Here is a 46,268-nt window from a genome sequence, read left to right as displayed (position 1 = left end):
GTAATGGGAGGTTGCAGAGCAAAGGCCCAGGCGACTGTTTACCAAAAACACAGGACTCTGCCAAATCGAAAGATGACGCATAGGGTCTGACACCTGCCCGGTGCTGGAAGGTTAAGAGGGGGAGTTAGTCGCAAGGCGAAGCTCTGAATTGAAGCCCCAGTAAACGGCGGCCGTAACTATAACGGTCCTAAGGTAGCGAAATTCCTTGTCGGGTAAGTTCCGACCTGCACGAATGGTGTAACGATCTGGGCACTGTCTCAACCATGAGCTCGGTGAAATTGTAGTAGCGGTGAAGATGCCGCTTACCCGCCACGGGACGGAAAGACCCCGTGCACCTTTACTACAGCTTAGTATGGATTGCCGGTCAGGCATGTGTAGGATAGGCGGGAGGAATTGAAGGGGTGTCGCCAGGCATCCTGGATCCAACCTTGAAATACCGCCCTTGGCTGACTGGTGATCTAACCTCATGAGAGGGACAGTACTTGGTGGGTAGTTTGACTGGGGTGGTCGCCTCCGAAAGGGTAACGGAGGCTTCCCAAGGTTCGCTCAGGGTGGTTGGTAACCACTTGTGGAGTGCAATAGCAAAAGCGAGCTTGACAGTGAGGCTCACAAGCCGATCTGGTGCGAAAGCAGGGTATAGTGATCCGGTGGTACTGCATGGGTGGGCCATCGCTCAAAGGATAAAAGGTACGCCGGGGATAACAGGCTGATCTCCCCCAAGAGCTCACATCGACGGGGAGGTTTGGCACCTCGATGTCGGCTCGTCACATCCTGGGGCTGGAGAAGGTTCCAAGGGTTCGGCTGTTCGCCGATTAAAGTGGCACGCGAGCTGGGTTCAGAACGTCGTGAGACAGTTCGGTCCCTATCTGTGGTGGGCGCAGGAATTCTGACGGGGGCTGTCCTTAGTACGAGAGGACCGGGATGGACTCACCGCTGGTGGATCAGTTGTTTGGCCGCAGGCACGGCTGAGTAGCTACGTGGGGTTAAGATAAGCGCTGAAAGCATCTAAGTGCGAAACTGGCCCGAAGATGAGAGTTCCAAAAGAAGGCTGTTCGAGACGAGAACGTTGATAGGCGGCAGGTGGCAGCGGTGAGAGCCGTGGAGCTGAGCCGTACTAATGAGCCTGATGTGTGTTGATGTGTGCAGATTGGTTAGTTGGTTGGTTGTAGGGTTAGGATATTGTACTTGTTTTCTCTGTGGGTGTGAAGACTCTGTGAAGTTACTAGGAGGTTGGTGGTGTTATGGCGGGTGAACACCTTTTCCCATGTCGAACAGAGCCGTTAAGCCCCGTGCTGCCGATGGTACTGGAGTCAAATCCGGGAGAGTAGGAAGCTGCCACCTCTAGTTATTGAAGCGAAGGGGGTGTTATCTCGGAAGAGGTGATACCCCCTTTCCGCGTTTACGGTAGCGGGGATAGGCACAAGCCTCAGTGATGGTTGATGCTGCTTACAGGTCTATCAGTTAGACTATTTTTCTACTATTCCGCCTTTTAATGGTTCCAGCGCAACCCCGTGATCTGAAATTTGACCTCACGTGGTTTTTGGCCGGCGAATGAGAGACTGACCAGCATATTTTTAGCCCTCTTCATCTGCTCAATCAGCCTATCTTCTTTCTCAAAGAATACGATGTTTGCACGACCGTTGGCCGCTGCCGATAAGTTATAGGTTATGGGCTTTCGCCCATCAAACTGAACCTGGGCGCTACCATTTTGAAAGCTCCGTGTAAATAGGCCTTTCTCGACCTCTAAATAGACATACTCATTCTCTTTGGTTTTACGTATTGTCAGCGATACGTTGGTCCCGCCCGTATACGGGTAGGAAAACTCGATCGTATTAGTTGAGCTCAAAACCGCTCGGTAGGTAATGTCTCCGGTTGTGCTCTGCGATTGACTGTATTTCCACCCTTCGGCTGATGTGCGAGTCTGCGACATAATAGAGGTCTCAATTAGTCGGGTATCTGCAAGAGAGGCAGGCGGATTGAAAGGGCTCAACGCCAGGAGAGGGATTAGGAAAATACGCATAGAGAATTAAAACCCTGGGATAAGAAAAGATACAGTTTGCTTTCTGGAGGCCTTACAATAGCCTTATCAACAATGTACATAGATTCTGGTTAATCGGATAGTGCATACACAAAAGATTATCTATGGCAGTTATTGGCGAGTTGGTTCGGAAAGCAATTGATGTATATGGTTTTATCACATCTGATCCTGAGCCAGCAAAGGCTCAACGGACTGTATTGCAATCTCTCCTGGAAAAAGCGCGTTTGACTGCTTTTGGGAAAAAATACAGCTTCAGCGCTATACTGAATAGTACTGACGTCGTGCGTGCGTTTCAAGAAAATGTACCTGTACACGATTACGATAAGATGTACGATGAATGGTGGCACTATCTGCAGGAAGGTCATCAGAATATAACGTGGCCAGGTGGACAGCGTTATTTTGCGCTAAGTAGCGGTACAACCAGCACAAGCAAGTCGATTCCGGTAACAGATGACATGCTCGACTCGATTCGGCGGTCGGGATTGCAGCAGGTGGCGAGTCTAAAGAATTTCCAGTTGCCTGCTGATTTCTTCGAGAAGCAGATAATGATGCTGGGTAGTAGTGTAAGCCTGATTCAGAAAGATGACCATGAGGAGGGAGAAATCAGTGGGATTAGCGCGGCTAACATACCGGGCTGGTTTCGGGGTTACTACAAGCCGGGTGTAGAAATTGCGTCGATTACAGATTGGGATGAGCGTGTTCACCGAATTGCTCAGGAGGCACCCATGTGGGATATTGGTAGCTTGAGCGGTATTCCATCCTGGATAGAGATGATGTTGAAAGAGGTAATCTTGCATAACCGTGTAAGCACTATTCACGATATATGGCCTAATTTGCAGGTGTACACTTCGGGTGGTGTTGCCTTTGAACCCTACCGAAAGAGCTTCGAGTCGTTGTTGGCTCGCCCACTAACGTATATCGATACCTATCTAACTTCAGAAGGGTATTTGGCTACGCAAAAGCGCCCTGATACAACTTCAATGGCTTTGATTCTGGACAATGGGATCTTTTTTGAGTTTGTCCCCTTCACCGATGCTAACATGGATGAAGATGGCCGGGTGAAGCAGGATGCCGAAATTCTGAGTCTGGAGCAAGCGGAAGAGAACGTCGATTATGTCTTGCTGATCTCAACCGTTTCGGGGGCGTGGCGGTACATGATTGGTGATACAGTCATGATTACCGATAAAGCCCGTTCGGAAATCCGAATCACGGGACGAACAAAGCATTTCCTGAATGTGGTTGGCGAGCAATTATCCGTTTTTCAAATGAATCAGGCTATGCAAAAGATGCAGCGGCAGTTCGACATGGAAATCAAGGAGTTTGTAGTTGCGGCAGTCCGGAAAGAGGATAAATACATCAATAAATGGATGGTTGGTTCAAATCGTGATGTCGACAATGTGCAGTTTGCCACTTCGCTCGACAATGAGCTCTGCGAAACGAATAAAAACTATAAAGTAGCGCGTAGTAAGTCGCTGCATGGAGTAGAAGCCGAGGTGGTGCCGGTTGAGTACTTCTACCGCTGGAGTGAAGACTACAAGAAGTTGGGTGGGCAAACCAAAATTCCGCGGGTAATGAAAGAAGACGATTTTCGGGATTTTGAGCAATATATTCGGGAGTTGCGGTAACTAATTCGTTAAGGCTCGGCTTGCTCCAGTTTTCTGACCTGCTCGACAATCTCCTCGGGCGAAACATACAGCCGGGCGATCTTATCTTTGTACGCCTGTGGTAACTCGGCGTGGTTCAGGATAAACCGCTTTGTAGCTACCAGATACGGCCCTAAGCCGCGTTCAACGGCAAAGGTGTCGGCAATGCGCTCTACCTTGCGCACGTACTCCGTCGAGAAAACGTACGAAACGCCAAAGCGGACCAAATTCCAGTTGCTACGGCGTTCGTAATCCATGATATGTCCCAGTTCGTGACCAATCCAGCCAATCATGATTTCGCTGGGAAGCTGATGGATGGGTATGGCTGTGTGGGTGAGGGTAAACAGCGAACTGATATTGATTTGATAGGCTCGGCGTTGGCGGTTGCCCAGTAGCGACTCGAAAACGGGTTGCGCCTGCATGACCGACGATCGTATTCTGGGCTTGAATACGAATCGGATAGGGGTTTGGTTTAGCTCAGGGTAAAATGAAAGGGCCGTGAGAACGTCCTGCTCAATAACCGAAGGAATAATTTTGTTGTTGGCCCAATTCATAAGTTTAACGGCGTGTGATCGGCTCACGGGCGGATTCGTGCGCGTATAGTGTTAACGGTTGGGGCGCTGATTGGTTTTGTCGGAATGGTGTGCGGTTTATGAGTGCCAAACAGGCGCAAGGAAAGAACGCATGCGCAAGAATCGGGTACGAAAAACGGTATGGTAACAATAGATACGTTTCGGCAGATGGCGCTGGCATTGCCTGAGGTGACAGAACATCCGCACGCGGGCAACCGGGCTTTCAAGGTTGGGAGCAAAATTGTGGTGACGCTCAATAGCGCCGAAAACAGAGTTTGCCTGAAACTCTCGGAACTGGATCAGGACTTGTTCTCGGCTTTCGACCGAACGGTGGTCTATCCGGTACCCAATAAGTGGGGGAAGCACGGCTGGACACTGGTGAGTCTTCAGAAAGTGGAGGCAGAAACGCTGCACGATGCCTTGATTGCAGCGTATTGCCATGTAGCGCCTAAGCGGCTCTCGGCCCTGGTTCAGCCACATACGGATGCCGAATAAGACTTGGCCAACAAAAAAGCCGCTTCGGGTGAAGCGGCTTCTGTGAGCTTGAGCCTTACAGCCAAACTACTTATTTCTTAGCAATCCGGTAGAGCCGTCCCTGATCGGTCACGGTGTAGAGTGCTCCGTCTTTGCCCTGTGTGATATCGCGGAAACGCTGGTAATCTTCGGTGAGCAGACGCTCTTCGGCCACTACCCGGTTGTTTTCGATAATCAGACGGGCAATGTGCATACCGCTAAGCGTACCGATAAACAGGTTATTTTTCCATTCGGGCATTTGGTCGCCGGTATAAAAGGTCATACCGCTGGGCGACACCGAGGGGTCCCAATAATACACCGGCTGTTCGAGGCCGGCCTGCTGCTGAATGGCTTCGCCTACTTTCTGGCCGCTGTACTCAATTCCGTATGTAATGGTTGGCCATCCGTAATTTTTGCCAGGCTCAACGCGGTTAAGCTCATCACCCCCGCGCGGACCAAATTCGTTCTCCCACAAATCGCCCGTAACCGGGTGCAGGGCGAGCCCCTGTACGTTGCGGTGACCGTATGAGTACAGTTCGGGGCGGGCACCGTCTTTGCCGATGAACGGATTCCCTGAAACAGGCTTACCATCGGTGGTGATTCGGATGACTTTACCCAGGCCAGAGTTAAGCGATTGCGCCTGTGGCCGGGTCACTTTGTCGGAGCGTTCGCCGGTGCTGATAATCAGGTTGCCCTGTTTGTCGAACAAAATACGGCCCCCGTAGTGTAGTGTGCCTTTGTACGCAGGAGTAGCGCGGTAAATAACCGTTGGGTTTTCGATTTTCTTTTCATCGGCCGACAGCTTGCCTTTAGCCACAGCCGTCAGGTTACCATTGTCTGATGGTTCGGCAAAGACCCAGTACACCATCCGGGTTTTTTCGAAGGCCGGATCGACCCGCACACCAAGCAGACCACCCTGCCCAGCTGAATTAACAGCTGGCAAACCAGTAATAGCCTCGCTCAATTTGCCTTCTGGCGTGGCGATGCGCATGGTCCCTGCTTTCTCGGTAATGAGCAGACGCCCGTCGGGCAGGCTTGTAATGCCCCAAGGCGATTTGAGGGCTTCGGTCAACACTTTACCTTCGTAGGCTGCTTTTGTTTTGATGCTACCCACGCGCGTTTGTCCCGCAAACGCTGATTTGTAGTTTGAATTAGGCTCTTTGGTCTCGACAGGAGCGCCCAAGCCTGCCTGTTGGGCAAACAGGGAGTGTGAGGCCAGTACGAGCGTAGCGGCTGCTGTAAGGCCTATGATTCGGTTTATCATTGTTGACATGGTTTCGGGTAACAGAACGCAAGAGTGGCCCGATTGGTTTAATCCAATGGATTGTCGCGCCCGATTGCGTACGTGTTTATACAGGAGTAAGCCAAATAAGGGACAATCCTAACCGAAACGGGAAATAGCCCAAACAAAAAAGCCGCTTCGATTGAAGCGGCTTTCGTGCACTCGTAGGGATTCGAAGGCGATTGCGCCCCCAGCCTAAACCTGCTGATCCGTACCGCGGTCGCGCCCGACTCAGGGGCTTTATCCAATGGAGCTACGAAACAGCCCAAACAAAAAAGCCGCTTCGATTGAAGCGGCTTTCGTGCACTCGTAGGGATTCGAACCCCAAACCTCCTGATCCGTAGTCAGGTGCTCTATCCAATTGAGCTACGAATGCATTGCCCCGTGTTGGGACTGCAAAAGTAGAAAGAAGTTTTAAAAATCCCAATCAGCAACCTTAAAAAAAATCTTACTTCCCCTTAAAATTTGGCTTCCGTTTCATTAGAAAAGAACCAATACCCTCCATAGCATCGGCGGAGTGGCCCAGTATTTCCTGATTGTCAGCCTCTTGTTCGAGCATGGCTTCCAGGGTGCTGTAGAGCGATTGGTTGAGGACTTTTTTCATCAATCCAATGGCTTTGGTGGGGGCGGAGGCATATGCACCCGCCAGTTCGGCTACAGCGGCATCTAACTGCTCGGCCGGAACCGATTGACTAACCAAACCCAGCGACAGGGCTTCGGGGCCATACACGCGTCGGCCTGTGCTGCAAAGCTCAAATGCCTTGAGCGAGCCAACCAGACGGGGCAGGAAAAAGGTAGCGCCCGCATCGGGCATGAGGCCGATGTTGATAAAAATCTGGCTGAAATACGCTTCGTTGGCGGTGACAATGGCGTCGCAGGCCAGCGCCAGCGAGCAACCTGCCCCAGCCGCTACGCCGTTGACGCGGGCAATTACAGGTTTTGGGAGATTCCGAATGGCCAAAATCATGGGATTGTACCCTTCCCGTAGCGATTTGCCCAGCGAAAGCCCGCCCTCTGATGCCCCAGCCATGCCATCTTTCAGGTCGGCACCGGAACAGAACGCTTTGTCGCCCGCGCCGGTCAGCACCACAACGCGAATAGCGGGGTCGGCGGCTACCTGCCCAATGGCTTCGGTTATTTCCCGGATAAGGCCGCTGCTGAGGGCGTTATAAACCTGAGGCCGGTTGAGCGTAATGCGGCAGATTCCGTCGGAGACTTCGTATAGAATGGATTCGTACATGGCTGTAAGGCTGAAAGAATAGTATGCAAGCATACGATTTTTGGCGCAATAAAAAAAGCGAGCCAAAGCCCGCTTGTTTTCGGAGAGGGTACCTCAGAAAAGGAACAGGACCGTCAGGGCGCTAACCAAAAGGCCCAACATAAAGCCCGCACCGACCTGGGCAGGTGTGTGGGCATTGAGGTGGAGCCGGGCACTCAAAATCAACCCGGCGAGGCCTGTAAGCAGGGCCAGAAATAGAATGAGGTCGGTTTCGCCGAATTTGACTGTTACGGCCATGAGCGTACCCAGTACCCCACCAATACCAACCCCGTGGGCGCTGATTTTCCAGTATAGCGAAATGATGCCAACCAGCAACATAGACAGCGTAATGCTACTCAGAATGACGGCAATTTCCGGCGCGGTATCGGAGATGAGCTGCATCTGAAACGCAAACATAAACGTGACCCCCGCGTACACCAGGGCGGTGAGCAGGTAGGGGAGCCGCCGGTCGAGCCGGTTGTCGAGGTGCAGACTGGGGATATACCCACCCCGGAGCAAAAACAGGATCACGATGGTCGGGACGCCAAACGTACCCACCGCAATGAGCATGAGCAGGCTCCCGCGCAGGGTCGTCGAAAAGGAGTCGAGACCCAGCACACCGGGTGTCTGAAAAAAGAGAATGCCGAACAGGATTGTCGGCATTAGCAATGGGTGAAACAATGCCGAAAGCGTTCGGGCCAGTTTGTCGTTCACAGAGATAAAGTGACCACGTTGGCGGTCAGGTTGTATTTCAGGGGCAAAGTTACGTCCGAAAGGGGTTTGTTGCACCCCTTCGTTATAATTGCTTGCGTAAACGGGCTACCGGGATATTCAGTTGCTCGCGGTATTTGGCTACTGTTCGGCGGGCAATGTTGTAGCCCCTGTCGTTGAGCATCTTTTCGAGTTTATCGTCGGAGAGTGGGTTCAGCTTCGGCTCGTTGTCGATCAGCTCTTTCAGAATGTTTTTCACTTCACGGCTGCTGACATCCTCGCCCGAATCAGTCGAGATACCTTCAGAGAAGAAGTATTTGAGCGGATAGATCCCAAACTCGGTTTGCACCGACTTACTATTGGCCACCCGCGATACCGTCGACACATCCATGTCGATCATCGTGGCAATGTCTTTCAGGATCATGGGCCGGAGCTTCGACTCGTCGCCGGTCAGGAAAAAATCGTACTGAAACTTCACGATGGCGTTCATGGTCTTTAGCAGGGTTTGCTGCCGCTGCTTGATGGCGTCGATAAACCATTTGGCGGCATCGAGCCGTTGTTTCACAAACGTAACCGTTTCTTTCAGGGCCTTATTGGTTTTGGTGCTCTTATCGTAGGTGTCGAGCATCTCGGCAAAAGACCGGCTTATTCGTAGTTCTGGGGCATTCTTTGAATTTAAGGTGAGTTCGAGTTTACCGCCGTTGTTAGTCAGAATAAAATCAGGAATCAGATACTGGGCTGTCCCTTCTCCACCTTCTACCGAACCGGGTTTGGGGTTCAGCTTGGTGATAATGGTGATTACTTTCTTGAGTGATTCGTCGGAGATGTTGAGCCGACGCTGAATCTTTTCGTAGTGTTTCTTTGAGAACTCTTCGAAAAACTCGTCGATGATCCGAATCGCCAGCCCGACACAAGGGTCTGATTGGTCTTTCCGTTGCAGTTGCAGAATCAGGCATTCCTGGAGCGTACGGGCGGCAATACCGGGCGGATCGAAGGTCTGAATCAGCGCAAGCACCTCTTCGAGCTCGTCGACATCCGTAAACACCCCCTGTGTAAAGGCCAGGTCATTGACAATAGCCTGCATGGAACGCCGGATATAGCCGTCGCTCTCGATACTGCCCAATAACTGAAGCCCAATCGTGCGTTGCTCGTTGGAAAGGCGCAGATAGCCAAACTGTTGCATGAGCGAATCCATCAGGCTCGACATACTGGCCAATGGCGACTCCCGCTCTTCTTCGGCGTAGTTGCCGTCGCCCTGCATCTTGTAGCCATTGTAGTCGTCGCTGCTCAGATACCCGTCAATGTCGAGATCATCGTCGTGCGTACGCGCGTCGTCGCCGTATTCGTCGCCATACGGATCGTCGTCATTATTCGGCTCATCATAGTCATCCATGCCCTCTTCCAGGGCCGGATTGATTTCCAGCTCTTCTTCAATGCGCGTGTCGAGCTCAGCTGTAGGAATCTGCAACAGCTTGATAAACTGAATCTGTTGTGGAGACAGTTTTTGCTGAAGCGATTGATTTAAGCTTAACTTCTGCATGATACAATCAGGTAAATGTTTAGGGTACGTTGAGCAGAAGAGGCTGAGCCAAGCCCCTCACAATTATCAGACCAATTTTAGTGGTTTTTTGTTTGTTGGCAATAAAAAAAATAGAAACATCGGTTATTTAATCTGTTACTCTACCAAACGGGTTCATTTTGCTTACTCGATTATCTAAAATGTGGTCATTTAATTTGATATGATGGTATCTAACGGCTTGTTGGGCGAGTACGAGGTTATTCTGTTCGATCTGATGGACACGCTGATGTTTGGCGGGAACCGGTTTTCGGCCGACGAAGATTACGCGTACACCTACGCACAGCTGGGTGGGCATTTATACTCAGATGAATTTGTGCAGTCGCTTATTCAGGCGGTGTACGAGCGGATGCGAGCTGATTACAACCATCCTGGCTGTTACACCAACTTCCCGGCGGCCTCTGTGTATATTAGGCAGTTACTGACAGAACAGCAGGCATCGGCCGCCGACGCCGACCGGTTGGCGCAGGTGTTTGCTCTCCATGAGCTGGGGCACATACCCGACGGGCATGTGGCTACTTTAGATGCACTCAGTCAGACGCACCGGCTGGGGCTGGTGAGCAACCTGTGGGCCGGAGCCGATTTGTTCCGGCGGGTGTTTCGGGAGGTGGGTATTCATCACTTGTTTGAGGTACTCGTGTTTTCGTCCGATCATGCCTGCATCAAACCCTCGCCCCGCTTGTTTCGGGTAGCCCTCGACCAACTGGCCGTGGAGCCCCGGCGGATTCTGTTTGTAGGCGATGATGCCGATCGTGACGTGGCTGCGGCCCGGGCGCTGGGCATGGGTACCGTTTGGGTAACTGAGGCCGAACAGGAACCGGGCCCCGGTCGTTGTATCCGAAGCGTGGTCGAATTGGTCAGGTAGCCGCCCGCTCGTTTCGCAAAATCTATTTTTGCCCCATCTTTGTTACTCAGATATAGACAGCCAACTGGCCGGGCAAACCGATCGGTCCGGCTTGTTGCGCACTTGCTCCCGAATCAATGAAACTCCTGAAAGTTGCCGCTGGCGTACTGAATCAGACGCCCCTTGCCTGGGATTCCAACCGTCAACATATACTATCGGCCATCGAAGCGGCCCGGCAGCAGGAGGTAAGCCTGCTGGTTTTGCCCGAACTCTGTATTTCGGGGTACAACTGCGACGATATGTTTTTTGCCCAGAACACCATCGATCAGTCGATTGCGTCGTTGCTGGAGATTGTGGAGCACACGGCCGACATCGTGGTGTCGGTGGGGTTGCCGCTACGGCATAACAACCGCACCTACAACACGGCCTGCCTCATTGCCAACAAGCGGATTTTGGGCTTTGCGGTGAAGCAGTATCTGCCCCAAAACGGGATTCACTACGAGCCACGCTGGTTTCAGCCGTGGTCGGCTTTTGTGCGCGACGAGATTAAGATCAGCGGTCCGTCGCACGGCGGTCCGTCGCATGGGGAGTTCAGCTACCCGTTTGGCGATCTGGTATTCGAGCTGTCGGGCGGGCCGGTTGGGCCGGTGCGGATCGGGTTTGAGATCTGCGAAGATGCCTGGATTGCCAACCGGCCCGGCCGGTCGTTGTACGAGCGGGGTGTCGATGTGGTTCTGAACCCATCGGCCAGCCATTTTTCGTTCAACAAATCCGTCACCCGCGAGCGGCTTGTGGTTGATGCCTCGCGGTCGTTTGGGGTGAGTTATATCTACACCAATCTGCTGGGCAACGAAGCTGGCCGGGCCATTTACGATGGCGATGCTATGGTGGCCTCGAACGGGTCGTTGCTGGTATCGGGGCCGCGGCTGAGCTACGAAGATTATCTGATTGTTCCCGCCGTTATCGACGTCGATCTGACGCGTCTGAATCAGGTGCAGAACCGGGGAAATCTGGCGTTGGCGTACCCTAATCTTCGGGTAGCCGAGCGGTTCGACTGGCCCGATGTAACGCCCGTGAAACCCTACGTGGCCGAGCTGGAGTCGTGGGAGCGGGGCGGATACATCCGCGAGGAGGAGTTTGCCCGTGCCGTAGCCCTGGGGCTGTTTGATTACCTGCGCAAAAGCCGGTCGCAGGGGTATGTGCTCAGTCTGTCGGGCGGGGCCGATTCGTCAGCGATTGCGGCTACCGTGTACCTGATGATTCGGATGGCGGTCGAGAACATTGGCCTCGACGGCGTGAAGCAAAAGCTGGGTTATATCAAAGCGCTTCAGGATTGCCAAACAGCCGAGGAGATGGTCGGGAAGTTGCTGACTGTGATGTATCAGGGCACCGAAAACTCGTCGGACGATACGTTTAATTCGGCCAAAGAGCTGGCCGAGAGCCTTGGCGCCAAGTTTTTAACTATCAATATCAACGGACTGGTTGAAACGTACCGGGGGTTGATCGAAGCGCAGTTGGGCCGTCAGCTCTCGTGGGAAACCGACGATCTGGCCCTGCAAAATATTCAGGCGCGGGTGCGGGCTCCGTCGATCTGGATGCTGGCTAACATCAATAACGCCTTGCTGCTGAGTACTTCGAACCGATCTGAAGCGGCCGTGGGCTACGCGACGATGGACGGCGACACGGCGGGGAGCATTTCGCCCATTACGGGTATTGATAAGCATTTTCTGCGCGGTTGGCTGCGCTGGCTCGAAAACGTGGGGTTGAACATTGCCTCCACGCCATCGCCCGACCGGGGCGACGGGCCGTCGGCTATCAAACTGCCGGGCCTGCACCGGGTGAACAACCTGCAGCCAACTGCCGAACTGCGTCCGCTCGACAAAAAACAGACCGACGAAGACGATCTGATGCCGTATGAGGTGCTCAACACGATTGAACAGCTGGCTATTCGGGATAAGCAAACCCCGCTCGATATTCTGAAAGCCCTCCAGCCGATTTATGCCGAGACCTACGGGTTCGACAAGCTGCTGCTCTGGACGGAGCGGTTCTTTAAACTCTGGAGCCGCAACCAATGGAAGCGGGAGCGGTACGCACCCTCGTTCCATCTCGACGATTACAGTCTGGACCCGCGCACCTGGATGCGGTTCCCGATTCTGTCGGGTGGGTTTGAAAAAGAACTGGCCGAGATGAAGGAGTGGGCCACGTCGAAAGGGGGCGCGTCGCCGATTCGGAAAGCCCACGGCGGCCGGGGCCGCATTGGGTTCTGATGATATGAGCAACTCACATCAGACAGAATCTTCCGTTTCGGGTCATGCATCAGACCCGAATAGCCATTCGCAGACTGCATCGGGCGGAATGATAGGCAGTGGGGCTATTCCCGGCCTGTTGTTTGCCGCGTTTTGGGCGTCGGCGTCGGTGGCTACCAAGTTCGGGGTTCAGTCGGCGCATCCGTTCTGGCTGGCTACCATTCGGTTTATGATTGCCGGGGGCGGTATGCTCCTGTTTGCGTACGGAATTGGGCGCCGGAATCCACTACCCAACCGGGTAGAGTGGCAGCGTCTGACGATTTTCGCGTTTCTGAACACCACCGTTTATCTGGGGCTGTACGTGCTGGCCATGCGCGAAGTGTCGGCTGGTATCGGGAGTCTGGGCGTGGCTACCAATCCTCTGTTTATCACGCTCATGTCGGCGGTGTGGTTGCGCCGACCGCTACGCTGGTACGAGGGGGCCGGTATTGCGCTGGGACTGCTTGGTGTAACGGTGGCTACGTATCCGCTTCTTGAAGACGCCCACGCCACTGTGCGCGGGTTGCTTATTCTGATGACGGGTATGGTCTCTGTGTCGGCCGCTACGGTGTACTACGCCCGGTTCGACTGGCGGTTGCCCCCAATTGTGATCAATGGCTGGCAGGTGCTCATTGGCGGACTCTTATTATTGCCTGTAACGCTGCTGGTGGCCGATTTTCAACCCGACCGTTTCGATCGGACCTTCTGGGCATCGGTATTCTGGCTGGTGTTGCCCGTGTCGGTTGTGGCCCTGCAACTTTGGTTTTACCTGGTGCGGCAAGATGCCGTACGGGCCTCGCTGTGGTTGTTTCTGTGCCCTATTTTCGGTTTTGCGTACTCGGCCGTACTCACGGGCGAGCCCATTACCCTGTTTACACTGGTGGGTACAGCCTTAGTGCTGGCCGGGCTCTGGCTGGCCCGGAAAAAAAAGTAAGCCTTATGGGTTGGGAAGAACCGTGAGTTCGACCCGTTTATTACGGGCGCGGTTCTGGGGTGAGAGTGGCCCCGGCAGCGGGCGTGTACCGCCATACGCTTTCACCACCATGCGTTCAGGGTCGATACCCGACCCAATCAGAAATGCCCGGACAGCCTCGGCCCGGTCGAGAGCGAGGATGCGATTTAGGGCAATGTCGCCGACGGTATCGGTATGCCCGGCTACTTCGATTCGAACGCCCGGATTGGCCTTTAGCTGCGTGGCCAGTAACCGAAGCGCCCGAGCGGCCTCAGGCAGCAGATCGGCCCGGCGCGGAGCAAACGTCAGGGTAGGCAATACAGTGGGCATCGACGCGGTTGGTCGGGACGCCGAACCCGGTTCCAGCCGGATTTCTTTGCCATAAATGCGGTCGGCGCGTTGGTCCGAAAACGCCAGTTTCTCTTCCAGATCCTTATACCCGTTGGCGCGGGTCACAATCGAGTATGTACGTGCCGGGTCGAGCGTGAGCCTAAAGGTTCCGTCGGGCCGGGTGCTTCCGTTCGAAAACACGGTACGTTCGGGCAGTACAATCGCTTCAATGCTGGCACCCGCAATGGGTTGGCGCGTGTGAGCACTCACCACCGTTCCGTCGAACGTAGCGAGGGGCCGGGGCTGATTTTGCCCGTTGACAACGCTCGTCCAAAGTAGCCAGAAACAGCCCGTAAACACGCGTAAAGTATGTTGTGTCGCCATCAAAATGACAACGGAATCTGTCGGGTAAATAGTTTGAAAAGTGGCCTAAAATGCCTAATTTAAAGACGTATAGCCGAGGGTGTTTTGGTGTCTGAAAATACTTCATAAGTACTTGTTTGTCAGTATCTTGTAAGTGTGTTTTGCGGTGCTGAAATGGAACGTCAAAGAAGGCTATATTGTTAGTAGAGTATAATGCAGAAGAACAACGCGACAACAGATACAATGAACAAGCAAACAGTATTTTTGACCACGCAGACAGGGGGGGCTTTGCCCATCTCCGACGCTTCGGCAGCGGGCCGTCAGGAGGGTTTGCCGCTCGATGAAAACTGGCGTAAGCGAATTGCTACCCAATCTATTCCGGCGCAGGTGTTCCTGAATCACTTCTTTGCCATGGACTACCATATTCAGCATCAGAACGACCTGGACGACTTGGCCCGTTTCCCGATTTTTATCGATTTTAAGGGGGGCGTGTCGGAAGAAGGGCGCAAGTCGCTCGAAAAGCTGTTGCTCAACAGTTGGAGTGCCGAGTACGCCCTGCGTATCACGCCCGTAGTGAGTGCTGGGTCGGCAGGGGCGGAGGAGTATCTGCAAAGCTCGCTGCACTGGACTTTCCCGCAGGCGTACTACAGCATTCTGTTTAGTGCCCGGGCGTTTCTGGCCGTGCAGGGGATTCAAGTGAGTAACGAAGAGCTGATTCGGAAGCGGATTGGCAACATGGTGGTGCGCGGCTATTACCCGGCCTCGGTTGGGTACTATGCACTCGGGCCACTCAATAACTACAGCATCCGTCGCCTGCCCATGGCCAAATTTAAGCCTGACTTGGGCTTACCCTCGCGGGCTGGGGCCGCACAGGCCGAGTTGGGTCAGTTTTTGAAAACTACGCGCGATGGGCGGATCAAAGCGCTGCGCAATGCGATTCAGAATAACCCCAAAACAGCCTTGCGAAGCCCGCGCACGGGTGAGGTGTTGCAGAAGTTTGGGGTGGAACAGTACAAAACGCTGGCCCGACAGATTGGCTACACCACGTATTTCGATATGCTGAGCCGCCTGCGGATTTCGTCGAATAACCGGGAGATTGAGCGGTTTGTTGATTCGGAGATTGATGTACGGCTGTTTCACCAGAGTCTGGTCAACATTGTGTCGCACGTCAACGCCATTCATGAGGCTTACATTGCCAAGGCGCTGGGGCTCGATGGGTTCCGCCAACTGGTTGCCAAGTTACCGACGTACCTGCAGGAGGGTTTTCTGCGCGACCGGATACAGGCCGTCATCGAACCCATGTTTGGTGTCAACGGTGGGTCTGAACTAACGGTGGCTGCTTAATCGTGACTGTATTCTCAGTGCTGGACATTCGGACTTCAGACACTAGACGTTAGACTTACTACTATTCTGTAGGGAGGTCTAACGTCTAGTATCTAACACCTAATGTCCAGTACTGAAATCTTTATCGGTACATTAAAATTAGGTGCTTGAAAGCCAGCTTTTTACAAGGCTGGTTCTTTTGTCGACCGAAAACTAAACTCTGGCAGGAGCCATACCAATTGGGTGCTTTGGAATGTGTAACGTTGCTGAACTTTTCCTTTAACCACGTTACAACATGAAAAAAGCAGGACGTATCATCGCGATTGTACTGGGTGTGCTGGTACTCTTCGTAGGAGCCGGTTTGGCGTATGTGAAGCTGGCTCTCCCCAATGTTGGCCCTCCACCTGAAATCACCATCCGGGCCGACTCAGCGCAGATTGCCCACGGCAAATATCTGGCGCATCACGTAGCTCTTTGTATGGATTGCCACTCTACCCGCGACTGGACCAAACTTGCCGGACCCATGGTAGCCGGCACCAACGGTAAAGGGGGCGAGGGCTTTTTGCGTACTATGGGTTTCCCCGGCGATTTTTACGCGCCCAACATCACCCCGGCCCGCCTGAAAGAGTGGACGGATGGCGAAATTTTTCGGGCGGTGACTACGGGTGTGAGCCGCGACGGCCGGGCCCTGTTTCCGGTGATGCCGTACCAAAACTACGCCAAAATGGACCCGCAGGATATTCGCGACATCATCGCTTATGTCCGCACGCTCGCGCCTATCGAAAATCAGGTGCCTGCTCCGGATCCTGATTTTCCGATGAACTTCATTATGCACACCATTCCGGCTAAAGCGGAGGGTGGCCAACGACCGCAACCCACCGATGAGCTGGCTTATGGCAAGTACCTGACCACAATGGCGAGCTGTGGCGACTGCCACACACCCGTCGACGATAAGGCGCAACCCTTGCCGGGGATGGAGATGGCGGGTGGCCGTGAGTTTCCGATGCCTACGGGTACGGTGCGGTCTATGAATCTAACCCCCGACGAGACGGGTATCAAAGCCCTGACGAAAGAGGCTTTTGTGGCCCGGTTCAAGGCGCACGACCATGCCGGGGCGGAAAACATCCAAGTAGGCGAGGATGAGTTTAACTCGCTCATGCCCTGGACCATGTACGCTGGTATGTCGGAGCAGGATCTGGGTGCTATCTACACGTATCTGGCTTCGCTCAAGCCGATCAAACACAAAGTTGAACGGTTTACGCCCCGGTCTAAACTGATGGCAAGCCGGTAAGCGAAAGCGTCTGAAGAAGAGACGTAAAGAGGCCAATTCGGTTCGGTGAATCGGGTTGGCTTTTTTTGTCTACGGTCGGTTTAACAAAAAAAAGACCTGCTCAAAAATCTAAGTAGACAGCGGCTGCGTATTAATGGTGTTTAATCTGCAATTAATCATCACCTCAAACCACGAATACGATATGCCTGCTTCTCTATTACAACGGCGTGTATGGGCACTACCCCTGCTGGCCGCCAGTATGCTGACAGTGTTCTCCTGCAACGCACCTCAGGAGCAAATGAAGCCCAGTTCGACCGGGTTTGATCAGGCTCGCTTGTCGGGCGATCTGATGTTTTACGCCCTGACCGATGGCAATCAGCTGCTCCAACTGTCGAGCGGTGCGCCCTCAACCCCGATGGCAACCATCAGCGTAACCGGTCTGATGCCCGGCGACCGTCTGGTATCTATCGACTTCCGTCCGGCGACCGGCCAACTCTACGCCGTGTCGAGTATGAGCCGCATGTACACCATAAACCCGATGACGGGTGCCGCACGGGCTATTGGTACTGCCCCGATGACACCCGCTATTGATGGCGACGGGGTCGGGCTTGATTTCAACCCAACCGTTGACCGGATTCGCCTGGTGACCAACAAAGGGCAGGATCTGCGACTAAACCCCGAAACGGGTGCCGTACAGGCAGTGGATGGCGTTATCAACGGCGCTCCCGGAGCGGCTATCTCGGGTGTTGCCTACACGAACAACTTTGCCGGGGCTACTACCACTACGCTGTTTACGATTGATCCGGTAAATGATAAGCTGTACCGGCAAGATCCGCCAAACAATGGTACCCAGGTTGAAATTGGACCACTGGGTGTTGATATTATTGGGTTGAGTGGTTTCGACATCAGCCCGGCTGGTGAGGCTATTGCAGCGCTTGGCCGTACGGGTTCTGGTTCTGAGTTGTATGAAATCAACCTCAGCACCGGTCAGGCGACTAAAGTGGGTAATCTGCCCAACATGAGTATTATCGGGTTGGCTATCCCAACGGCCCCGGTGGCGTATGCCGTGGATGGTTTGAACCGACTGATGATTTTTAACCCGCTTAACCCCGGTACGCCCATCGTGAAAATGCTGACCGGTCTGCAATCGGGCGAAATGCTCGTGGGCATCGACTTCCGGCCGGCCAATGGGCAGCTGTATGCTATCAGCAACCGCAGTCAGTTGTACACTATCAACACCTCAAACGGTGCGGCTACGGCTCTGGGCTCGCCTATCAGCCCGATGCTGACGAGTGTGGATGTAGGCTTTGACTTCAACCCGACCGTCGACCGGATTCGGGTGGTAACGAGTACGGGTCAAAATCTGCGGCTCAATCCTGACAACGGAGCCTTGGTGGCTGTAGATGGTAATTTGAGCCCAGGCATGCCAAATGCTACCGCAACGGCCTATACGAATAACTTCGCTGGGGCAACTACTACAGTAATGTACAACCTGGATTCGGGATCAGATATGCTTGTTCGGCAGGATCCCCCCAATGCCGGTGTGCAGGTCAACGTAGGGCCACTGGGCTGGAACATTGAAGGGGCTAACGGGTTCGATATCGGTGGTACGAGCAACACCGCCTATGCTCTGTTGCGGGCAGGTGTGGTTTCGGGCGTGTACCGGATCAACCTCATGACAGGGGCCGCTACGCCGGTTGTTTCGTTCCCGGCACCGGTACAGGCTATGGCGGTTGGCTTAGGCTTCTAATTCCTTCTGCTACAAACGCAGAGAGGGCGCCCAAACGGGTGCCCTCTCTGCGTTTGTGTGGGTTGAAACGCTATTTCCTGACAACAGGCACCCGATTAATCGGATAGCCAGGTGGTTTCGAGGTGTTGCGCCAGTTTGATGAGATCGGTGTAATCGCCGGGCTTGGTGATAAAGTCCGATGCGCCTGAAGCAAGCGCCTTAGCCCGCTCCTGTGCGTTGGATGAGGTGGTATAAATAATAATCGGGAGCGCGTCGAATCGCTTTTCCTGCCGCAACTGACTCAGGGTTTGAAGGCCGTTGAGCCGGGCCATGTTGAGGTCGAGCAGCATCAGCTCGGGTAAGCCATCCTGCGCGTTCAGGTACGGCAACACCTCATCTCCATCTGACAGAGTAACGACTTTAATGGCTGAATTGGTCTGCTGGAAAACATTACGGATGAGGAATTGGTCATCCGAGTCGTCATCCACGACAACAACCGTATTTTTCAATAATGTCATAATGTTACGGTAAGATGTTGCCAAAGATACAGCTTTTGGATTACCTCTCCATAATTTAGTCTATACGATAAGTAAAGCAATAGATAATCCAATTCGGTGTCGGTGAGGCTATTTAAAGCTACACAATTAGGTGTTTTAGTGTAGTACACGTGCTTCCAACGATAACCTTATTACCCGTATGAAGGTTCGTTGGTAGGTAGATGGTAGGTATAGTAAACCGGTGAGTTACTGCTGATTTGCACGTAAGCCGGTCGGGTGTTCTGTCCGTTCAGTATGTCTTGGTCATATCGGCCGGAATGACCAGAATAACATTTGCCAGGCCCGCTTTGTCGGAGGGGAGTTTGTCGATGGGGCTTAACTCAACCGACGAAATCGTGAAAATGCGCAGGTTGGGCCGTTGCTGACGCAGATACCAGCTGATTCCCTCAAAATTCTTGGAGTGGTAGTCGCCGTTGTAATGCAGTACGGTTTTGCCCTGCTGCCAGCTTTGGTTGATAAAATGGGCCATCGTAGCATCTTTGATCGCCTGTGCCCGGGCAAAATTGGCCGCTGCGTCAGACGGAGCTGCGGCCCCGTGTGGGTTGGTGCCGGTAGTCGGTGTGCCGTGGCCCGAACCGCCCATCATGTCGAGCATAGCCTTGTAGCCCGGCAGCGTCAGGTCGACGGTCAGCGGCAGCGGGGCCAGTAGTTGTTTGTTGGCGGCCGTGATGGTGTCGAGTGCCGCAAGACCCTGTCGCGCTACCAGACTGGCGTACCGGCGGGGGACATTCGTGGCTACAAACGGGATTTTGTTGGCGCGGGCAAAATCGACGAGGGGCCGGTAATCGGTGGGGTAGTTGGGCCACAATCGGGCCTGTTTGGCAAACTCTTTGTCGGTGGTGCGGCCCTGAGCGTAGTCGGAGAGAGCGGTTTGGATATCGGTTTCAAACATTTCACCACCCAGCACGAGCTGTTCTTTTTTGAGTGCGTACAGGTCTTTGGTGAGCTGGAGTTCGAGCCAGTGGCAAATGGGGTTGTTGTGTAGCTCGCCAAACAGGACCACGTCGGCCTCGGCCGCCTGTTTGAGCAGTTTGCTGTACGAAATAGCCTTACCCTGTTGGCTGTATAACTGGTAGGCCGGCCGGTCGAGGGAGGTCATGGCTGTCAGAAAGGCACAACCAATACAGAACAGCGTGAAAAAAAACGGCTTCTTCATGAGGTAAGGCAGTATCGGTTCAATGATTGAATGACGGTGCACCGTCATTCAATCTGTGGGATGTAGGACAAGTTTACTACGGCAGAGTTGCCAAAAAAGTTTTCCTGACCGCCCGGCGGCCCGGAGGATTACAGGATAAACAGTGGATTCTTAGGCCTAAAAAAATCCTGTTTATCCTGTAATCTTGTCAAAAAAGAAACTTGTCTTATACCCCAATCCAGGTTACAGCTCCCGGATCCAGATGTTGCGGAAAGCGGTTGGGTTACCGTGGTCTTGCAGGCGGATGGGGCCTTTGCCGTGGGCTTTCACGTCGGGGAAACCGATGTAGGGCGTGCCTCCGCGAATAGCCGTGTGGTTCTGCACCAATACGCCATTGAGCAGTACGGTAATGTAGCCGGGCTCCGACATCAGCCCTGATTTGCTGAACCGGGGGGCCTGGTAAATGATGTCGTAGGTTTGCCACTCGCCGGGCTTACGGCTTGGGTTGGCCATCGGAATCGCCTGCTTGTAGATAGAGCCTACCTGACCGTTTACGTAGGTTGGGTTCTCGTAGTTGTCGAGTACCTGCAACTCGTAGCGGTCCTGCATGAAGATACCACTGTTGCCCCGGCCTTGTCCTTTGCCTTCAACAACGGCGGGCGTCCGAAACTCAATGTGCAGTTGGTAGTCGCCAAACTCCTGCTTGGTCTGAACGTCGCCCGTGCCTTTGGCAACGATCATGGCTCCTTCAGCCAGGGTCCACTTAGGGGCCGATTTGTCTTTGGTCGACACCCAATTGTCGAAGTTTTTACCGTCGAAAAGCACAATGGCATCCGAGGGGGCGGTCAGGCCCGACGCGTTAGGCGAGCTTGTGCCCGGCGTTACGATTGGGGGAACGGGTTCCCAGATCTCCGACGACTCGGGGGTTTGCTTATTCGGTTGGAGCTGCCCGAAGGCGATGCTGGCCACGGCCAGATTTAGGAACAGAAACGAGGTTGTCTTTTTCATGGAGCAATTAATTCACTTATATAACTACTCAAAAATAACGGAGAAAGGCGGTTTTTACCCATGCAATCGGGTGCATCTGGCTGTAATCTGACCTATATGGCCAAAATGAGCTATCTTTAAGCTCCCAAATTCCCTTTTTGTTTACGGCATGAACCCTTTGTTCTCTCTGCCCCGGTTGTTGTTCAACGCCGGGCTACTAGCCCTGAGCGGATCGGTAATGGCCCAGCCGCCAGCCTCCCGCTCCGTATCCATTCCACTCACCGACCTAAGCGCCTTTCAGAAAACCTCGGCCAACTGGCGCATCGTAGGCGACGCTTCGGCCAGCCTGACGCAGGCCAACACTCTCAACACGCAGCCCGGAACGGGTGTGCTGGCCAATGTGCCACCGGCTAAGTTCGAAAATGGCCAGCCCTACAACATTCAGACGGTGCAGGAGTTTGGCGACATCGATCTGGAGCTCGACTACATGATGGCCAAAGGGTCGAACTCGGGCGTGTACCTGCAGGGCCGCTACGAGGTACAGCTACTCGATAGCTGGGGCGTTCGGATGCCGAAAGCCGGCGACAATGGCTCGATCTACGAACGCTGGGACGAGAGCCGCCCCGAGGGCAGCAAGGGCTACGAAGGCCACCCCGCCCGGCAAAACGCCAGCCGTGCGCCGGGTTTGTGGCAACACCTGAAAATTTCGTTTCAGGCCCCCCGCTTCGACGCGTCGGGTAAGAAAACCGAAAACGCAAAAATTGTCCGGCTGGAGCTCAACGGCGTGCTCATTCACGAAAACGTGAACCTGAGCGGCCCTACCCGTGGCCCCATTGCCAATAACGAAAAACCAACCGGTCCGCTCTTTATCCAGGGCGATCACGGTCCGGTGGCTTTCCGAAACATTCAGATTACAACCTATGGCCGCCCCCGTCCCGAACTGACCAACCTCACCTACGAGGTGTACAAGGGTAAGTTTGAGCAGGAGCCAGCCTACGGTAAACTGCCACCCGAAGCCAAAGGGCCCACGAGTGATCTGTCGCCGTTTGTGACCACACTAAACAACGAGTTTCTGGTGCGTTACACCGGTACGCTCAAGGTGCAGGAAGCGGGCGAATATCGGTTCAACCTCGGCGTGCCCGGGGGCGGTGGTGTGTTGCGCATCAACAACAAGCCCGTGATTGCCAAGGCCGACTGGCGCGGCAACGGCCGGGTAGAACTGCCCGCAGGTGAGATGCCGTTTGAGCTGATTTACAGCAAATTTGTGGATTGGGCCAAGCCAAGCATTGGTCTGGCTGTATCGGGACCGGGCATTCGGGAGTACTCGATTACAAGCCCCATTGCCGATGAAGAATCGACCGACCCGATTATCGTTGAAGCCCCGACCAACACCCTCCTCCGCTCGTTTATGGATCTGCCCGGCGTACCCGCTACGGGCCTGATGGGCCAGAACAACCGGGGTGCTTACCGGGTTACGCACGCCGTTTCGGTGGGTTCGCCGGAGCAGGTACACTACACCTACGATCTTGACAATGGCTCGGTCGTACAGGTATGGCGCGGCACGTTTCTCGACACCACGCCAATGTGGAACGACCGGGGCGATGGCTCGTCGCGCCCAACCGGGATGGTGCAGCGCTTTGGTCGCCCGGCCCTGATGCTGGCTCCGCTGGCTACCGATCAGGCGGCCTGGCCAACGGATACGACGGGTAGCCGGTTTCGGCCCAAAGGCTATATGCTCGACGATCAGGACCGGCCTACGTTCCGCTACACCTCGTTTGGCGCTACCGTGCAGGATCAGTTGCGCGTGCTCGATAATAGCCACGGTCTGCGCCGGGAGCTGACGGTACAAAATGCCGGTACTCCGCTGTATGCCCGGTTGGTGACGGGTAACGCCATTCGTCCGCTCGAAAATGGTCTGTACATGATCGACGGGCAGGTTTATGTGCGTATCGACAATGCCGAAGGTGCCGTGCCGGTAGTGCGCAGCAGCAACGGCAAGCAGGAACTCATTGTGCCGGTTAAATCAAAACTCACGTACTCTATTCTTTTTTAAGCAGCCATGAATCGTATTCAATCATATCTTTTGGGGCTTGGTCTGCTGGCGTCGGCAACGGTGCCGGTATTGGCGCAGGAATCGCCCAAAGAAGAGGACTTTTTCAAAATTGTGAAGGTATCGGCCCCCGAGGGTACCTTGCTCGAAGTGGGTGGCCTTACCGTATTGCCCAACGGTGATTTGGGTGTGGCTACGCGCCGGGGTGATGTCTGGATCGTTGAAAACCCAACGAGCCGGAAGCCTTATTTCCGCAAGTTTGCCACCGGTCTGCACGAGATTCTGGGTCTGGCCTACAAAAACGGGGCTCTCTACTGCGCGCAGCGGGGCGAACTGACCAAGATGGTCGATACGAACAAAGACGGGAAAGCCGATTTGTTCGAGACGGTCTATGCCTGGCCGTTGTCGGGTCACTACCACGAATACAGCTTTGGGCCTAAAATTGCGCCCGATGGTAGCTTCTTCGTGACGGGCAACGTGGCCTTTGGCGACGAAGAGTGGTGGCGGGGCGAAAGCCGTGTCCCCTGGCGTGGCTGGACCATGAAGATTTCAGAAGACGGTCGGCTGGAGCCCTGGGCAACCGGAATGCGCTCTCCGTGCGGTCTGGGGATGATCGACGGTGAGCTGTTTTATGCCGATAATCAGGGCGACTGGCACGGATCGGGCGGTATTATCCACGTAAACAAAGGAGCCTTTGCGGGTCACCCGGCCGGTCTGAAATGGACCAATATGCCTGGTTCACCGCTGCAATTGACTACCGAGCAACTGTACGCCCGGGTAGACCCACGCCAGAACAAAAATGATGCTGGTCGGTATATTAAGCCCGAAAACGTGGTCAACGAAACCCCCACGTTGCTGTACGAAGTAAAGAAAAACGTACCGCAGGTAAAACTGCCAGCGGTATGGTTGCCCCACGGTATTCTGGGGATTTCGAACTCGGAGATTCTGGAAATCCCGAAAGGTAATTTCGGTCCGTTTGAAGGCCAGCTGCTCGTGGGCGATCAAGGCATGAGCAAAATCTCGCGCGTGTTCATGGAAAAAGTGAACGGTGAATTTCAGGGCGCGGCTTTCGATTTCCGCAACGGCTTCCAGTCGGGCGTACTGCGCATGGCCTGGGCACCCGATGGCTCCCTGTTTGTGGGTGAAACCAACCGGGGCTGGGGTTCGGCTGGTACTGCCAACGAAGGCTTGCAGCGGTTAGTCTGGAACAACCGGGTACCGTTTGAAATGCGCGCCGTGCGGGCCATGCCCGACGGGTTTGAGGTAGAGTTTACCAAACCGGTTGATCGGGCTTCGGCCGAGGACCTGGCCTCGTACAAAGTAGAGAGCTTTATTTACAAGTATCAGCCGGTGTATGGTAGCCCCACCATCAATAAGGAAACCCACGGGCTAAAAGGCGTGAAAGTGTCGGCCGACGGGCTCAAGGCGCGTCTGATTGTGGATAACCTGCGTCAGAACTACATCCATCAGCTCACCATCGACGGTGTGCGCGCGGTGGAGGGTTCGCACTCGCTTGTACACCCCATTGCGTACTACACGCTGAACAACATTCCGGAAGGTAGCAAAATGGCCCTGACAGAAGCGAGCACGCGCAACTCGGCCACGGCACCGGCTAAGAAACCTGCAGCAGCACCGGCCACTAAAGCGGGTGTAAAAACAGGAGCCGCCAAGCCCGCTATCAAAGGTGCTACGGCGGCTGTTGCGGCCGCACCTACCTACGACGAGGTGAAGGGATTGCTGGCGCGGCACACCTGTCTGGCTTGCCACAACACCGAGAAGCGGCAGGTAGGACCAGCGTACCGGGCTGTGGCCAAGCGGGGTTATACCAACGATCAGATTGTAGACCTCATTTACAATCCGAAGCCGCAAAACTGGCCTGATTATGCTACCGAGATGCCGCCTATGCCGCAGGTTCCCAAAGCCGATGCGCAGAAAATAGCGGCCTGGATTAACTCGCTGGCACCAGCTGCCAATACCAAAGCCGCTGAAAAGCCATAAATAAACGGGAACACGGGTTGGAACATTCGAATGGACAAGAGCTGATTTAAAGGCAGATGCACTGAAAAATTAGTTTTGTTCACTCAATTTCTGAAATCCGTGTTCCCTTTTACTTGACAAACCCATTTGGCCGCCTTATCTTTGCACTCTCAAAACGGTGATTGTAGCTCAGTTGGTTAGAGCGTCGGATTGTGGTTCCGAAGGTCGCGGGTTCGAGCCCCGTCTTTCACCCTACCGAAAGCCCCTCGCAAGACGGGGCTTTTTTGTTGTATTTCATCCCAACTTTCCCCTTCGTCAGGCAGTTTAGTGGGTATGTTCACCGCCGTATCTGTTACCGATCAAACGCACCAACGCATTGTTACTGTCATGGCACTGGCTTATGCTGCCGGTGTAATTGGGCTTCAATTGCCCGCCCTGGTGCCTTTTTTTCAGCCACTTTCTCCCTTGAATCTGGTCGTTTCTCTCGCATTACTCTTGTTGTATCATACCGACTGGCGTCGGTCGTTTCTCTTTTTCGCTTTGCTGGCCATCTCGGTTGGCTACGGTATCGAAGTGGTAGGAGTGCATACCGGACGGGTGTTTGGCGAGTACGCGTACGGAGCTGGCCTGGGGCCGCACCTATGGGCTGTGCCACCCGTAATCGGGCTCAACTGGCTTATGCTGGTGTACTGTTGCGGCTCTGTTTGTAATCCGATCAGAATGCCCCGGCTGCTCAAGGCCGGCTTGGCGGCTTCCATGATGGTTGTGCTCGATTACTTTATCGAACCCGTAGCGGTTCAGCTCGATTTCTGGACCTGGTTTGGACAGCCGATCCCGTTGCAGAATTACGTAGCCTGGTGGTTGGTTTCCTTTGGCCTGTTTGCTGTCTGGTTTGCGTTGCCGTTCCGAAAGGAGAATCGGCTGGCTCCCTGGTTACTGGGGTTTCAGTTCCTGTTCTTCCTGGGACATAGTCTCTTATTTTGGATCTGATGGTAACAAATCGGCTTGTCTATAGGTTTTATTCATAAAAGCAAGCATGGGTAAAAATTTTTAGGTATATACGTTTTGGACACTCCATTCATAGCGGCTAAATTGTGCAACATTTTACATTTCACGTTTGTAGCTATACGTTCACTTGCTTTTTCTTTGAATTTTCAGCTGACTTCACGTCGTAATTGATACGCCCATGAGCAACTACTCAATAAAAGATTTAGAACAGCTCTCGGGTATCAAAGCGCACACGCTTCGAATCTGGGAACAGCGGTATAATATCATTTCGCCCAAGCGGACTGATACCAATATCCGCACGTACGACGATCAGGACCTGAAGCTTGTCCTGAATATTTCGCTGTTGAAGGATCATGGTTACAAGATCTCCGACATTTCTAAAATGTCGGTGGAAGAAATGTACCGCGAAGTGATCAAGATTTCGGATCGGCAATTGAACTACCCCGACCAAATCCACGCGCTAACGATCTCGATGATTGACCTCGACGAGGAGCGGTTTGAGAAAATCATTAGTACGAATATTCTACAGTTTGGTTTTGAGAACTCGATGATTCATATCATCTATCCGTTCCTGAGCCGGATTGGTACACTTTGGGTGACGGGCTCTATTGGCCCCGCACAGGAGCATTTTATCACGAACCTCATTCGCCAGAAAATCATCGTGGCCATCGACGGGCAGGTGAGCAAGCAGCGTCCCGATGGTAAAAAATATCTCCTGTTCTTGCCCGAAGGTGAGCTGCACGAAATCAGTCTGTTGTTTGCCAACTACATTATCCGGGCGCGCTACAACAAGGTGATTTACCTGGGTCAAACGCTGCCGTTCAACGAGCTGGTGTTCGCCTACAACGTGCACAAGCCCGATTATGTGTTTACAGCAATTACCTCGGTACCGTCGAACAGCGACGTGCAGCCGTTTGTGAACCGACTCATCGACACCTTCCCCGAAAGCCATATTTTGCTGACAGGCTATCAGGTGGTAGGTCAGGATATTGAGACCGGCGACCGGGCTACGATTATCAATAACATTGAAGACCTGATTCGGTTGGCGAGTACGTAAGTTCCTACAGGCCGAACCAACGAAAAACCCGCCCAACAGGCGGGTTTTTCGTTTTTATCAGTTCACCACGTTGGTGGGCGATCCGGCGGTAAAGGCGTTGATATTCTCGATAGTGAGCTGAAGCAACCGGCTGCGGGCTTCAAAACTGGCCCAGGCAATATGCGGAGTGATAATACAGTTTTGGGCCGTGAGTAATGGATTGTCGGCTGAGGGGGGCTCCACCGATAGTACGTCGATACCAGCCCCGGCCAAAACACTCGTGTTAAGGGCTTCGGCGAGGTCGGCCTCGTTGATAAGAGCACCCCGACTCGTGTTGATCAAAAACGCCGACGACTTCATCTGTTTCAGCAACCCGGCATTCACAAATCCTTTGTTTTCCGGTGTAGCCGGGCAGTGCAGCGAAACCACGTCGCTCTGGGCAAACAAGGTCGGAATATCAACGTACTGCACGCCGTCGCCCGCGTTGGGGTGGCGCTTGTTAACCAGGATGTTCATACCCATAGCGCGGCCAATATCGGCTACTTTCCGGCCAATATCCCCGTACCCGACAAGCCCCAGCGTTTTGCCCGCCAGTTCGATCAGCGGGCTTTTGGCGTATGAGAAATCAGGACAACGCACCCAGTCGCCAGCATGTACGCTGTCGTTATGGCGACCCACGTGCAAGGTCAGTTCGAAGAGCAGTGCAAAGGTGAGTTGCGCCACCGAATGGGTGCTGTAACCGCGTACGTTGGTTACGGTAATACCCAGCTCGCGGGCGGCCGCTACGTCAATAATATCGTAGCCGGTGGCTGTCACGCCAATGTAGCGCAGATTGGGTAACTGACTCAGCAGCTCGCGGTTCATCCGGATTTTGTTGACCAGAATCACATCGGCTTGGTGCGCCCGTTCGAGAAGTTGCTCCGGGGCGGTGCGGTCGTAGAGCTGCACGTTGCCCAATGCGTGGAGCGGTGCCCAGTCGAGGTCGCCGGGGTTGAGGGTGTAGGCATCCAGATAAACAATTGTCATCGGGGAGGAGAGTTATTTCAGGCCAAATAAAAGCCGCGTGATTCGGAAGGGGCGGATCAGGAACCAGTATAACCCCACCGATACCAGCAGCGATGCAAAGCTAATCACCAGAAAGCCATCGTAAACGCCTAAAGTAGTTTGCAACGCCCAATAACCGATCAAAACGATAACGGTTTGGTGCAGAATATAAAACGGATAAACGGCCTCGGTGAGGTGGGGCAGCACGGGGTGGTTGGTGTTCAGGTACCGATACCCGTAGGCCACCGTGGCCAGCACCGAAAACCACGTGAGCCCGAGCGAGTTGAAGCTGAACAAGGTGCGCAACAGGGCCGACTCTTCGAGCGTTTGCTCGCCTACATACGCCCGTGCCGTGTACAGAATAACCGTGCAGATGAGCGTAGCTACCCCGAAAATATGCCGGTCATTGGCGACCGTTTGCCAGAACGCCCGGCGGCTAATCAGGATAAAGCCGCCCCAGAACAAGAGCAGATTTTTCATGAAATAAGCCCAGTCGTCAATCAGGGCGTGCGTTTCGTCGGGGAAGAGGCCCCCCAGCGCCAGATCGTTGAGTAGCAGCGGTACAACGCCCCACAGGGCTCCGCCGGGCCGGGCAATGAGCCGCCCTACCCAGTCGGTGAAGCGTTGGCCACCCTCGGTTTTCAACCACCGGAAAAACGGAATACTCACCACCGAATACAGAAACAGGTACGCAATAAACCACAGATGATGCCAGCTGAAGGCGCCCCCTGTTCCACCATCTTCGTAAGGCTGAAACCCGAATACCTGGGGGTAAAAGTCGGTGTAGCTCCCGCTGAATCGCTGCCGAAACAACCACTCGATGTAAATCTGCGGGGGCACAATCACAAACATGCCGAAGACAAGCGGGATAAACAGTCGGCGGAAGCGCTCGCCAGCGTATGCTCCGTACGACCGGCGTTGCAGGGCGAAAAAGGTGCCCGCGCCCGAGATAAAAAAGAGTAGGGGCATACGCCAGCGGTGCAGCCAGCGCATTACTTCTTCCATGGGCTCGCTATGGGCACTGCTCTTGATGTGCCAGCCCCACGACACGTAAATCATGCCGGTATGATAAAACAGCAGGATTACGATGGCAATGATACGGAGCCAGTCGAGGTCGTATCGGCGGGTGGGGGCGAGGGTTTCGCGGGGCGGGGCTTGTACGTCGGGTTGCATAAACGTTTGTCGGATTAGATGCCTCAAAATTGGCGTCTTACCCGCCCCGATGCCCTATGTTCCGATCATGACGAAGTTCGTGCCGACCGGAACGAAGCCGGAGTTTGGCCCGTAATCCGCTTAAAAGCCGTGTGAAAAGCCGAAGGCGCATTGTACCCAACCCGTTCAGCAATCTCGTCGATTTTCAGGTGGCTTGTATCGGGGTGGTTGAGGAGCCGTTGGGCCTCGGCGATCCGATGGGTGGCCAGCCAGTCGAAAAAGGTTTGCCCCAGCTGATCGTTGAGAACCTGCGAAACGTAATGGGGCGATGTACCCAGCCGCTCGGCCAGTTTCGACAGCGACAGGTCATTGTCCAGATACGGCTTTTGCGTTTGGGTAAGGTGCGTAAGCCGGGCCAGAATGGCTTGTTTCTGCTCGTCGGTGAGGGCTGATTTCTCGTATTTTTTTCGGGTTTCAACCGAGGGCTCGGGAGCGGGCCCCGGTGGTTCGGATACTGGAACCGGAGCTATGACAACTTGACTGTCGCGGAAGAAGTCGGAGCCGCGCATGACCAGAAAACTGGTCACGTAAATGATCAGGGTGAGGTAACTGGCCAGAATGTGATCGCCCAGGTCTTCGGGAAATCGGGTTTTGGTGATTACAATCAATAGCGGAAATAGACCGTTCAGCACCACCAGACTCCGAAGCGTGCGGAGCGAACGGTCGGCGTTGGGACTCCCGATCAAACCGTACCGGGTTTGATACGCCCGGTAAACAACCCGAACCGACAGGGCTGAGTAGACGAGGCAGCTCAGCAGGGTAAGCTCGTTGATGTAGTCGCGCAGGCCCGTAAAATCGTCGGGTTGGTAGGGGTTCGACGGCGCAAAATCGAGTTCGGGGTGCCAGGCGCTGATGTAGGAATTGTAAAAGAACGTTTCGGGTTGGTAGAGCCAGGTCACGGCATTGACGAGCCAGATTCCGAACGGAATCAGGTGCCAGCCCCAGTGCCGGGGTAGTCGGCTGTGGAGCCGCCCAAACACGAAGAAGTAAAAAAGCGGCCCGATGACGAAGTTGAACGGCTCGGCCGAATCGACCAGCGGCAACGTTCGGAACATGTAATTGGTGTACTCCAGCCACATTTCGGTCTGCATGGCGGCCGTTGCCAGCATGAGTAACCCCAAACACAGGTTGGCTACCGACTGCCGCCGGGGGCCGGTCAGAAAAAACACTCCCAGAAACAGGGCCTGCGCGATACCCAGCAAAATGACCAGGGCGTACAGGTCGAAATGTAGGGGGAGGGTTTGCATAGGTTGCGAGAGAGACTAAACGATTCGTTCTTAAAGTTCGTAAAAAAGGGCCGACGAACCCGCCGACCCTTTCGCGAAAATCAATTTAACCTACTTTATCGAATCTCCATCTCGAACGGCAGACGAGCCTGAACTCCTTCCATCGTTTTCAGTTTGCGGAGGTACGTCACGTACGGGGCCAGCTCGCCCAGCTGCGCGTTAAATTGCGCCTGTTCTTCGTCGTTCATCGAGCTCAGCAGCTTTTCCACGAAGTCTTTTTTACGCGGTACGTACTTAATTTTATAGTCATCGCTGCCGAGTTTGGCGGTTTTGGCTGCCAGTTTAATGGCGTCTTCCAGACCACCCAGCTCGTCGACCAGTCCGTTGGCTTTGGCCTGCGTACCCGTCCAGACCCGACCGCTGGCAATGGCCCGTACGCTATCGATCGGCAATTTACGGCCCGTGGCTACCTTGCCCGTGAAGGTGCGATAAATCCGCTCGGTGCTTTGTTGCAGCGTTTGTTTCTGGAACGGCGACATCTCGTGCGTGAGCGAGGGGAAGTCGGCGTTGGTGTTGGTCAGCACCCGGTCGTAGGTTACGCCCAGCTTGTCTTTGAAGAAGTTCTCGGTATTGAACAGCAGCGAGAACACCCCAATAGAGCCCGTGATGGTGTTGGGCTGTGCCAGAATTTTGGTGCAACCCATCAGCATATAGTACCCGCCCGAAGCCGCGTAGTCGGACATGGAGCCGATCACGGGTTTTACTTTACGGGCCAGTTCAACCTCGCGCTGCATTACGTCTGAAGCCAGAGCGCTACCACCGCCTGAGTTCACCCGGATCACAATGGCTTTCACCTTTTCGTCGAGCCGCGCCTTGCGGAGCTCTTCGGCCACCGTCTCCGACCCAATGGCGTTGTCGTCGCTTTTACCCGAGTTGATATCGCCCGAAGCAATAATGACGGCAATGCGGTTTTTACTTGAGTTTTCGTCGTCCTCAGAAGGCACCGCATCGTTGTATTTCCCCAGCGAGATATAGTCAATTTTCTTGCGGTCAGCCACGCCAATTTGCTTCCGAATCAGGTCTTCTACTTCGTCCTGATAGCCCACATTCGTAATCAGTTTGCGTTTCAGGGCATCGCCGGGGGTCTGAATGCTCAGGTTGTCGGCAAAGCGTTGCAGCGAGTCGGCACGGAGGCCACGGCTCATGGCAATATTGGCCACCATGTGATTGTTAATCGACGACAGGAACGACTTCACCTGCAAACGGTTGGGGTCGCTCATGTTCTCGCGGGTAAACGGCTCCACGGCGCTTTTAAAATCGCCTACCTTAAACACTTCGGGCTTGATCCCCAGTTTGTCGAGGGTGCCTTTGAAAAAGGTCAGTTCGGCATCCAGCCCGTTCCATTCAATGGCTCCGGCCGGGTTGATATAGATTTTATCGGCTACTGAGGCCAGGTAGTAGCCTTTTTCAGTCATTACCTCGCTGTAGGCATACACAAACTTTTTCGACTTTTTGAAGTCGATGAGGGCGTTCCGAATTTCTTCGATGGTAGCCCAGCCCGCCTGTGGATATTGCGATTCGAGGTAAATGCCCTTGATGTCGTCGTCGGTTTTGGCTTTTTCCAAAGCTTCCCGAATGTCGATCAGGCCGATCACGTCACCCTCCGAATTGAAGGGGCCGCCGATGCCGTCGAACGGATTATCGACGCTTTGTTCCCGAATGGGGCTATCGAGGTTGAGCCGTAGCACCGAGTTTGACTTGACGATGGTTTTATTGCCCGACGACAAAGCCGCGCTCATACCAATCAGCAGCAGGAATCCGACGATGCTAAAAAGCAGCAGGCCGACGATGGTCGCGAGTACGTATTTCAAAAATTGGCGCATGAATGAAAAATCGATTCGTATCAGAGTACTTACAGTAAACAAACTTACGCAGCGATTTGCACCCAAACGGGCGAAAAATGTTGAGTGTGCCTATTTGGGGATCAATGGCCGAGAAGCGGCCGGGAGTGGAAACCCGGCTGCACCTGCCTTATAACAGGTGCGGCCGACTGCCTACAGTGAATAGATGACTATCAGGGTGTTTCTTCGGCGCGGCCGCTGAGCAGCTGAAACAATTGCCTGCCGTCGCCGTAGAAAAGATCGCCAATGCGCCACTGCCCCTTCTCTTTTTCGAGCAGGTAGGTGAGCTCTTGCTTTTCACCAAGGTTGATAAACGTAACCAGTACCTCGGCCCCGTCGCCGTCAATTTCAGGTTGGTGAATGACAAAGTCTTTGACATCCATATCCTGCGCGTTGTACAGCGGATCGGCCGAGAGCATACCTATATCGCCGTTTCGGGCCGATAGCACGGCATCATCCCAGATCAGGTCGGCCATTTCTTTCACAAAGAACCGGTCGACGAGCGCGCGGTCTTTATCCTGAAAAAACGGACTTTTACCGGCGTCATGTGCCTTGTACAGCGCCCGGATAAGGCCATCGGGGGTGTTTTGGGCGGCCGTAGCCGTCAGAGCGGTCTGATGTACGGCCACTGCTGTTTGGGCGGCCGGTTTGGTTTCGGTGTTGGCTTCGTGCTGGGTCTGATTGGCGGAACATCCCAATAAGGTTACATAGCCAAAGAGAATAAGGTGGGTAAACGATTTTGTCATGAGGAAAGTGGGTTTAACTGGCTGAAAGATACCCTTTTTTTAGGAATAGCCTTCCCTTGGGTAGCGTGCAGGTCGCCCACACAACTTGGTTGGGGCTGGGCCGTTGCCTAACTTGTTACAGTTAGTTACAATTAATGTGATTGCTTTCATTTGTTGCCTGTCTATTCGCCAAATTGGCCTATATACGTCTGAATAGGCATATTTTATTAGTTTGGTGACGTGTGTGCGGTGTGAGCGTAGGCACAGAGGGGGTTTCCCATTGGCTAACTATCCTTATCAGGCCGGGGTGTGGGTCTTGTTAGATACAGAAAAGTACTCAAACTTTACACCTCTCAACGTTAGTTAATCCATATGAAAGAAGGCCTCCTCGGAGCTGCTGTGCTGAGCACTACCCTCCTCCTGGTTGCCGCCCTCCAACTAGCCCTGATTTATCTCGATCTTGAGATTTTGCCAGGTGAGGAGTTGTCGGCCGCGAAATATGTTATCTACACCTTTGCCGCCACTGCTTACCTGGCTAAAGCCGGAGATTTCCTGTTAAAACGAAAACGGACCCTGATCGATACGGGGACTCCGACCTCTTCCCCCATTTTTAGACGGATGAATGAGGATCGTCGACAATGACGCTTCCTGCTCCCGTGCTCTCCGCCGGGCCGTCTTGCTCCCTCTGTTCGTATAAGGTACGTCGTTAGACCCGCTCTGTGCCTGTCTGACTTCGTTTTAGTATTCATTTCTATAGGTATACCCTGCTTATAGGCCCCTTTCTGCTTTTCCATTCGCTATTAAGACTGAGGCTTTGGCCTCTACTCGTATGCATTCACCTTATTCAAGCTTCCAACTGGCGGGGGCAATACGGTTGGGCGTGCAATCGCTCATGCTGTGCGGTACGTTGAGCCTTTCGGCACAGGCGCAGTCTGTCAATCAATTGCCGACGGCCAGTACGGGCCAACTGCTGAATAGTGGGCTTGGGTTGCCACGCCCGCTCACCACGACCGACGACGACCAACCCGCCAAGCCCGACACCTTGCCGGTGCGAGCGCACCTGTTGCAGGCCGAAGCGGGTGTGCTGGCTTCTTCAACCGATCAGGTCCCGTACTGGCTTCAAACCAATCAGTTCGGTATTATTCCGAAAACGGGCCCGGCCGGTTTGCTGATTGGTACGGCCCAGTCGGACTACCGGTATCCGCAGAGTCCCCAACGCCGGAAACTCGACTGGGGGTATGGCGTTCAACTGGTAGGGCAGGGCGCGGCCGAGAGTCGGTTGCTCGTGGCCGAAGCTTACGGTAAAGTCCGGGTAGGCGTATTTGAGCTGTGGGCTGGTCGGCGGAAACAGGTTGTGGGGCTGGCCGATAGCCGATTCTCATCGGGCTCATTTGTCTGGTCGGGTAATACCCTGCCTATTCCGCGCGTCGAGCTGGCCATTCCTGAGTATTGGCCGCTTGGTTTTACCAACGGCTGGGTGTCGGTGAAAGGGTCGTTTTCGCACGGGTGGTTTGGCCGGGGTGAGTACGTTCGCGACTCATACCTGCATCAGAAAGCCATTTACGTGCGGCTGGGCAAGCCACGGTCTTTGTTTCGGGTGTATGGAGCCTTCACCCATCAGGCACAATGGGGCGGGTATGCGCGGTTTCTGGAGCGCGACCCCACGAGTTCGTTTGAAGGGCAACTGGCCGACAGTTTTGTAGCCTATATGAACGTGGTGCTACCCCTTAAAACCGATGCCCTCAAGAACCGGGCTAAGTTTACCACGTTTGATCAGAACCGGGTGGGCGATCACCGGGGCTCGGCCGAAGTAGGCCTGGAGCTTCAGTTGCCGCAAGGGTCGCTCTTTCATTATCAGCAGCACTTCTACGATCTGGGTCGTAAGCTGTATAATTTCCGCAATATCGAAGACGGCCTCTACGGGTTGCGTTACGTGAGCAAGCGGCCACGGCCGCTGCTGAGCGAGGCTGTTCTGGAACTGTTCAACTCGGGTAATCAGGGCGTGTATCAGTTTGGGCGTTACCTCGGTGGCGAGCCGGAGCAGTACTTTATCAATGGGCAGTACCCCGAAGGCTGGTCGTACAAGGGACGCACCATCGGCACACCCCTGATTAGCCAGACAACCGATACGAACCCCGACCTGCCTTCGATCCCTTTTTCGGGGTACACGCTCGACAATCAGCTCATCAGTGGGCGGTTCGGGATCAACAACTACCGGGTTTGGGCGTTACATACCGGCCTGTCGGGTAATCTGAGCCGGTGGTGGGGTTATCAGACCAAGGTAACGTTCAGCCGAAATTACGGGACGTTTCCGGCGGCCTTTCCGGCCAATACCAATCAGGTATCGGGCTTAGTTTCGGTGACTCGTACGCTGCGTGGGGCTGCGGGCTCTACGCTGCTGGTATCGGTCGGTTACGATCAGGGGAAGCTGCTCCGACACCCTAATCAGATCGGTGCTTACGTTGGCTGGCGCAAAACGTGGTCAGCTTTATCGCGCTAAACAGGTAGGATTCATTTAACTCAACGAACGAAAATCAGAGAAATCATGCTGTGCTCATCACCCCTTCAGAAACCCATGCTGGCTGGCAAAGACCAGGCGGCTTACTTACGGATTCCGGGCTACAAAAACCGGCTCACTGTCGATCAGATCGTCTGGGTACAGGGCGACGGTAACTACTGCCGGATTCATCTGGTCAATGGACGCCAGATCATGATCAGCCAAACCCTTAAAGTAATGGAAGGAATACTGCCGCAGCTAACCCGCATTCATAAATCCTCGATGGTCAACCCCGGCCATGTGCAGGACATTCATACGATACCCGGCCACCATACCGGCTCGGTTCGGCTCACGGGTGGGGTTGAGCTATCGGTGGCCCGGCGTCGGCTCGATGGGGTAATGGCGTTGTTTCGGCAACCTCAAATGGCCTGATCGGATTATCTAACCCCTCAAAAAAAGCCGCCAACTGGTATCAGTTGGCGGCTTTTGCATTCAAACACCTTTGCTGTTTAGATGACGAGCTCGGCGTAATCTTTCAGCGATGCCTCAATTACCTGCTGAGCCTCTTCGCGGCCGTACACGTTGGTAATTTCGGTATGCGCTTTTTCGCCGGGCAGGTTCTTGTAGGTCAGGAAGTAGTGCTGCAACCGCTTGGTAACGGCGGGCGGCAGGTCGGTCAGGTCGTCGTACTGGCCATACATGGCATCACCTTTCAGTACGGCAATGATTTTGTCGTCGGCTTCGCCCTTATCAATCAGGCGGAATCCCCCGATCGGGATGGCTTGCAGGATGATGTCGCCGTGGGTAATTTCGCGCTCGGTCAGCACGCAGATGTCGATAGGGTCACCATCGCCTTTTTCAACGGTACGACCGGCTTTCTCAGAAGCCAGTTTGGCAATGTGCTCCCCGCAATAGGTCTGCGGAATAAACCCGTACAGGGCCGGAATCACGTTGGAGTATTGTTGCGGACGATCGATTTTGAGGTAACCGGTTTCTTTATCGATTTCGTACTTAACTGTATCCGTTGGTACAATTTCAATGAAGGCCGTGACGATCTCAGGGGCTTTCTCGCCCACTGGAATACCATGCCAGGGATGGGCCTTATAGCTTTGTTTCATACAAAAATAAACTATTTACACTTCCTCTTTAAACGTTTTCTAATCCGTTATTGTCTTTGCATAAAGAATGTAGTTTTTGTATTTTTAGGAGAAAATGACCGTTGTGTCGTCTATGCACAGAAAATTTTACCCCCATTCGTTCGTTTTTTTTCTGATTGTTGCCGGAACGGTCACGCTGTCGGCGGCTTTCACGATGGACCCCACACCCGCTCGAAATTCGGTTTTCCTTCGCCCATCAGTGGCTAAAGTGTTTGGCCGAATCAACAGCGACATTCTGAAAAACGGCCGGGCCTACGAAACCCTCGCCGATGCCAGTAATCAGATTGGCCACCGCCTGACCGGCAGCCCCAACGGCGCCAAAGCCGAGCAGTACGCCTACGACCTGCTGCGGTCGTACGGATTCAAGGAGGTACGCTACGAACCGTTCGAGGTGGAGTCGTGGATGCGCGACACCGTCACGCTGGCGGTTGTTCCCAACAAGAGCGATAATTTCCGGGATGTGAAGGTGGTTTCGCTGGCACACTCGCCCGTAGAAGCCCACATCCGGGGCGAAATTGTGGACGTCGGGAACGGCCTCGAAGGTGACTTTGTCGCGCTCAAAGACAAGATCAAAGGCAAAATAGCCCTGATCAACATTGGCCTGAGCGGGGCCAAAGGAGCCCGCAACCTGCACCGCTCCGAAAAAACGGCCCTCGCCATTCAGTACGGAGCTATTGGCGTGATTATGGTCAATCTGGTGCCGGGCAATGTGCTGCTCACCGGAACGGCCTCGGTCACGGGGAAGCTCATTCCGATTCCGGCCGTTTGTATTTCGTACGAAAGCGGCATGTCGCTCCGGCAGTGGATGGCCGAGGAAGCTAAAGACCGGCTCCATGCGGTGATCGACATGACTAACATAAGCCGGAAAATCAAAGCCCGCAACGTGGTGGCTACCCTGCCCGGCAGCGACTTCCCAAACGAGAAAATCGTGATTGGCGGACACCTAGACTCGTGGGATCTGGCCACCGGTGCCATCGACAACGGCATTGGCTCGTTTTCGGTGCTCGATATTGCCCGCACGTTCCGCAAGCTGAAACTGAAGCCCCGGCGCACCATTGAGTTTGTCATGTTTATGGGCGAAGAGCAGGGCCTGCTGGGGTCGCGCGCCATGGCCGAAGACCTCAAACGGCGTGGTCAGCTCGACAATGTCCGGTACGTGATGAACCTCGACATGACCAACGACCCGACCGGTATCAATGCCTTCGGACGCGACGATATGGTGTCGTTTTTCAAGGCCGTGGGCGAGACCATTCAGCAGGTGGAGCCCGCGTTTCAGAATCAGATGACCAATCAGGCCGGGTTGCACTCCGACCATCAGCCATTTATGGTTGAGGGGGTGCCGATTGTGGGTATGAACGGGCACCTGACCAAAGAGGTGCTTGATTGTTATCACGCCAACTGCGACCGGATCAACCTCGTCAACCGCGATCAAATGCAGAATACCGTTCGCTATTCGGCTATGGTGCTGTACGCCCTGGCCGATGCCGACGCCATTCCGACCCGCCGGTTCGACGATACCAAAACCCGCGATTACCTCATTGCGCAGGGCTTACGAACGCCTTTGCAGATTGCTAATGAATGGCGCTGGAAAGAGTAGAATAGGCTATCTTCGTTTCGATAAATGAGATCATGCATGTTGACAGCGAAGGATGTTATTGTAGTGGATCCTGAAATACTGGGTGGAAAGCCCGTATTCAAAGGAACACGGGTGGCTATTCAGACTCTTTTCGATCATCTTGAGGAGAGTTCTTTGGATGATTTTTTGTTGGGTTATCCATCCGTCGGTCGAGAACAAGCCCATGTGATAATTGAGTTAGCGTCAAAAATGCTGAATTCTTTTTCTACCCAGTATGAAGGTACTGCTTGACGAGAACATCGATGTGCGCTTTAGGATGAGCTTTGAGGGGACAGAGCATGAGGTGTATACGGTAAAGTTCATGGGGTGGAACGGCATTAAAAATGGCCAGCTACTACAACTTATGGCGGCTCACAATTTCGATGTTTTGATTGGCGTAGATAAGAGTATGCCTTATCAACAGAATGAAACAACACTACCCGTTTCCGTAATTGTGCTGGACGTCGGCCGAAACACGTTATCGAATTTAAAAGCGTATTTGCCTATACTTTTAGATTACCTTGCCAAGCCTTCGGAAAGGCGAATGATAACATTATCTGTTGAGCGGTAGAATTCAATTTTTTTCGTATTCGTAACTTGACTCGTACTGAAATATGCTTGCCAAAACCTTCGGGGCGGCTGTTTATGGCGTCAACGCCAGTCTGATTACCATCGAAGTTGTGGTGGCGCAGGGGTTAGGTTTTAACCTCGTGGGCCTGCCCGACAGTGCCGTGAAGGAAAGTGAACACCGGGTTGAGGCCTCGCTCAAATCGTCGGGGTTCAAAATGCCCCGGCAAAAAGTGGTGGTCAACCTGGCCCCGGCCGATGTGCGCAAAGAGGGCTCGGCCTACGACTTACCCATTGCCCTCTGTGTGTTGCAGGCATCCGAGCAAATCACAACCGCCCAAAACCTGACCGACTACGTGATTATGGGTGAGCTCTCGCTCGACGGGCGGCTGCGGCCCATCAAGGGCGTGTTGCCCATTGCGATTGAGGCCCGCAAGCAAGGGTACAAAGGGTTTGTGTTGCCCATGGAAAACGCGCACGAAGCCGCTATTGTCAACAATATTGATATTATCGGGGTGGAAACGATGCTTGAGGCCGTCGAGTTTTTCGAAGGCAAAAAAGACATCAAGCCCCTCGTGACCGATACCCGCGACCTGTTTTACAATACGCTCAACAGCTACGAGGTCGATTTCTCGCACGTGCAGGGGCAGGAAAACATCAAACGGGCTATGGAAATTGCCGCTGCCGGTGGGCATAATGTGATTATGATTGGCCCGCCGGGAGCTGGTAAAACCATGTTGGCCAAGCGGTTGCCAACCATACTTCCGCCCCTGACGTTGCAGGAAGCTCTAGAGACGACAAAGATCCATTCGGTGGCCGGCAAGCTGGGTAACAAAGCATCATTAATTTCAACCCGGCCGTACCGTGCTCCGCACCACACGATTTCGGATGCGGCTCTGGTAGGTGGGGGGAGCTTTCCGCAGCCCGGCGAAATATCGCTGGCGCACAACGGTGTGCTGTTTCTCGATGAACTGCCTGAGTTCAAACGGACGGCTCTGGAGGTGATGCGCCAACCGCTCGAAGAACGTCGGGTGAGTATCTCGCGGGCACGTTGGGCAGTCGAGTTTCCGGCCAATTTTATGCTCATTGCCAGCATGAATCCCTGCCCGTGTGGTTACTACAACCATCCCGAAAAAGAGTGCGTGTGTGGCCCCGGTGTGGTGCAACGGTATCTGAACAAAGTAAGCGGCCCCCTGCTCGACCGGATCGACCTGCACGTGGAGGTGACCCCCGTTTCGTTCGATCAGATGACGGCCAACCGCCCGGCCGAAACGAGTGAGGCCATCCGGGAGCGGGTCATTCGCGCCCGCGAAACCCAAACCAAACGATTTGCCGACGATGAGGGCGTGTACTGCAACGCCATGATGCCGTCGCAACTGGTCAAAAGTATTTGCGTGATCAACGACGCGGGTCGGATGCTCCTCAAAACGGCGATGGAGCGCCTGGGTCTCTCGGCCCGTGCCTACGACCGTATCCTGAAAGTATCGCGTACCATTGCCGATCTGGCCGGCTCCGAAGAAATCAAAATTGAGCATCTGGCCGAGGCCATTCAGTACCGCAGCTTAGACCGGGAAAATTGGGCTGGGTGATGTCTGGTAAAGGGTATTTTGAGTTAAAACCAAGGTAGAAACCGGGTTTTTGATGCGGATTTTTGGGCAAAATTGCGTAAATTGATGGGTAATCAAACACAACAAATACGCAATGGATCACCGAATTTTACTACGTATTGAGGCTGTTGCCAACGGGCATACGGATACCCTAAAACTCGATAATCTACATCTGACCGAGCTACCAGATACTGTATTTGATCTGCGCCATTTACGGGTGTTGTCAGTATGCGGTTTCGGCCTGAAAAGCCATGGGGGAATTATCAGTTTGTTGGAGAAGGTACCTGTACCCGGTTCGGCTGAATTGGCTGAGGAGTTGAAAAAACAGGAAGAGGATCTGCAAAACGAGCTGAAAATTCCCCGACAGTTACGTAGCCTGGACGCCCGAATTGGGCAATTAAAGTCACTCGAAGTGCTCGACCTGGGGTACAATCAACTTGACTATCTACCCGATACACTCGGTGATTTACCGAATCTTCGGAAACTGATTGTTCGAAACAACTTACTGAGTAGCGTACCGGCCTCGCTGAGTCAGTTGCCTAAACTTGAGTTGCTGGATATTCGCCATAATCCGATTGAAACTTTGCCCGATATACCACAACTGCTGGTGTACGAAGAGCAAAAAAAGCATTTTCGGCAACAGAAAAACCTGGCCATTAAGCAGAATGATTTTGAGCTCGCAACCTGGTTTTACAAGCAGGAGACTCAGTTTGGTTTGCATAGGTAATTTGTAAAACGGGCGTAAATGTGTTCGGGCCCGGTTGCAGGTTTAGAAGGCCCGTTTGGAAACTTGACCGTATCTTTGCGGGTTTACAACCGTATGATACAATCACCCCGCGAACTCACGCATCTGCTCCGGCAGGGTAAACTTATTGGCCTGGCCGACGAAACCGGCTTTTCCGTAGCCGCCGACCCGCAAAACGATGCGGCCGTCGCCCAACTGCTTCAGCTTCAGTTTGAGTTGGGTACGCCGTATCTGCCAACCATTCTGACCCAAACCACCGAGCAGGTAGGCATGTACGTGGTCAGAATGCCCGAAATCGCTTTCGATCTGGTCGAGTTTGCCCAAAAGCCGCTGACCGTTTTGTATGAACAGGGCAAAAACGTGGCTCCTGCCTTGCTCGAAAAATCGCCCGAGATTGCCATCCGGCGCTCGCTTAATGCCGATATTCAGCGGTTTCTGGGGGGGTATGGAAAAGGACTCCTGACGCTTCCGTTTGAAACAAATACACTACCGGCGCAAGCGCAGGCAGCCATCGAAGGGGGCATGGGGCAGGTGGTGTCAACCATTCAGAAACCGCAGATTATGCGGCTCGGATTCAACGGTGAGGTCGAGTTTATCCGGCGCTAACCGCTGATCAGTCATTGCTTATGAATTTCTCGGAGACACTCCATACAAATCCTATTTTTGAACTGATTGCCCGACAGGCCGACGCCCTGAGCGTACCGGCCTACGTGATTGGCGGCTATGTGCGCGACCTCGTGCTCAAGCGGCCCTCCAAAGACATCGACGTGGTGTGCATTGGCAGCGGGGTTGAACTGGCCCGGGCGGTAGGTACGGCGCTGGGGGTGCCGGTCAACGTGTTTCAGAGCTTTGGCACGGCTATGCTTAAAACAGCCGACGGCCTGGAAGTCGAGTTTGTGGGTGCCCGGCGCGAATCGTACCGGGCCGACTCGCGCAAGCCGATTGTGGAAGATGGCTCATTGGAAGACGATCAGAACCGGCGTGACTTCACAATCAATGCTATGGGTATTGGGCTCAATCGGGCCAATTACGGCGAGCTTATCGACCCGTTCGACGGGTTGAAAGACCTCCGGCGTAAGGTGATTCGGACACCCCTGGGGCCCGACATTACGTTTTCCGACGATCCCCTGCGCATGATGCGGGCTATCCGGTTTGCGGCTCAGCTGAATTTTGATATTGAGCCCGATACGTTTGATGCCATTACGCGCATGAAAGACCGGATTAGTATCGTCTCGGCTGAACGCATTGCTGATGAACTGAACAAGATCATCATGGCCCCCACGCCTTCGTACGGGTTTAAGCTGTTGTACCACGCGGGCCTGCTCGACCTTATTTTCCCGGAGTTTGTTTTGCTGCGTGGGGCCGAGTTTGTGGATGGTAAAGGGCATAAAGACAACTTTTACCATACGCTTCAGGTGCTGGACAACGTGGCCAACCGGACCAACCCGGCCAAAGCGGCCCCTGACCCTGAAACCGAGCTTTGGCTCCGTTGGGCGGCTGTACTCCATGATATTGCCAAGCCGGCTACCAAACGGTTTGATAATCGGGTGGGCTGGACGTTTCACGGGCACGAAGACCTCGGCGCGCGCATGGTGCCGGGTATTTTCCGGAAGTTGAAGCTGCCGCTCAACGAAAAAATGAAGTACGTGCAGAAGCTCGTTCGGTTGCACCTACGCCCCATTGCGCTCGTCAAAGAGACCATCACCGACTCGGCCCTGCGCCGGTTGCTGGTGGATGCAGGCGAAGACCTCGATGGGCTGATGGCCTTGTGCCGGGCCGACATCACCTCCAAGAATTACGAGAAGGTGCAAAAACACCTGCGTAACTTCGATAAGGTGGAGCGCAAACTGCATGATTTGGAAGAACGGGATAAACTACGCAGTTTTCAGCCCGTAATTACCGGCGAGCTCATTATGGAAACGTTCGGTCTGAAGCCGTCGCCGGCCATTGGTGAGTTGAAAACGGCCGTTCGGGAAGCCATCATCGAGGGTACGGTGCCCAATACGCTCGAAGGAGCCATGCCCTACTTGCTCGAAGAAGGCCGTAAACGGGGGCTGGAGAAAGTAAGCTAATACGAGTTATGGGTTAAAGAGTTAAGGGTTGGAGAACGTCAATTACTCAGTAATCCAAGCACGCAATCATTCAATATCTATCTGGAGCTATACCAATGAATAACAATCAATTTCGCCGTTTTTTCGGTGCTGCCCTGACCATTATCGGTACTGTTGTGGTCCTGTTCGCCTGTGTGGCCTTCCTGTCTGATGGAAAGCCGGTGCTGGGCATGAGCATCAGCAAAGGCGAATCGGCCGCGCCTTTTATCGTGGGTATGATTTTCTTCCTGTCGGGGGTGAGTCTGGTTCGGGAGTCGTAGCAAAGAGTGATGCGTGATAAACGATGAGTGATGAGCCTGCTGACAAAAAACCATACTCTGGCGTCAGCAAACTCATCACTCATCATTTATCACGCATCGCTAGTAAATCATTGTCGTCGGGCTGTCAGGAGCCAGCTGTAGGTGTTGCGCGGAACGGGTAGGCCGTCGGGCAACAGGTGCAGATACATCAGGTGCAGGTGCGTGGGTGAGCGAGTCTTGTAGGCATTATAGCCCGACCGGCCCATGGTTGCCAGTTTTTGCCCCGCCTGTACCCATTGGCCGGGCGTTACGTCGACGACGTTGTTGTGAGCGTAGTAAAACAAACCGTGCATCACGGGGTCGTACACCCAGATCCAGTTGCCACCCCGGTATTCGCTGCCGGGTTGCCAGCCAGTTTCAATGGCAAGCACCAATCCGCTCGTCATGGCCAGAATATCAACGGGCTGGCGCGTGCGGTCGTCGAGGCAATCCTGATTGGTATCGCGAATGAAAATGTCCTGAGCCGGGTGGCTCCCCCGCACGTTATAGTCGAACAGATCGAATCCTTTGCCCCGGTAGCCTTCGCCGTGCGTTCCTCCAATGGCGCTGGGGCCGTAGCCCCGCAACGGAAACACAAAGTAATTACCTGAGCGTTGCAGACTGTCGAGCGACACACTGTCGGCAGGTGTCAGGGTATCGGCGCCCATGATAGCCCCGGCCGAGGTGCCGTTGCCCGCAAACCGGGCTTTCAACCCATTCATAATCTGGCTGAACCGAAGTCGTGCTTCGGATGGAGTGACCGTTTGCTGCCGAATTTCTACGTAGAGACCCTGAAATTGTGTGCAATAGCTGTATAGGGTAGCTTCGGCCGGAGCACTGGTTACCGCTTGTGACGATGCCACGTTTACCCCTCCCAAAACGACTGCTGCCACAATGCCCCAAAACCGCATAAGATCACCTAAATGAACTTTCACCGAACAGATTACTTGAATGAAGGGCAAAAGTACGGAAAAAGTAGAGCCGCAACATTTTGCGGCTCAGCAACGGCAAGGTTTTGCTGACGTTCATGAGTCAGTTTTGCTGACGCCTATGAGCCGATGCTTTTGCTGACGCTCATGAGCCGCAACATATTGCGGCTCTATTCGGGGCACGTAATCTTGTAAAACGTGTAACTGAGTGTAATAGCCGTATAGGTGTAGCTATCATTGAGGGCCGGATTGCCCGATGCTAAGCGCGGTGCCCCGGCGGCTTTGCCCAACCCGTCGAGGTCGTCGTTGCGGGTGAACCGGGTGCCAAACTCGAACCCAATGCTCCAGGGCCGTTTGATCTCGTATTTCAGACCAACGCCCAGGGGGTACATTACCCGAGGGCCGCCTTCGTTGCGGGGGCTGTACGACATATAACCTATCCCACCAAACACATACGGCGACCAGTTTTTAACCCGGCGCAGCATTTTGAAGTCACGGAAAAAGTATTCCATATCCACGGTAGCCTCGCCAATGCGGGTCCGAAACGACCGGTTGCGGGCTTGCTGAAAAGGATCGCTGCTGACCCGGTCTTCGGCTTTGATGCCGCCCATGGCAATGCCAGCCCGCATGGAAAACGACCGCGTAAAATTGTACCGGAAAAACAGGTTGCCAGCGGGCCGATAAAACCGGGGATTCAGGCTCGGCGCCAGATCGCCTTTGTAGAGCATCCCGCCTAAGCCCCCGCCCAGTTCAACCTGCTGGGCGTAGGTAGCGAGGGTCATCATCAGAAGACCGATAAAAAGCCCGACCGTAGTTAGTCGGGCTGTGTGTTTACTATTCAGGCAAGCAGGCATGCAGATTGAGAGTCGACCTCTTCACAAAAAACTATAAACTCAAAACTTAAAATCCTAAACTTCTTTACCGAATCGGTGGGCACTTGATTTTACCCGGAATGGTATAGATGAGCTGAACTTGTGTGAGCAGATACCCATCCGACAAAATGCCTTTGGCTCCCCGGGTTGTGGTTGTAAACGCACCGGGATCGTTTAGAGCCAGATCCGATAGTTTGGGGTCGCGGTCTTTGTTTTTGCGGGCGGCAAACTGCTCGGCCCGGCGGTCGGCCATGGTTGCCGAGAGACCCGAGAGGGTGCCGTCGGCAGCGTATGGGCCACCTACATCGTCCAGATAGTCGGAGAAGGCGTAGCGGTAACCAAT

The 46,268-nt window shown here is 54.0% G+C and carries 42 protein-coding genes, 2 tRNA genes and 2 rRNA genes (2 of these 46 only partly in view); 26 read left to right on the top strand and 20 right to left on the bottom strand.

Going from position 1 to position 46,268, the window contains the following annotated elements; genetic code table 11:
- Both RUDLU_RS0109705 and rrf read left to right on the top strand, forming a co-directional pair.
- Positions 1-1,138 (top strand): 23S ribosomal RNA (locus RUDLU_RS0109705); it begins 1,694 nt to the left of the window's first position.
- 91 nt (positions 1,139-1,229) lie between these two features.
- Positions 1,230-1,341: ribosomal RNA gene (gene rrf, locus RUDLU_RS0109700) — 5S ribosomal RNA — on the top strand.
- A gap of 148 nt (positions 1,342-1,489) precedes the next feature.
- On the opposite strand, the gene RUDLU_RS27240 is transcribed toward rrf, so the two are convergent.
- Complete coding sequence (locus RUDLU_RS27240) at positions 1,490-2,020, bottom strand: hypothetical protein (protein ID WP_019988180.1); 531 nt, start codon at positions 2,018-2,020, stop codon at positions 1,490-1,492.
- Between the two features lie 122 nt (positions 2,021-2,142).
- Between RUDLU_RS27240 and RUDLU_RS0109690 the strand changes: the two genes are divergently transcribed.
- The gene (locus RUDLU_RS0109690; protein WP_019988179.1) at positions 2,143-3,663 is read left to right on the top strand and encodes a GH3 family acyl-acid amido synthetase; all 1,521 of its coding nucleotides are present in this window, start codon (positions 2,143-2,145) and stop codon (positions 3,661-3,663) included.
- A gap of 8 nt (positions 3,664-3,671) precedes the next feature.
- Here the strand turns inward: RUDLU_RS0109690 and RUDLU_RS0109685 are convergent, their stop codons facing one another.
- Complete coding sequence (locus tag RUDLU_RS0109685; protein ID WP_019988178.1) at positions 3,672-4,235, bottom strand: hypothetical protein; 564 nt, start codon at positions 4,233-4,235, stop codon at positions 3,672-3,674.
- 159 nt (positions 4,236-4,394) lie between these two features.
- On the opposite strand from RUDLU_RS0109685, the gene RUDLU_RS0109680 reads away from it, so the two are divergent.
- The gene (locus RUDLU_RS0109680; RefSeq protein ID WP_019988177.1) at positions 4,395-4,748 is read left to right on the top strand and encodes an MmcQ/YjbR family DNA-binding protein; all 354 of its coding nucleotides are present in this window, start codon (positions 4,395-4,397) and stop codon (positions 4,746-4,748) included.
- Between the two features lie 70 nt (positions 4,749-4,818).
- Here the strand turns inward: RUDLU_RS0109680 and RUDLU_RS0109675 are convergent, their stop codons facing one another.
- The 5 genes from RUDLU_RS0109675 to rpoN form a co-directional block, all read right to left on the bottom strand.
- The gene (locus RUDLU_RS0109675) at positions 4,819-6,030 is read right to left on the bottom strand and encodes a PQQ-dependent sugar dehydrogenase (protein WP_019988176.1); all 1,212 of its coding nucleotides are present in this window, start codon (positions 6,028-6,030) and stop codon (positions 4,819-4,821) included.
- A 320-nt stretch (positions 6,031-6,350) separates the two neighbouring features.
- A tRNA-Arg gene (locus tag RUDLU_RS0109670) sits at positions 6,351-6,424 on the bottom strand.
- 72 nt (positions 6,425-6,496) lie between these two features.
- Positions 6,497-7,288, bottom strand: coding sequence for an enoyl-CoA hydratase/isomerase family protein (locus tag RUDLU_RS0109665; protein ID WP_019988175.1), 792 nt, complete (start codon positions 7,286-7,288; stop codon positions 6,497-6,499).
- A 93-nt stretch (positions 7,289-7,381) separates the two neighbouring features.
- Positions 7,382-7,969 carry a hypothetical protein gene (locus RUDLU_RS0109660; protein WP_027302918.1) on the bottom strand — a complete coding sequence of 196 codons (588 nt, stop codon included), beginning with the start codon at positions 7,967-7,969 and terminating at the stop codon, positions 7,382-7,384.
- Between the two features lie 133 nt (positions 7,970-8,102).
- On the bottom strand, positions 8,103-9,557 hold the full coding sequence (rpoN, locus tag RUDLU_RS0109655) for an RNA polymerase factor sigma-54 (RefSeq protein ID WP_019988173.1): 1,455 nt from the start codon (positions 9,555-9,557) through the stop codon (positions 8,103-8,105).
- A gap of 199 nt (positions 9,558-9,756) precedes the next feature.
- Here rpoN and RUDLU_RS0109650 point away from each other — a divergent pair, with 199 nt between their 5' ends.
- From RUDLU_RS0109650 to RUDLU_RS0109640, 3 genes are all read left to right on the top strand, one after another.
- Positions 9,757-10,458 (top strand): HAD family hydrolase, encoded by a 702-nt coding sequence (locus RUDLU_RS0109650; RefSeq protein ID WP_019988172.1) that lies wholly within the window; start codon positions 9,757-9,759, stop codon positions 10,456-10,458.
- Between the two features lie 116 nt (positions 10,459-10,574).
- On the top strand, positions 10,575-12,704 hold the full coding sequence (gene nadE, locus RUDLU_RS0109645; RefSeq protein ID WP_019988171.1) for an NAD(+) synthase: 2,130 nt from the start codon (positions 10,575-10,577) through the stop codon (positions 12,702-12,704).
- An 88-nt stretch (positions 12,705-12,792) separates the two neighbouring features.
- Positions 12,793-13,656: a DMT family transporter gene (locus tag RUDLU_RS0109640; protein WP_019988170.1), complete on the top strand. Its 864-nt coding sequence runs from the start codon at positions 12,793-12,795 to the stop codon at positions 13,654-13,656.
- A gap of 3 nt (positions 13,657-13,659) precedes the next feature.
- Here RUDLU_RS0109640 and RUDLU_RS0109635 read toward each other — a convergent pair whose 3' ends face one another.
- The gene (locus RUDLU_RS0109635) at positions 13,660-14,388 is read right to left on the bottom strand and encodes an OmpA family protein (protein ID WP_019988169.1); all 729 of its coding nucleotides are present in this window, start codon (positions 14,386-14,388) and stop codon (positions 13,660-13,662) included.
- A 222-nt stretch (positions 14,389-14,610) separates the two neighbouring features.
- Here RUDLU_RS0109635 and RUDLU_RS0109630 point away from each other — a divergent pair, with 222 nt between their 5' ends.
- From RUDLU_RS0109630 to RUDLU_RS0109620, 3 genes are all read left to right on the top strand, one after another.
- Positions 14,611-15,711 (top strand): hypothetical protein, encoded by a 1,101-nt coding sequence (locus RUDLU_RS0109630; RefSeq protein WP_245581650.1) that lies wholly within the window; start codon positions 14,611-14,613, stop codon positions 15,709-15,711.
- Positions 15,712-15,985: 274 nt separating this feature from the next.
- Positions 15,986-16,981 (top strand): c-type cytochrome, encoded by a 996-nt coding sequence (locus RUDLU_RS0109625; RefSeq protein WP_019988167.1) that lies wholly within the window; start codon positions 15,986-15,988, stop codon positions 16,979-16,981.
- A 181-nt stretch (positions 16,982-17,162) separates the two neighbouring features.
- Entirely contained in the window at positions 17,163-18,710 is a 1,548-nt protein-coding gene (locus tag RUDLU_RS0109620; protein WP_245581649.1) for a DUF4394 domain-containing protein, read from the top strand.
- A gap of 95 nt (positions 18,711-18,805) precedes the next feature.
- Here RUDLU_RS0109620 and RUDLU_RS0109615 read toward each other — a convergent pair whose 3' ends face one another.
- From RUDLU_RS0109615 to RUDLU_RS0109605, 3 genes are all read right to left on the bottom strand, one after another.
- Positions 18,806-19,207 carry a response regulator gene (locus RUDLU_RS0109615; RefSeq protein WP_019988165.1) on the bottom strand — a complete coding sequence of 134 codons (402 nt, stop codon included), beginning with the start codon at positions 19,205-19,207 and terminating at the stop codon, positions 18,806-18,808.
- 268 nt (positions 19,208-19,475) lie between these two features.
- Complete coding sequence (locus RUDLU_RS0109610; protein ID WP_425414114.1) at positions 19,476-20,402, bottom strand: ChaN family lipoprotein; 927 nt, start codon at positions 20,400-20,402, stop codon at positions 19,476-19,478.
- A gap of 222 nt (positions 20,403-20,624) precedes the next feature.
- Positions 20,625-21,389: a 3-keto-disaccharide hydrolase gene (locus RUDLU_RS0109605; protein WP_019988163.1), complete on the bottom strand. Its 765-nt coding sequence runs from the start codon at positions 21,387-21,389 to the stop codon at positions 20,625-20,627.
- A 148-nt stretch (positions 21,390-21,537) separates the two neighbouring features.
- On the opposite strand from RUDLU_RS0109605, the gene RUDLU_RS0109600 reads away from it, so the two are divergent.
- The 5 genes from RUDLU_RS0109600 to RUDLU_RS0109580 all read left to right on the top strand — a co-directional run bounded on the left by RUDLU_RS0109600 (position 21,538) and on the right by RUDLU_RS0109580 (position 27,460).
- Positions 21,538-23,421, top strand: coding sequence for a 3-keto-alpha-glucoside-1,2-lyase-like domain-containing protein (locus tag RUDLU_RS0109600; RefSeq protein ID WP_019988162.1), 1,884 nt, complete (start codon positions 21,538-21,540; stop codon positions 23,419-23,421).
- A gap of 6 nt (positions 23,422-23,427) precedes the next feature.
- Positions 23,428-25,416: a c-type cytochrome gene (locus tag RUDLU_RS0109595; RefSeq protein ID WP_019988161.1), complete on the top strand. Its 1,989-nt coding sequence runs from the start codon at positions 23,428-23,430 to the stop codon at positions 25,414-25,416.
- Between the two features lie 156 nt (positions 25,417-25,572).
- Positions 25,573-25,648 (top strand) — tRNA-His (locus RUDLU_RS0109590).
- A 134-nt stretch (positions 25,649-25,782) separates the two neighbouring features.
- Positions 25,783-26,385, top strand: a complete 603-nt coding sequence (locus tag RUDLU_RS0109585; protein WP_019988160.1) for a carotenoid biosynthesis protein — start codon at positions 25,783-25,785, stop codon at positions 26,383-26,385.
- A gap of 196 nt (positions 26,386-26,581) precedes the next feature.
- On the top strand, positions 26,582-27,460 hold the full coding sequence (locus RUDLU_RS0109580; RefSeq protein WP_019988159.1) for a MerR family transcriptional regulator: 879 nt from the start codon (positions 26,582-26,584) through the stop codon (positions 27,458-27,460).
- Between the two features lie 57 nt (positions 27,461-27,517).
- Here the strand turns inward: RUDLU_RS0109580 and RUDLU_RS0109575 are convergent, their stop codons facing one another.
- The 5 genes from RUDLU_RS0109575 to RUDLU_RS0109555 all read right to left on the bottom strand — a co-directional run bounded on the left by RUDLU_RS0109575 (position 27,518) and on the right by RUDLU_RS0109555 (position 33,568).
- Positions 27,518-28,465 (bottom strand): D-2-hydroxyacid dehydrogenase, encoded by a 948-nt coding sequence (locus RUDLU_RS0109575; protein WP_019988158.1) that lies wholly within the window; start codon positions 28,463-28,465, stop codon positions 27,518-27,520.
- A 12-nt stretch (positions 28,466-28,477) separates the two neighbouring features.
- A complete protein-coding gene (locus RUDLU_RS0109570) occupies positions 28,478-29,656 on the bottom strand; it encodes an acyltransferase family protein (RefSeq protein WP_019988157.1) in 1,179 nt (392 codons plus the stop codon).
- 65 nt (positions 29,657-29,721) lie between these two features.
- Positions 29,722-30,942 carry a helix-turn-helix domain-containing protein gene (locus tag RUDLU_RS0109565; RefSeq protein ID WP_019988156.1) on the bottom strand — a complete coding sequence of 407 codons (1,221 nt, stop codon included), beginning with the start codon at positions 30,940-30,942 and terminating at the stop codon, positions 29,722-29,724.
- A gap of 95 nt (positions 30,943-31,037) precedes the next feature.
- Complete coding sequence (gene sppA, locus RUDLU_RS0109560) at positions 31,038-32,804, bottom strand: signal peptide peptidase SppA (RefSeq protein WP_019988155.1); 1,767 nt, start codon at positions 32,802-32,804, stop codon at positions 31,038-31,040.
- A 191-nt stretch (positions 32,805-32,995) separates the two neighbouring features.
- Positions 32,996-33,568 (bottom strand): DUF3828 domain-containing protein, encoded by a 573-nt coding sequence (locus tag RUDLU_RS0109555; RefSeq protein WP_019988154.1) that lies wholly within the window; start codon positions 33,566-33,568, stop codon positions 32,996-32,998.
- A 351-nt stretch (positions 33,569-33,919) separates the two neighbouring features.
- Between RUDLU_RS0109555 and RUDLU_RS0109550 the strand changes: the two genes are divergently transcribed.
- The 3 genes from RUDLU_RS0109550 to RUDLU_RS0109540 all read left to right on the top strand — a co-directional run bounded on the left by RUDLU_RS0109550 (position 33,920) and on the right by RUDLU_RS0109540 (position 36,476).
- On the top strand, positions 33,920-34,189 hold the full coding sequence (locus RUDLU_RS0109550; RefSeq protein WP_019988153.1) for a hypothetical protein: 270 nt from the start codon (positions 33,920-33,922) through the stop codon (positions 34,187-34,189).
- A gap of 187 nt (positions 34,190-34,376) precedes the next feature.
- The gene (locus RUDLU_RS0109545) at positions 34,377-36,047 is read left to right on the top strand and encodes a capsule assembly Wzi family protein (RefSeq protein ID WP_157580149.1); all 1,671 of its coding nucleotides are present in this window, start codon (positions 34,377-34,379) and stop codon (positions 36,045-36,047) included.
- A 45-nt stretch (positions 36,048-36,092) separates the two neighbouring features.
- On the top strand, positions 36,093-36,476 hold the full coding sequence (locus tag RUDLU_RS0109540; RefSeq protein WP_083940553.1) for a LytR/AlgR family response regulator transcription factor: 384 nt from the start codon (positions 36,093-36,095) through the stop codon (positions 36,474-36,476).
- Between the two features lie 77 nt (positions 36,477-36,553).
- Here RUDLU_RS0109540 and RUDLU_RS0109535 read toward each other — a convergent pair whose 3' ends face one another.
- Entirely contained in the window at positions 36,554-37,162 is a 609-nt protein-coding gene (locus RUDLU_RS0109535; protein ID WP_019988150.1) for an inorganic pyrophosphatase, read from the bottom strand.
- Positions 37,163-37,274: 112 nt separating this feature from the next.
- On the opposite strand from RUDLU_RS0109535, the gene RUDLU_RS0109530 reads away from it, so the two are divergent.
- The 8 genes from RUDLU_RS0109530 to RUDLU_RS0109495 all read left to right on the top strand — a co-directional run bounded on the left by RUDLU_RS0109530 (position 37,275) and on the right by RUDLU_RS0109495 (position 44,106).
- Entirely contained in the window at positions 37,275-38,798 is a 1,524-nt protein-coding gene (locus RUDLU_RS0109530) for a M20/M25/M40 family metallo-hydrolase (protein ID WP_157580147.1), read from the top strand.
- Positions 38,799-38,822: 24 nt separating this feature from the next.
- Positions 38,823-39,068 (top strand): DUF433 domain-containing protein, encoded by a 246-nt coding sequence (locus tag RUDLU_RS29255; RefSeq protein ID WP_342663133.1) that lies wholly within the window; start codon positions 38,823-38,825, stop codon positions 39,066-39,068.
- The gene (locus RUDLU_RS0109520) at positions 39,052-39,387 is read left to right on the top strand and encodes a DUF5615 family PIN-like protein (RefSeq protein ID WP_019988147.1); all 336 of its coding nucleotides are present in this window, start codon (positions 39,052-39,054) and stop codon (positions 39,385-39,387) included. Before RUDLU_RS29255 ends, RUDLU_RS0109520 begins: the two co-directional genes overlap by 17 nt.
- 43 nt (positions 39,388-39,430) lie before the next feature.
- Positions 39,431-40,972 (top strand): YifB family Mg chelatase-like AAA ATPase, encoded by a 1,542-nt coding sequence (locus RUDLU_RS0109515; RefSeq protein ID WP_019988146.1) that lies wholly within the window; start codon positions 39,431-39,433, stop codon positions 40,970-40,972.
- A 112-nt stretch (positions 40,973-41,084) separates the two neighbouring features.
- The gene (locus tag RUDLU_RS28720) at positions 41,085-41,717 is read left to right on the top strand and encodes a leucine-rich repeat domain-containing protein (protein WP_019988145.1); all 633 of its coding nucleotides are present in this window, start codon (positions 41,085-41,087) and stop codon (positions 41,715-41,717) included.
- A gap of 93 nt (positions 41,718-41,810) precedes the next feature.
- Positions 41,811-42,341, top strand: a complete 531-nt coding sequence (locus RUDLU_RS0109505; protein ID WP_027302912.1) for an L-threonylcarbamoyladenylate synthase — start codon at positions 41,811-41,813, stop codon at positions 42,339-42,341.
- A gap of 20 nt (positions 42,342-42,361) precedes the next feature.
- Positions 42,362-43,807 (top strand): CCA tRNA nucleotidyltransferase, encoded by a 1,446-nt coding sequence (locus RUDLU_RS0109500; protein WP_019988143.1) that lies wholly within the window; start codon positions 42,362-42,364, stop codon positions 43,805-43,807.
- A gap of 95 nt (positions 43,808-43,902) precedes the next feature.
- Entirely contained in the window at positions 43,903-44,106 is a 204-nt protein-coding gene (locus RUDLU_RS0109495; protein WP_019988142.1) for a hypothetical protein, read from the top strand.
- A gap of 107 nt (positions 44,107-44,213) precedes the next feature.
- Here the strand turns inward: RUDLU_RS0109495 and RUDLU_RS0109490 are convergent, their stop codons facing one another.
- From RUDLU_RS0109490 to RUDLU_RS0109480, 3 genes are all read right to left on the bottom strand, one after another.
- The gene (locus tag RUDLU_RS0109490) at positions 44,214-45,035 is read right to left on the bottom strand and encodes a M23 family metallopeptidase (protein WP_019988141.1); all 822 of its coding nucleotides are present in this window, start codon (positions 45,033-45,035) and stop codon (positions 44,214-44,216) included.
- Between the two features lie 188 nt (positions 45,036-45,223).
- Entirely contained in the window at positions 45,224-45,907 is a 684-nt protein-coding gene (gene porG / locus RUDLU_RS0109485) for a type IX secretion system protein PorG (RefSeq protein ID WP_044129398.1), read from the bottom strand.
- A 64-nt stretch (positions 45,908-45,971) separates the two neighbouring features.
- On the bottom strand, positions 45,972-46,268 hold the 3' portion of the coding sequence (locus RUDLU_RS0109480) for a DUF6089 family protein (RefSeq protein ID WP_027302909.1). The gene runs 690 nt beyond the window's last position; 297 of the gene's 987 nt are visible here — the last part of the coding sequence; the start codon falls outside the window, past its right edge; the stop codon is at positions 45,972-45,974.

Source organism: Rudanella lutea DSM 19387 (assembly GCF_000383955.1).
Taxonomy (GTDB): domain Bacteria; phylum Bacteroidota; class Bacteroidia; order Cytophagales; family Spirosomataceae; genus Rudanella; species Rudanella lutea.
Note: the sequence above shows the minus strand (reverse complement) of the source record. Positions and strands in the feature narration are given on the sequence as shown.

What these genes read in the sequence shown, in the direction of transcription:
- RUDLU_RS0109680 (WP_019988177.1), top strand. Translation starts at nt 4,395, where the DNA reads ATGGTAACAATAGATACGTTTCGGCAGATGGCGCTGGCATTGCCTGAG.
- RUDLU_RS0109675 (WP_019988176.1), bottom strand. Translation starts at nt 6,030, where the DNA reads ATGATAAACCGAATCATAGGCCTTACAGCAGCCGCTACGCTCGTACTG.
- RUDLU_RS0109635 (WP_019988169.1), bottom strand. Translation starts at nt 14,388, where the DNA reads ATGGCGACACAACATACTTTACGCGTGTTTACGGGCTGTTTCTGGCTA.
- RUDLU_RS0109615 (WP_019988165.1), bottom strand. Translation starts at nt 19,207, where the DNA reads ATGACATTATTGAAAAATACGGTTGTTGTCGTGGATGACGACTCGGAT.
- RUDLU_RS0109545 (WP_157580149.1), top strand. Translation starts at nt 34,377, where the DNA reads ATGCATTCACCTTATTCAAGCTTCCAACTGGCGGGGGCAATACGGTTG.
- RUDLU_RS0109595 (WP_019988161.1), top strand. Translation starts at nt 23,428, where the DNA reads ATGAATCGTATTCAATCATATCTTTTGGGGCTTGGTCTGCTGGCGTCG.
- sppA (WP_019988155.1), bottom strand. Translation starts at nt 32,804, where the DNA reads ATGCGCCAATTTTTGAAATACGTACTCGCGACCATCGTCGGCCTGCTG.
- RUDLU_RS0109520 (WP_019988147.1), top strand. Translation starts at nt 39,052, where the DNA reads ATGAAGGTACTGCTTGACGAGAACATCGATGTGCGCTTTAGGATGAGC.
- porG (WP_044129398.1), bottom strand. Translation starts at nt 45,907, where the DNA reads ATGCCTGCTTGCCTGAATAGTAAACACACAGCCCGACTAACTACGGTC.
- RUDLU_RS0109565 (WP_019988156.1), bottom strand. Translation starts at nt 30,942, where the DNA reads ATGCAAACCCTCCCCCTACATTTCGACCTGTACGCCCTGGTCATTTTG.
- RUDLU_RS28720 (WP_019988145.1), top strand. Translation starts at nt 41,085, where the DNA reads ATGGATCACCGAATTTTACTACGTATTGAGGCTGTTGCCAACGGGCAT.
- RUDLU_RS27240 (WP_019988180.1), bottom strand. Translation starts at nt 2,020, where the DNA reads ATGCGTATTTTCCTAATCCCTCTCCTGGCGTTGAGCCCTTTCAATCCG.
- RUDLU_RS0109490 (WP_019988141.1), bottom strand. Translation starts at nt 45,035, where the DNA reads ATGCGGTTTTGGGGCATTGTGGCAGCAGTCGTTTTGGGAGGGGTAAAC.
- RUDLU_RS0109605 (WP_019988163.1), bottom strand. Translation starts at nt 21,389, where the DNA reads ATGAAAAAGACAACCTCGTTTCTGTTCCTAAATCTGGCCGTGGCCAGC.
- RUDLU_RS0109690 (WP_019988179.1), top strand. Translation starts at nt 2,143, where the DNA reads ATGGCAGTTATTGGCGAGTTGGTTCGGAAAGCAATTGATGTATATGGT.
- RUDLU_RS0109685 (WP_019988178.1), bottom strand. Translation starts at nt 4,235, where the DNA reads ATGAATTGGGCCAACAACAAAATTATTCCTTCGGTTATTGAGCAGGAC.
- RUDLU_RS0109530 (WP_157580147.1), top strand. Translation starts at nt 37,275, where the DNA reads ATGCACAGAAAATTTTACCCCCATTCGTTCGTTTTTTTTCTGATTGTT.
- nadE (WP_019988171.1), top strand. Translation starts at nt 10,575, where the DNA reads ATGAAACTCCTGAAAGTTGCCGCTGGCGTACTGAATCAGACGCCCCTT.
- RUDLU_RS0109620 (WP_245581649.1), top strand. Translation starts at nt 17,163, where the DNA reads ATGCCTGCTTCTCTATTACAACGGCGTGTATGGGCACTACCCCTGCTG.
- RUDLU_RS0109500 (WP_019988143.1), top strand. Translation starts at nt 42,362, where the DNA reads ATGAATTTCTCGGAGACACTCCATACAAATCCTATTTTTGAACTGATT.
- RUDLU_RS0109600 (WP_019988162.1), top strand. Translation starts at nt 21,538, where the DNA reads ATGAACCCTTTGTTCTCTCTGCCCCGGTTGTTGTTCAACGCCGGGCTA.
- RUDLU_RS0109505 (WP_027302912.1), top strand. Translation starts at nt 41,811, where the DNA reads ATGATACAATCACCCCGCGAACTCACGCATCTGCTCCGGCAGGGTAAA.
- RUDLU_RS0109610 (WP_425414114.1), bottom strand. Translation starts at nt 20,402, where the DNA reads ATGAAGAAGCCGTTTTTTTTCACGCTGTTCTGTATTGGTTGTGCCTTT.
- RUDLU_RS0109650 (WP_019988172.1), top strand. Translation starts at nt 9,757, where the DNA reads ATGATGGTATCTAACGGCTTGTTGGGCGAGTACGAGGTTATTCTGTTC.
- RUDLU_RS0109575 (WP_019988158.1), bottom strand. Translation starts at nt 28,465, where the DNA reads ATGACAATTGTTTATCTGGATGCCTACACCCTCAACCCCGGCGACCTC.
- RUDLU_RS0109495 (WP_019988142.1), top strand. Translation starts at nt 43,903, where the DNA reads ATGAATAACAATCAATTTCGCCGTTTTTTCGGTGCTGCCCTGACCATT.
- RUDLU_RS0109515 (WP_019988146.1), top strand. Translation starts at nt 39,431, where the DNA reads ATGCTTGCCAAAACCTTCGGGGCGGCTGTTTATGGCGTCAACGCCAGT.
- RUDLU_RS0109580 (WP_019988159.1), top strand. Translation starts at nt 26,582, where the DNA reads ATGAGCAACTACTCAATAAAAGATTTAGAACAGCTCTCGGGTATCAAA.
- RUDLU_RS0109625 (WP_019988167.1), top strand. Translation starts at nt 15,986, where the DNA reads ATGAAAAAAGCAGGACGTATCATCGCGATTGTACTGGGTGTGCTGGTA.
- RUDLU_RS0109640 (WP_019988170.1), top strand. Translation starts at nt 12,793, where the DNA reads ATGATAGGCAGTGGGGCTATTCCCGGCCTGTTGTTTGCCGCGTTTTGG.
- RUDLU_RS29255 (WP_342663133.1), top strand. Translation starts at nt 38,823, where the DNA reads ATGAGATCATGCATGTTGACAGCGAAGGATGTTATTGTAGTGGATCCT.
- RUDLU_RS0109660 (WP_027302918.1), bottom strand. Translation starts at nt 7,969, where the DNA reads ATGCCGACAATCCTGTTCGGCATTCTCTTTTTTCAGACACCCGGTGTG.
- RUDLU_RS0109540 (WP_083940553.1), top strand. Translation starts at nt 36,093, where the DNA reads ATGCTGTGCTCATCACCCCTTCAGAAACCCATGCTGGCTGGCAAAGAC.
- RUDLU_RS0109550 (WP_019988153.1), top strand. Translation starts at nt 33,920, where the DNA reads ATGAAAGAAGGCCTCCTCGGAGCTGCTGTGCTGAGCACTACCCTCCTC.
- RUDLU_RS0109570 (WP_019988157.1), bottom strand. Translation starts at nt 29,656, where the DNA reads ATGCAACCCGACGTACAAGCCCCGCCCCGCGAAACCCTCGCCCCCACC.
- RUDLU_RS0109555 (WP_019988154.1), bottom strand. Translation starts at nt 33,568, where the DNA reads ATGACAAAATCGTTTACCCACCTTATTCTCTTTGGCTATGTAACCTTA.
- RUDLU_RS0109535 (WP_019988150.1), bottom strand. Translation starts at nt 37,162, where the DNA reads ATGAAACAAAGCTATAAGGCCCATCCCTGGCATGGTATTCCAGTGGGC.
- RUDLU_RS0109630 (WP_245581650.1), top strand. Translation starts at nt 14,611, where the DNA reads ATGAACAAGCAAACAGTATTTTTGACCACGCAGACAGGGGGGGCTTTG.
- RUDLU_RS0109665 (WP_019988175.1), bottom strand. Translation starts at nt 7,288, where the DNA reads ATGTACGAATCCATTCTATACGAAGTCTCCGACGGAATCTGCCGCATT.
- RUDLU_RS0109585 (WP_019988160.1), top strand. Translation starts at nt 25,783, where the DNA reads ATGGCACTGGCTTATGCTGCCGGTGTAATTGGGCTTCAATTGCCCGCC.
- rpoN (WP_019988173.1), bottom strand. Translation starts at nt 9,557, where the DNA reads ATGCAGAAGTTAAGCTTAAATCAATCGCTTCAGCAAAAACTGTCTCCA.